This window comes from Pseudoalteromonas sp. T1lg21 (assembly GCF_002964625.1).
Taxonomy (GTDB): domain Bacteria; phylum Pseudomonadota; class Gammaproteobacteria; order Enterobacterales; family Alteromonadaceae; genus Pseudoalteromonas; species Pseudoalteromonas gelatinilytica.
Window position 1 is genome coordinate 288,356 of the sequence record NZ_PQBX01000061.1, and the last position, 57,671, is coordinate 346,026.

The window sequence follows — 57,671 nt, forward strand, 5'->3', positions numbered from 1 at the left end:
GGTTGGCCATCCAACATTCCAATTCATCCCTAAATTTAAAAAACCATTGCTCCAACTTAAGCCAAACGACCAACCGGTCCAGTTGTTATAGCCAATATTAAAACCCCACGTTGGTGGGCGAGGGTAGTAGTAGCCACCGCCCCAGTATGGCGGGTAATACCAACCCGTTCCATACACTGGCACGCCATAATAAGGGTATGACCACATGTAACCTGGGTAATAACCAACATACACAACCTCAGGAGTTGACTCGTATATCTCGACGTAAGTGACGTTGTAAACGGGAGAACTTGGAGGAATTTTTGCGATGTCATCTTTTGGAATGCTATCAGCAACAAGCCAAGGCCCTTGCGCGGAATCTGCCTTAAACCACACCGCATTATCGACTGCATAATATTTGCCTTTAATTTGCAGCACTTGTGCATCCGTATTAATGGCATAAGAAACTTGCGTGCCTGGGATACGTTCAAACTTAGGTTTGCCATCATAGTACACAGTTAAACTCGTATCTTTACGGCTGATAGCCGCTGTTTGCGGCACTTTTGCATCTAATACTGCTTCGTCAGCTTCTTCAGTACCAGCAACTGAAACTCTGAGACCACCTAAATCTGATTCAGGTGGAATATTGGCAAAGCTTTCTGGTAGTTCGTCGCCACGTACAAATGTCCAAGGGCCTGTTTGTTGTTTTGCGCGATACCAGCGCCCAGATAATAAGACATACATGTTATTCGTTTGCATTTCACGTAGCCACGGGGTTTCAGTGTTAAACACATACATGAGCTCGCCACCGGTTAGGCTTTTCCATTTAGCTGCGCCATCAGTTGCAATAAGCTCTGTGGGTTTAGTGGCTACAACAATGGCTGGTGGTGCACTTAGATCTGAGCTTTCGGTATCTTTAGGGAGCATTTTTACAAGTTCAGCAGGTGGCGACTGAGTATAGTCATAAGGCCCTTTGGCTTGTTTTGCCTGATACCAAAATTGCCCATCGGTGAGATAACAAAGTTTACTTTTGCTATCTTTAATCACTGTCATGGCGGTGTTTAAAGCACGCTCATATTGGCTGTTTTCAATCTGACTAAACTTAGGTTCACCATCAAAACTCAGTAATACCGACAGTTGCTCTTTGAAAATAATCGTTGGAGGGTCGGTTTTTAATTGCGTTAAACTTTGTTCTGCTGCTTCTGCACTCTCAAGGCTGGCGGTAAGTTGCGAAAGCGAGGTTTCGAATTGACTGGCTTTTATTGCTTCATTAACGACAGCAGTAAATTTTTGTTCTCCTGCATCTTTTGATTCAGGCCAGCGTACATCGGTGACAATCATATTGCGAACAGTGACGGTATCGTTTTCGCGATCAGTATCTAGTTTAGCGGTAAACCAAAATACGCCAAACACAGCGTCATTGCCTGAAAATGAAAATGACATTGCTGCACGGGCTGTTAAAGTATTACCGTTGAGTTTCTCTGGTTGGGGTTGATAAACAATGAGTGTGCCTTGTGATGTTTGCACTTGTTGAGGCCACTCAATAGCTTGGCTAAAAAATGAAAATAAACATAGAAAAGAGAGTATTAAAACCCTGAAGGCAGTAATAAAAGTTAAGGGGAGTTTCATGGTCAATCCTTGGCTAACGTAACTCTTTAAAGTATAGCCAATGACCTCGAAAACGCTTGAAGATTGTTCCTGTTTTTTAATGCGTTAGCTTAGGCAACTTGAGTTAAAAAATGTGTACCCGCATTTAAGCCCATTTCATAGCCCGCACTGAGTTTTTCAAATGATTTCGTTGTTCGACCAACTGCAAAGTTGGGGGGCGGTGCAATAATATTAATTTTACAATCGCTTGGCGGGTTGGTAATAAAATCAATGCTTTGATTGTAATTTTCTGCACGCCTTAAGGTGGCTTCAGCTAATGCCGGGGTCTTCTTATAAAGACGTTTAACAAACCAAGGCGCTTTAGAAGGCTTTTTCTTATAGCCAAGAGGCTGAGATAAAATAACGGTGATTTCTTTATTACCCATCTCGTATGCTTTACGAATAGGAATAGAATCTGCCACGCCACCATCAGTAAGCTGTAAATTGTCGATAACGGGAAATTCTCGATATGCAATAGGCAACGCGCATGAGGCTTTTAATTGCTGTTCAAGATGAGTGGCACTTGCTTTTAAGTACTCTGCCTGCCCAGTTTGTATATTGGTTGTGACAATATAAAACTCACTGGCTTGTTTTTCGAAGGTGTCGAGATCTAGGCGAATATCACGGATGGTTTCTTGCCAGAGCCAGTCTAAATCAAACAGGTGGCCACCTTTAATAAAACGAACAAAATCAATAAATTCAGGTCGGCAAGAGTAATCAGTAATCACTGCATGGTTACGTTTGTATTGGGCGCACAGATAAGCGGCAATGTTAGTAGCTCCGGCAGAAACACCATAGCATTGATTAAAAGGTTGGTAATTAGCTTGAATAAAAGCATCCAGGACGCCAGTGGCAAAAATACCACGCATTGCGCCACCTTCTACAACGAGTGCCTTGTTATTGTTCATTTTCGCAACCTTGCTTGTAACCGTGAGTGCCTCTAACCATAGCAAACACGGTTACAAAACTAAATAGAGTTTTGACTCTAAGTGAGGTTTGACTCAAGCTGAGTTATACCGCCTCTACCCAAAGTATACCAACTTGTTTGTCGGTCACTTTTACTGTGCTACCCGCAGCAATGGGAGAATGACTTTTTAACTGCCATGTAATACCCGAATACTGATGTGTGGTTAACCCTTTATCATCAACATCTGCGTTAACGACAAAGGTAAGCTCAGCAAAGTCACTGTGTATCGGCTTAGTATCGGTTTTATCTTGCATGCGTTTGAGTGGTTGCCAAAGTACCACTGCAAAGCCAAGAGTAAACACTATATTGCTCCAAAGCGCGGTGGTGTAGCTCGAGTCTAAAAGGCCTGTATTCATTAGTAAGCCGCTGGCAAATAAAGATAAGCCTAAAAACAATAATACGTAGGTACTCATACCCAGTACCGCTACTTCAACAATTAGTGCGATAACACCTAAAATCATTAAGGCTTCGGCTAAATGCGTATCTAAAAATGCCATCAGTTCACCTAACTTTGTTGCTTTTTATTCAAAGAGTTAATAATAGACATACCTTGAGCAACCAGTGAGCTTGCATCGGTACCGCTCTCAGGAAGTAATACCACAGATGATTCACGAGCAATCGCTTCTTTAGCGGCAATGGCTTTAGTGGCTAGGTCTAGTTGAATTGCTTTTTGGCCTTGCTCTGTATCGGCGGCTTCACCTACTTTACGAAGTGCATCTGCCTGCGCTTCAGCAACGGCGATAATCGCTTTAGCTTCACCTTCAGCGCGTAAGATTTGCTCTGCTTTTTCAGCTTCTGCTGCAAGAACTTGCGCTTGCTTCTTACCTTCTGCCACGTTGATAGCAGACTGACGATCACCTTCAGACTCTAAAATTTGTGCACGTTTCACACGCTCAGCTTTCATTTGTGCTTCCATTGCTTCCATTACAGAGTTTGGTGGTACAATATCTTTTATCTCGTAACGTAAAACCTGAATACCCCAAGGCTCAGAAGCTTGGTTAATCGCCGTAACTATGTTGGTGTTTAACATGTCACGTTCTTCAAAGGTTTTATCTAGCTCCATTTTACCAAGCTCAGAACGCATCGTTGTTTGTGATAGCTGAGTAACCGCAAACACATAGTCATCAACACCATAAGTAGCTTTATACGGGTCAAGCACGCGGAAATACAGCACACCATCGACGATAAGCGAGATATTATCTTTTGTGATAGCTGACTGCGAAGGCACATCTTGCGCTTGTTCTTTTAAACTGCGATCAGCGGCAATTCGGTCGATAAATGGCACAATAAAGTTTAAGCCCGCTTCTTTGGTTGAATGGTACTTACCAAAACGCTCGATTAACCAAGCACGGTTTTGCGGCACAAATTTAACGCTGCTTTTTAGTAGCACTAAAATAAAAATTAGAATAAAGACTTCTACATTTAACAAGAGGTCTAAAATACTTGAAATGGGATCCATGTACTTTCCTTAATACAATTACTATTATTTTTCACTGCTCAGATTACCACCACAAAGCAAAGCACGCTAATGATTTGTAATTGCAACCAGCTTAAGAGTCGTCTAATTATTTAGGATTTGTATTAATACTTAAGTGCATGTTTTATCAAATACATATGTTGGTCAGCTTGTGCAACGATTTCATCGGCTGTTTTTTGCGTGCCTAAAAACATGGTGACGCCAACACTGGCTGAGCCCTTATAGCTGATATCTTGAAGAATAAATTTAACCTCGATAGCCGTTTGTAATTTATCGGCAACACGATGAGCGTTGTGTTTAGCTGTTTGCTCATCACGACCAAGCCCTTCAAGTAATACAACAAACTCATCGCCACCAATGCGGGCTAAACAGTCTTTTTCGCGCACAACCGTTTTCATTCGATTAGCAATTTCAACAAGATAAGCATCGCCTGTGTTGTGGCCATATTGGTCGTTTAACTTTTTAAACTTATTCAGGTCGATAAATATCACCGCGCCGTAGTTTTGGTCGCGCTTGCTCATTTGTAACGCAAGCGATAAACGAATATAAAAATAGCGGCGGTTTAAAAGTTCAGTTAACGGGTCGGTAGAGGCAGCATAAAGGAGTTGTTCTTCAAGGTGTTTTCGTTCGGTAATGTCTGTAGCAATACCTAAAATGCCGATGACTTTGTTCGGCTCTGTGTCACAAATAATAGGGGTTTTCACTTCCCAGAAAATATATTGATGTCCGTCAGGAAAGGTTAGCTTAACTTCTTCACGAGTCCGTTCACCGCTAAGCACTCGTTTGTCTATTTTCGCTAGTTTTTTTACGTCAGAAATTGGGAAGAAGTCAACATCACTCTTATGTTGTAATTCCTGCTCAGAGCAGGCAAATAAACCCAAGGTAAGCTTATTAGCATAAACGTAATGCCCGAGTTCATTTTTTATATAAACGTATGCGGGTACGTTATCAAGTGCAAACTTTAATTCAGCAATATGGACGGGCAGTTTAGAGTTTTTAAGTTCGGCCACAATATGTCCCTATATAACAAGCCATAAATTGATAGTGAACGAAAATATCTTAATAAACAAGACTGACCACAAGGCTAAATTTATAACTAATAATTTAGGTATAGTTTTGAAAAATAAATAAAAAATTAATAGTGAGGATGGGTGATGAACTTTGTTATTAGGTTTGTTTTAGCTCGTTTGGTTATCTTAATTTTTAACTGTTTTTTATTACTTTGTGATTTCTGAATGATTAAAAACCTCCTTGTTTTTAGTCATCACTCTTGGCTTTTATGCCTTGTTGAGAATGGCAAGGTGTTTTGTCTGATGCGCGCTAAATAAACGACAAAAAATATAACCCGTCACAAACATTGATAAGCTATAAGTTGCACCAGGAATTGCCATAGCGGCATTATTGATTAAGGTACTCGCAATTAAAATGGCAAGAGTGCCATTTTGTAGCCCAACTTCAACCGCAATGCTCATTTGTTGCTTGTGATCTAAGCCCGATATTTTTGCAAAAAACAACCCTAGTAACAGCGTGCTGAGGTTTAATGTCAGCGTTGCAATGCCGCTAGTCGCAAAAAAGCTCAGCATTTGGTCGGCATTTTTATGAATAATGCTAAGCACTATCACAATTAAGAATACGCTCGAAAAACGACGGATAAAGGGTTCTATTTTCAAGCTGAAATGGGCTTTAAAATGATTAAAGACCATCCCTAAACAAACAGGAAGCACCGTTATCATCAGCATTTGCACTATGGTTTTAATCACTGGCAAAGCGAATTCGTGGCCCGGCACACTCAACGTTTGCATGGCAAAATGCATAATTAGTGGCAAGGTAAACGGTGAGATAAATGTGGCTAGCGTTGTAAGACTTATTGACAACGCAACATCCCCTTTGAATAAATAGGTATAGAGGTTTGAAGTCACACCGCCAGGGCAGCAAGCCACTAAAATCAGACCTATAGCGAGCTCTGGGGTTAGGGTAAAACTCATTGCTAATAAAAACGCAACGCTTGGCAATAACAGTAGTTGGCAGCTTAAGCCTATTGAAAGTGCTTTGGGGCTAATAAATAATGCCCCAAAGTCTTGCTTTTTAAGCCCTAACCCCATGCCAAACATGATGATAAATAGTGCTAAAGGCAGCACTATTTTAGTCATGATATCAATTTGCATGGTATATCCTTATTGATCGTAACCCGGACTTTTATTGTCGAGTAAGCGCAGTAAGGCAGGCCAAGCAATTGCGCCACCCAGTCCCTTAGTAGCAACTTCAGTTTGCCCTTTGATACCCTCAATAATCGCGCTAGGTACTTGTACGAGTTGCTCGGTATTTTGTGAAGTACGAGTTTGTACAGCGCATGCAGCTTCAAAAACATACATAAACAAAAATGCATCAGCGACCGTTTTACCTACTTTAATAGGCCATGATTACGTAGCATTAGAAAGTTATTAGAACCTAGGTCATTCACTAAACGGTCTTGCTCTGCAGGGTTAAGGGCTATGCCTTCGTAGTCGTGATAACCCAAACCTGAGTGCACAACAACAGCTTGCTGAGAGATAGGCAATAAGCCGTCTTTGTTTGCAGACACCGCCGTGCCATTGAGTGAGTGGGTGTGAATAACGCAATGGGCATCATCTCGCGCCATATGAATACAGCTATGGATATTAAACCCCGCAGGATTAACTGGGTATTCACTGTCATGCAGCTTATTACATTGTTGATCTACTTTGATTAGACTTGATGCCGTAATTTCGTGAAACATCATGCCATAGGGGTTAATCAAAAACTCGTTGTCTGTGCCGGGAACGCGCATTGAAATATGGGTAAAAATTAAATCATCCCAGCCATATAAAGCAACTAAGCGATACGCGGCAGCAAGCTCAACACGGGCTTGCCATTCTTGTTCTGATACTGTGTGTTTTATGGTCATGGCTTTTCCTAAAATGGTACTTTGCGAACAATAATGTCTTTAAACATGACCCAATCACCGATAAAGCTATAAAAAGGGTGTGTAAAAGTAGCGGGACGATTTTTCTCAAAAAAGAAATGACCAACCCAAGCAAAGCCATAGCCCACTAGAGGGCATAAAATTAGCCAGCTATATTGCTGCTGATAAATAGCGGCAAACAAAATAGCCAAAACAATCCAGCTGCCAATGAAATGTAAGCGTCGACAGACTTTATTTTTGTGTTCTTGTAGGTAATAGGGGTAAAACTCTTTAAAGCTCGCGAACTCGCGTTTACTTGCTACAGTGCCCATATTGTTGTCTCCGTTGTTAATTACAGGTAAACAATAGGCTTTTATTCTTTTATTTACTTGATAATATAGGTCATTAAATTGTTTATTTAGGACGCTCATGAGAACCTTATCAAGCTGGTGGCTACGTGCTATGGCTGAGTCGTTTAAATGGCAGGGCTTACCAATTAATGAGTTGTTTGCAGCGGCAAATATTCCTGTAGCAGAATTAAGTAGCCAAACAGCCCGATACCCACAAGCCAGTGTCAGTATGCTTTGGAAGCAAGCGCAAGCCATGTTACCAAACACCCATTTAGGTCTTTATGTTGGCAGTAACATGAATGTACGGGCTATTCCGGTGGTAGGCATGGCGATTATTCAGTCAACTCAGTTATTGAGTGCTTTTCGGCTGATATTGCGTTATCAAAAATTGATGGGGGATACCCATAATGTGTCTTTGATAGATCATGGTAGTGAGTATGAACTTCGCTTTAACTTTAGTGATGGTGAGCGCGATATGTCATTGCTAAGCTACGAAGCGCCCATGGCGTTTTGTGTAAAAATAGCGCGCACTGTAAAGGGAAAAGATTGGCACCCAACGCGAATTTGCTTGCAGCGTAAAGAGCCACACAGTGAGATTAATGCGCACTTTAATTGCAACATTGAATACGGCGCAACGACCCATAGCCTTTTTTTTAGCGAAAATACCGATAGTGAACCTGTGTTATCAAGCCAGATGAAACTGGTGACGCAAACGAATGTGACGCAGGTGCTGAGAATTTTACTTGAAGAGCATTTAATTCAAGGCCAAACGACCAGTAAAGCAATGGCAAAAGCACTTAATATGAGTGAAAAAACACTGCAGCGCCGTCTTGCAAAAGAGGGCACAAATTTTAGTAACGAATTAGCAAGTTTAAGACAGCAAAAAAGTGTGTCATTGTTAATCGAAACAGATCTCTCAATCACTGAAATAGCCTTTTTATGTGGCTACTCTGAAATTAGTGCATTTCATCATGCATTTCATCGCTGGTATGGCATGTCGCCAAAATCCTATAAGCAAAAAATGGCAATAATAGCAGGGTCGTAATAAGCACGATTTTATTCAGTAAGCTGTTTGTAGCTGTTATTTTAACTAATAAAAGGTACAAGCTGGCGTTTGTTCCTATTCTGTTTGAGTTTGATAATTATTCATACAAAAACAATAGTAAAAGCTTAAATAGCAATTGCTTAACACAGACTTGTTACCTAAAATTATAGGTAAGACGCAAGGATGATCTAAAACCAAAACTCCACCATTAAGTATGAGGCTTGCTGAATGCGAAACTTATCGCTGCGCACTATTTTTATTAGTTTTGTGTTAATTGCATTGTTTGTTGTCACTGTGGTTAGCGCCTTAATCAATACCAGCCAATTTTCTCGGCTTTATTACCAACAAACAGAAAAGCAATTATTGCCTGACGCTGTGGGTAAAGTGGCTGCCGAAATAGATGCTCAAATGCGTTACCCCATCTCTGTGTCACAGTCGTTAGCTGAAAACCAAATTCTGCATACGTGGATGAGCGAAGGTGAGAAAAGCTCGCCAATTCATCAACGTGTTATGGCGTACTTTGCTGACTTACAAAGAAAAAGCGGCGCGTCATCGGTGTTTTGGGTAAGCAAAAACTCAATGAGTTATTACACGCAAGACGGCCTTTTCAAATCAATCTCACAAAGTGAGCCAAGAGACAGTTGGTTTTTTGATTTCATCCGTTCAGATAAACGCCAAGCGCTCGCCTTAGATGTGAGTGAGCAGGGCGGACACCTCACTTTATACGTTAACACGCTAGTTGAAATAGCTGGGCAACGACTCGGTGTTGCGGGGCTTGGTTATGATATTTCAGATATTTCTAGCATTGTCACGTCGCGTAAAATTGGCGAGCAAGGGTATTTATTCTTAATTGATGACAGCAAGCGAATTATTGCACACGCAAATGATGCTTATATCGGTAAACAAGTCACAAGCGTGGCGTCATTAAGCGCATTACAAGGCTTTTTGAGTAGTAAACACACAGGCTTTACACTATCGCAAGTCGAGCTCGCTGATGAAGATGTTTACGCTGGGGTTATGCCAATTGAAGGCACTGGCCTTACTCTTGTAGCGGTTCAGCCTAAGCAAGAGATATCAAGCGCGATTAATGCAGTCGTTTGGATGTCGATTATTGTGAGTGTTGTGCTTGCGGGTATCTTCTTAGTGCTGACGCTTTATTTTGCGAATTGGCTCAGTAAGAAAATACGCCGTGTTGGTGACGAGCTGCTCGGTATGGCAGGCCAAGGCGGTGACTTAACAAAACGTTTAGATGACAGTGTTGATAATGAATTGGGGCATCTTGCAAAGGGCTTTAATGCCATTATAGGTAAAGTGGCCGAGTTGGTAGATGAAATAAGTGTTACCGAGCAAGCGATGCGAGAGGGGATTGATGACCTTGCGAGCTTTGCCAATAAAACCTTTGTTGCTACCGAAGATCAGCGCGCGCAAACCGATCAAGTTGCCACAGCTATTACAGAAATGGGGCAAACTATTAACGAGGTGTCTGATATTGCTCATCGCACAGCAAGCGACACGGAAGAAGCGGTACGAGAAACCGTGCAAACCAATCAAAGTATGGCTGCCACAGCGCAAACCATGAATGAACTGAATGACATTTTGATCACGGTTGATAAAAGTATCGGTGAGTTTGCAAATCAAGCCGCTGAGATCAACTCGGTTGTTGAAGTAATTAATGCAATTTCAGAACAAACTAATTTATTGGCACTGAATGCGGCAATTGAAGCGGCAAGAGCGGGTGAGCAAGGCCGTGGCTTTGCTGTAGTCGCTGATGAAGTGCGTTCACTTGCACAGCGTACGCAAACATCAACGTCTGAAATTAGAGAACAGATTTCGCGCTTACAAAGCTCATCGTTGCAATCTCAAGAAGCGATTGCTGAAGGTACGCAAAGTAGTCAAAAAGTGACTGAGCTTACGCATATTGCAGTGTCTGCACTTCAGTCTATTCAGCAGAAGTTTGAGATTATCAGCCAAGGCAATCATCAAGTTGCAGCAGCCACAGAAGAGCAGGGCACGGTGGTTGAGCATATCAATCAGTCGGCTCATGATATTTCAGACAGTGCAATGCAAATACATGATAACGCTGAGCAACAACAGCGTGGTACGCAAAGCTTATTATCGCGTGCTCAGCACCTTAAAGATTTAGTCAGTCAGTTTAAAGTTTAATAGCCTGCTTTTTAAATCTGCTTCGAGTAAAAGGCGTTAACAACACGTGTTGTTAACGCCTTAATATTTTTTAGCTTATACCAATCCGCAATAATACATAATCATTTTGAGGGATTAAACCTGTCGCTAACTGCGTTAAAAATTTCTGATTTAGAACAACTAAATAACGAAATTTTTGCCTTGTTATCAACGAGGTTTTCTTGCCTCAAAATAGATCACTTAATTAAGCGAATTGGTATTACAAGTGAGTGATTCAGTTTACTTATTTGCTGCTAATTCCTTTCTCATTTCTAACACATCACGCAAAAAACTTTCAAAAAGGGACAAATAACCAAGTTTTTAGTGCGTTTGCGCTCGCCACGTATTACAATTGAGACTTTATATCATTACCACTTTCCAGCGAATAGGTATTTCACTTCTTCATGACAGATATTACAACACACCAAGCATCTAGACGCCGCTTGTTGATTGCCTTAGCCATAACATGTTCGTTTATGGTGATACAGGTTATTGGCGCCTATTTTTCAAATTCGCTTGCTGTTCTTGCTGATGCTGGGCATTTGTTTGTTCATAACAGTTCTTTATTCATTGCACTTATTGCCTCAAGCATGGCGATATATTTCGCGAAAAACTTTAATGATGGCTATCAGCGCGCAGAGCTTACGGGTGGTTTGATCAATGGTATTTTATATCTGAGCATTAGCTTAGTTATTTTGTATGAAGGAGGTGAGCGTTACCTTCATCATAGCGATGGTCATGATTTACAAATTAACAGCTATTTGATGTCAGTGATTTCGGCTATAGGCTTTTTATTTCATGGCGCAGCAGCTTGGGTTTTATACAAAGGGCGTAAAGCAAGCATCAACGTGTATGCTGTGTTTTTACACTCATTTTTTGATTTAATTTCAACGGTTTCAACTTTCTTTGCAGGTATTCTAATTCACCTAACTGGTTGGGCAGAAATCGATATTATTTCGAGTATGTTGATTGCCACCTTTGTTTTGTTTACTGGGGTTAAAGTGATCATTCGTTGCGTGAAAGGGTTACTCGAAAATAGCAGTAAATTACCGGATGTAGCTGATATTGAACAAAGTATCGCTTCGGTTGAGCACGTACAAAATGTACATAACGTGACTGTGATGCGCCAAGATAAAGACATTATTGTTGGTGCGCACGTTGTGTTGAAGCAGCATTGCACCGTTGAAAAACATGATGAGGCGTGTCGATTAAAGGTCGAAAAACTACTGCTCTCGCACTTTAATATTAAAAAAAGTGTGCTGCAAATTGAGAGTCATGAATGTCACCATGTTAATTAAAGTGGCAAATTGTTTAATTTTCTTTTAATTTAAAGGTATCACTATGAAGTTAGGATACCTTTTTTGCTTCAAAATAAGCCTTCATATTTCAACTTTTTAGCCGCGATACTGCTCGGTTGTATCGCGGGAGTTGTTAATCTGCTCCCTATTTGGTTTTTAGATAGCTCAGAATTTCTGCTTGGTCAGTTTTTTGTGATCCTAAGCTTGCTGCTACTTGGTTGGCGCTATGCAATTATCACTTTTATTATAAGTACGGGGTTTATTTTTTACCGCTGGGGGCATGCGTGGCCTTCCATTGTGTTTGCCTTAGAATTGATCTGCTTGCAGGTATTCTGCTTGTCAAAAGCGCGGCCAGTCTTTTTACGAGGCATGCTGTTTTGGTTTGTAATTGGTTTACCCTTATTGTGGAGTTTTGGCCATTTCTTTTTAGGTCTTCCAATCTTAACGATTGCCATTGCACTTGCTAAATACTGCTTAAATGCGGCAATTTACTTATCGGTTATTGATTTACTTAGTTTCTTTTTTAGTCGTTATTCGTGGCATAAACACTATTCGTCTTTATATAAAATTCTTAACTATGTAGTGACCTTACTGGTTGTGCTGGTGGTGATCTTAACCTCAATAGTGTTAACCAATAATCACTATGCGCGTATTGAGTATGAAATAAATGCACAGTTAAAAGAGAAAGCAAAAGAAATCGCTCGCACAATTGATAGCCACCTCGACCACCATAAAAAAGGGGTGGTACTCACGGCCAGAAGTATTGCCAATGGTGTTCCGCATCAAATTGCCCTTGAGAATATGGCAAAGTTGTATCCAGATTTTAGAACGCAAATCATTGTTGATGCCCTTGCCGATGTCACTCACTTTTATCCGCAATCGTTAGCGATTAGTTTGCAGCAATCAAAAATCCGCGCCAATGTGGCAGACCGTGACTACTTTATAAATGCGCCAAATAATGAGCTTGGTTATATTTCAACAATCTTTAAAGGAAGGGGTTTTGGCTCTTTACCCATCGTTGCGGTATCAGCACCGATTTATATTGAAGATACCTTTACTGGGGTTGTCGAAGGCTCACTGATGTTCGATTACTTTGCAGGGCTCAGACCAAGCCTTTTCAGTCATCAAGGTGAGTTATTGATTTTAGATGCGACCAATAAAGTGGTATTTAGCACGCTTGATGATTTTAAAGAGTTACAGCAATTAACAGATGAAGAAATTAACTCGTTTGCAGAGGAAGCTCGTTTTAAGATGTTTGACGCTGAGGATGAGCAGCAGTTTTATGCCAGAGAAGCCCGCTCAACCGAGCATAACTGGATAGTGATGACCATGCTTAACCGTAAACATGCTAACAATGTTGCGGTAAGTGCATGGGGTCAGTCTTTGGTGATGATATTATTCATTATTTTGTTAACCAGTGTGTTTATCACGCAGCTGAGCCGCTGGTTAATAGCCCCCATTGAAAAGTTAGCTGAACAAATTGATAAATTTGAACCTGAGCGGGCAATCACAGAGACCGACTTACCACAAACTTGGCTTGAAGTGAGCCGTTTGCAGTCGCAGTTTTCGAGCTTAGCAAATAAGCTGGCGCTTAATTTTAATCGCTTGCATCAAGTGAATCACGAAAACGAAGTGTTGAATAACAAACTGACCGATTTTAATGCCCAGCTTGAGCAGCAAGTTAATGATAAAACCAATGAGTTAGTCGAAGCTGTGCGATTAGCGAATCAAGCGAACCGTACTAAATCACAATTTTTAGCGAATATGAGCCATGAAATCCGCACCCCGCTCAATGGTATTTTAGGTATGACTCAACTGCTATTAGACAACCCTAAACTACCCGAAACTGAGCGTGATGAGCTGGCGATGATCCATCAAAGTGCCAATAATTTGCTATTGATCTTAAATGATATTTTAGATTTTTCTAAAATTGAAGCAGGGGCGCTTAAATTAGAAAATCGCGCCGTTGATATTAAGGCCTTACTGCAACAATTAGCAAAAGTATTTAGCAATACCAGTGTGAAAACAGGTGTCGAATTTAACTTAAGCATAGCAAACGATATACCTGAGTATATCCGTTTAGATCCGCTAAGATTTAGCCAGGTAATCAATAACATTTTGAGCAATGCGGGTAAATTTACTGAGTCAGGTGAGATAAACATGCATTGCCAAATGGTTGATGGCGCACTTGAAATATCAATTCGTGATACAGGCATCGGTATTTCAGCCAATCAACAGGCCAAACTGTTTACAGAGTTTACTCAAGCCGATATATCGACCACCCGAAAATATGGCGGTACTGGGCTAGGATTGACCATTAGTAAGCGCATTATAGAGCTGATGGATGGGCAGCTTTCATTGGTGAGTCAAGAAGGTAAGGGGAGCGAGTTTACTGTTGCCATACCTGTCACTGTGAGCGACGCAGAAGCAAGCGCCGAGCAAAGTACAGACAAACCAACACTTCATGGCATTAGTGTATTGATTGTTGAAGATAACCCTGTCAATCAAATCGTGTTGCAAAAAATGATGCAAGACACCCAGTGTACGATTAAAAAGGCAAACGATGGCTTACAGGCACTTGAGCAGCTTAAAAGCTATGCGGCAGATATTATATTGATGGACTGCCAAATGCCTCACATGGACGGCTATCAGTGTACACAAGCAATTAAACAGAACCCTGCGCTGTATGGCGAAGCTGTCATTATTGCTATCACGGCGAACGCGTTTGAAGAAGATCAACAGCGCTGCCTTGTCGCGGGTATGGATGACTTTATCTCAAAACCGATTAATAAAGATGAGCTATATCGTTGCTTAAATAAATGGTTTAAAGCGCGTTTAGACGATCGATAATTGCTTGAATCGTGCTCTCTGCAATCAGATCATCAGCCAACATGGGTTTTGCGAAGTAGTAACCTTGTAAGTCTTCGCAGCCCATCTCTGTTAAGAAGCTAATTTGCTCGTTGGTCTCAACCCCTTCAGCAATACAATATAAACCTAAGTTTGATGACAGCGCATGGATGGTTTTGATAATTGATTCATTACTTTTATCTTGGCCGATATTACGCACGAAGCTTTGGTCTATTTTGATCACATCAATCGGGAATTGGCTAAGGTAAGTCAGCGACGAATAACCCGTACCGAAGTCATCAAGTAATAGTTTGAAGCCGGCATTTTTAAGCTTTTGCAGCTGCTTAGAAGCTTTCTCTTTATCTTCTAATAGTGTGTTTTCTGTAATCTCAAGGCGTAGCTGAACAGGCTTTACCATGTGATTATTCAAAATAAGTAGTAAGCGCTCAGTTAAGTTCGATTTTAAAATATGCGTTGGCGACAGGTTTAATGATAAATAAAACTGTGGGTTAGCACGAAGCATTGGCAATAACTCAGTTAATGCTCTATCAAGGGCTTGCTCAGTCAATGCATCGATTAAACCAATTTCTTCGGCAATAGGAATAAACTCAGCCGGTGATACAAAACCTTGCTCGTTTTTCCAGCGCATTAAGAGCTCAACACCATTTATTTTTTTTGTTTTGGCATTAACAATCGGCTGATAGTTATTAAATAACTCATCATCTTTAAAGGCGTCTTTCAGGGCATTTTCAAGCAACAGCTTTTTGGTTAGCTGGTTGTTCATTTGCTCGGTGAAATATTTGAAATTATTACGGCCAGATTGCTTAGCATGCATCATGGCAATATCTGAATTTTTAATTAAATCGTCTGCTGTTTTAGCATCAAAAGGGTAAAGAGCGACACCAACACTCGCAGAAATATTGATTGAAAAGTCGTCAATTATAACTTTGCTTGCCAGTTCTTCTGTGAGCTTTTTAACGAGCTCACTGAGTGTTTGCGGGGAGTGTAAATCTTTAACAAGTACCAAAAACTCATCGCCACTTTGACGGCCTATTACGGCGTTATCAGGTAACATTAGGCTTACTCTTTGCGTGATATCGCAAAGTAATTGGTCGCCGACAGCATGACCGAATGAATCATTTACAGGCTTAAATTTATCTAAATCAATAAACAATAATGCAGCTAGTTTATTGTATTTTTTTGCGTTATTTATACAGTTACTAATTTTTGTATGCATTAGGGAGCGGTTAGGCAAGCCCGTTAACGGGTCATAATTTGCTAAATAGCGCAAATCGTCTTCAGCGCGTTTTTGCTCTGTTAAGTCTGAAATTACAATTACATAATGACTAATTGATTGGTTTTCCTTGGCTACAGCCGTGACACTAATATGAACCGGGTGTGCAGGGCTTTTTAGTGTGCGAATAACAGCCTCTGTTTTCCAGTTTTGTTTTGGTTTAAGTGTTTTAAGTACGTCGATATACTCAAGGAATTTGGCACGACCAATGGCACTTATAAAGTCGTATGTTGTGAGTTCAGCAATATTACTTGGTGTGGCGAATGCTTCACCAAAGCTGGCATTAGCTGAAAACGGTTTGAGTTGATTGTCTAAAATTAACAACCAGTCGTTAATTTGTCCAAATGCTTCACCGAGCACACTGGCTTGCTGAGCATTAGCGCGCTGCTCGGTAATATTGGTGTAAATACCCGTAACTCTTAATGGTCGATTTTTATCATCGTGTGCAACGCTGCGGCCAACATCTTCATACCAAAGCCACTCACCACTTTTATGTTTTAACCTATAAGTTATGTTCCACTGTTCGTTATTGGTTTGCTTGCAGAATAATTGCCACTGATTCGTTACATTATTGCGGTCGTGTGGGTGAACTAAGCTAACAAACTCTTTTAAGGTAATACCATCTTTGTACTCGGTATAACCAAGTTCAGCTGAAAACCGGGTGGTTCTTAAAAATTGTTCTGCGAGGTTAATCTCCCAAACACCACTTTTATTGGTGCTTAAAGCAAGCTCAGTTTGTTGTTGAGATTGGACAACCTCTTCATGGGCACGGCGTATCACTTGTTGACGTGCACGATATTGCCAAAATATAAAAAACAAAATAGCTAATATAATAATGGCGTAGCTTGTTTTTGCAGCAGGGGATGACCAAGGTGCGTGGGCAACATTAAATCTCAACTGCCTCGTGGCAGAAACGGCATCACTTATCTCGGACGATGATGAAACCGATAACACATAATCGCCAGGTGGTAATTTAGTGAAAAAGACCTCATTGGTTGTTAGCTTGTCGTATTGCAGTGAAGTCGGCCCATCAAGGGTTACTCGATACGATGTTTTATCTTTATTAATGGTATCAAAATTCGAAAAGGTGACTGCTAAGCCCATATCTTCAGAAGTGATCTGTAGCGGAGTATTTACATACTTGTATGGGTGGTAGTTAAGCTCACGAGAAAGCAAAGATACATTGGTGATCTCGGTGTTTATGTTTCCCACTTCGACAGGCGACGATAAAAAATCTTCAGGTGAGAGCAAAAGTACGCCGCGGGTAGTACCAAACGCAAGTTGTCCGTTATGTAGGGTTGTGTCTGCATCAATATTAAATTCATTAACGGCTAGACCATCGCGAATGAAATAACTGTCGAGCTCTAAAGAACTTAAATCTACACGGTATAGGCCATTTTGAGTGCCTAACCATAAAAAACCAAAACGGTCTATTTGCAATGCAAATACAGATTTGGCTTTTAAGCCCGATTGTATATTAATGCGGTGTTTAACTTCATAGGTTTTAGCATCAATGCCAATGAGGCCTTCGTCAGCTGAACCAAGCCACAGGGTGTTGTTATAATCCATCACCCAGTCATCAATGGTAGTGAACGCTAATGGGTTATAGTTTTCTGTTTGGTATATCAGTGTTAACTTTTGAGTTTGCTCATTGTAGCGGAACAACTGGCCAGACATACTCAGAACATATTCATCGGGGTAGTTAGGCAGTGGCTCTAAAAAAGCATGGGCATTAACAAGGTCTACTTGCTCTTTTAGTCCTTTAATTGTTGAAAGTTCACCGGTTTTGCCATTGTATTTATAAAAATTATTGTCATCTAAAAAGGCAAATTGATCATTGCCAATTGCTCTAAAGCCCCAGTTTGGGCCGTAACTTAAAAGGTGAATGGTTTCTGCATTGCCTTTTAAAGGCACTAGTTTGCCAGTTTGTTTATCAAAGAGGGCAAGGCCAATGTATTTCATCAACCATAAATAACGATCGCTATTATCTAGGTTGGCTTCGGTAATACCATAAATACCGTGCTGACCATGAAACGCTTTTTCGTCGTCACTCACTAAGTAGGGGGTGACTTCTTTAGTGAGTTGATTGTATTTCATCAAGCCATTATCAGTACCTATCCAAACCGTGTTGTTTTGATCTTGTAATACAGTCCAAACATTATTATTAAAGTGAGCTTGGTTGTTTTTTAATTCAATATGCTTAAAACGTCTTGCGAGAGTTGACCAGGTGAATACACCTTGTGAGCGGGATGCCAGCCAAAGCAGCCCTGTTTTATCAATCATTACATCTTGGATTGAATTGTCAGTCATCAAAAACTTACTTTGTTCAAAGTTTAAGATGAACTCAACCGACATGGTTTGACGATTAAACTCATATAAGCCTTTTTCTGTGACAATATATTCACCGAATGAGCTAACAGAGTAATCCCAAATATTTAAGTTAGGGATTAATAGCCTTACCTTATCAAATGCCAGTAAACGGTTAGCGTTAAAAGGGATATCAAACATACCTTCTACGGTGCCGACAAATAAGCCAAGCTGCGCATCAATCCTTAAAAATTTAACGTTTTTATTATCTTCGGTGATCTGGGCTTTATCCGTTAGCGGAATATGCGAGATATGATCATCAGCCAGATTTTTCGAAAAAAGCCCATTCGATGTACCTATATATAAAAAGTTGTCGTGCAAGGTCAGCGCTCGCACAATATGCTCTTCTTTATTAATAGAAAACTCATGCAAAAACTTTTTAGATTGTTTGTTGTATGAATAAACGTGTTGAGCAATAGCAAAGTAAAAAAAGTGGTCGTCTTCAGTGATTGCTAGAATAGGCGAGAAGAAAACATCTTCAGGGTCGAGTTTGCCCGAATAGATTTTTTCAACTTTGAGGGTTTTAGGATCAATAAAAAAAGCACCTGAGTATTCAGTGCTAACGAAAATGTTGCCATTTTCTGTTTTATGCAGCGCGGTAATTTGTCGCTGATCAAGTATGTACTCACCAGCAAAAGGTGCAACTTGATATCCATCGTATCGATTTAGGCCTTGATAGGTACCAATCCAAATAAAGCCTAAATCATCTTGCACGATTTTAGTTACACTGCCTTGCGTAAGTCCTTCATCGGTCGAAATACGCTGCATTTGCAAAGCATAGTTTTGTGCAAACGCAGAGGAAGTGAGCGTGAAAAAAAGCAAACTGAAAATCAAAAGAAAAAGTTTAGGCACTGACTGATTAACCCTAAATTATTATTTGCGCATAATTTTTAACAAAATATAGCACAATTATGACCGTAATTAATGGTTCTGAAAAGAAAAAATAGTAATAAGGTCTACTTGTTGCTGAAACTGAAACCTATGCTATAACTAGTTCAATTATCAGCAGTTTGAGAACGTGATGCGCCATTCATTTATAAGCCAAAAAAGTAATGCATTGTTATTGATTATTGACCTTCAGGCAGGGCTTGAACCGGTAATTAACGACTTTGGCTTAGCTGTTAATCAGACCGAAAAGTTAATAAAAGCAGCTAAAGCTTTAGATATTCCCTATTTATTTACCGAACAAAACCCAACCAAGTTAGGTAAAAGTAGTGAACAACTTTTACCCTTTATAAATAGCAATAACTGTTATCACAAAATGCATTTTAGCGCGTGCCAAGAGGCGCAATTTGACCGTCAATTGGCTGACTTTAACCGTCAGCAAATAGTAGTGACTGGTACAGAATCGCATGTGTGTGTTCTGCAAACCTGCTTAGACTTAATTGCCAATGGCTATCAGGTGTTTGTGGTTGAAGATGCCATTGCATCTCGTAACGAAAAACATAAAGAATTGGCTGTTAAGCAGCTATCGGCAGCAGGTGCTATTATTACTTGTACAGAAAGCGTGATATTTCAATGGCTGGAAAAAGCAGGGACAGAACAATTTAGAGCATTATTGCAGTTAATAAAGTGAACCATGATACGTATCAAACCGTATTGGCGCGATTAATTGTATTTTTGTAAATTATTTAATGATTAAGGCTTTATCTATGACGAGTGTACGCCGCCTTTTTACTTATTTGTTCCTTTTATTGTTTGTTGAGTCTTTGGTTTTAGGCTTTATCTATTCGACCTTAATAACGGGGGTAATAACCGGTTTATTACTGCTGTCTTTACCGCTTTGGATGCTCAATCAATACCCAACGAGCAAATTAACCGCTCATGTTGTTGCTGCCGGTTGCATGATGTTTTCGTTTTTACACATCCAACAAAGCTACGGGCTTATTGAAGTTCATTTTGAAATATTTATTTTAATGGCCGTATTGATCATGTTTGTTGAATGGCGCGTGTTTATTACTGCACTTGCTTTTGTGGCCGTACACCATTTGAGTTTTTACTTTTTACAGATAAACGAAGTAGGCTTATATGTTTTTGACCCAGACCGATTGTATTTTAGCACCGTACTTATTCATGCTGTGTACGCCATTGTTGAAGCAATTGTAGCGGGTTACATTGCTAAAACCCTTCATCGTGAACGTAGTTCTGGCTTATCGTTAAGCACAACGACAGAGCAAATAATGGCCGACGAAAACAGCATTAACATAAGTTTAAGAGCGGATGACAGAAACAGTGAAGCCGTAGCGGGTTTTAACCGCTTACTAGGTTTTGTATCGAGCGTGATTGGTGATGTTCAAAGCCAAAGTAGTGTTTTAAAAAATCAGTCTAAACAATTACTTGAAGTACACGACGAATTGCATGAGCAAGCACTTCATCGTGAGCAGTTATCTGCAGATATCGCGCAGTCAGGTGAACGAGTCGCCGAAGGCTTCGCTCATGTGGAACAAGAGAGTAATGAACTGCAAACACAATTTGAGCAGCTCCATTTAAGTGCCACAGAGGCATTAAATGAGGTGGCGAATACAGACAGCAAAACAGCTGAGCTTGCGAATAATCTTCAAGAGGCTGACCAAAATATTAGCCAACTTGTAAGTGCATGTTCGCATATCTCAGAATTACTCAATGAAATTTCGTCAATTGCTGAGCAAACGAATTTACTAGCGTTAAACGCTGCAATTGAAGCTGCGCGTGCTGGTGAACAAGGTCGCGGTTTTGCGGTGGTGGCTGATGAAGTGAGAAACTTAGCAACGCGCAGTAAACACACGACAGATAAAATAACCAATACGCTTGAAAGCTTGATGCAAAACAGCGCCTCATCAACCAAGTCGATGCAAGGCAGTGTTGCGCTTATAGAGCAGTTGTCGGCGATTAGTTCGCAGATGAAGCTGCAAATTACCGAGATGACAGAGCAGGTGAATGTTGCCGCAAGCAGTTCACAATCGGTTGCACATGTAGTGCAAAATCAAGCGGGCAATACACGTGCTATTGCCGAGAATTCACAAGCCTTAATTGCTAATCAAGCCAACGACAACCTGATGATTGAAAAACTCACCGATCGCGTGCAGTTAATTGATGTAAGTATCGATGTGCTGGAGCAAGGTATTGCTAAATTCAAATAGCAAATGGGTGATAGTAGCAACTCTGGTTTGGGTTGCCTCTGTAGTATTGGCCTTGGTGTTTGCTTATTCTCAACAAGCAAGCACCTTTGATCCAGATAAAAAGTTAGGCGCAGCTAATTGGCTGCGTACTTTTCAACAAAGTATGGAGCTTGGCATCAACAATGTCGATACCCTGTACATTATTGATGAAAACACCTGTGTATGCTCAGCACGCTCACAACCGCACATATCAAGCCTTAGCAGCTATGCTGCAGAACAAGGTGTTGAAGTGATAAAACTTAAACCAACATCTGCGGTTGCTGCAATATTACCCGCTCAACCTGCCGCAGTACTTGTTTCAGAAAATCAACAGCTTGTGTATGCAGGGCCATTATCAAAAGGACTCGCATGTTCAAGTCAGAATGGCTTTGTTGAGTTAGTAATTGCAAACTTACGTGCGGGTTTTAATAGCCAGTTTATTAACTCAGATGCTGAGGGATGTTATTGTGAGATTAATTGAACTAGGAAGGTAACGAAAAGAGGCCAAAAATATTGGCCTCTGACTTTATAAAATTATTGAATTTGGCCTCGTATCTCACCGCTTGGGTTTGCAGGCGTATGAATGTTTACATAATGACCGCCTGAAGCTAAAACTGAAAAGATATCGGCGTCTATCATTAATCCTGTGCTGCTCATCCAGCGATTCATATCATCACTGTCTTGTACAAGAGGAGCTAACACAGGGCCATTTTCACCGGCTACACCGGTATGAATGTGTGCAGCACTTGCATCGCTTACACCCGATGTTAATACTTGCAGCTCAACACTGTAATCATTGGTATTCACTAGCGCATAACCATCACCAGATGCATCCGTTGTAACTGCGGGCACTTCTTGTTCACCAGAAAGCGGGAAGGTGACAAACACATAGTTATCGGTAAGGATTTGACCGCGTAGTTCACCACTTGGGTTAGCTGGAGTATGCACATTAACGTAGTGACCACCTGATGCGAGTACTGCAAAAATATCTGCATTGATCATGGTGTTTTCAGGTGTTTGCCATAGGTTCATGTTATCGCTTGATTGCTCTAACGCAGCAAGTACGTCGCCATTGGTGCCTATACGACCTGTATGAATGTGAGCTGCAGTGGCGTCACTCACACCTTCGGTTAACGCTCTTAATTCTAGATGGTAATTATCCATGTTAACTAATGCATAACCACTACCTGATGCCATCGTATCAACAGCTGGCACTTCTTGCATACCACTAAGCGGGAAAGTAACGAGCTGATAGTTGTCAGTTAGGATCTGACCTCTAATTTCGCCACCCGTGTTAGCAGGCGTATGTACGTTAACGTAATGACCTCCTGATGCAAGTACCTCAAATATCTCTGCGTTGATCATGGTATTTGCTGGTGTCATCCACATGCCTGCGTCAGTTGTTGACTGCTCAAGTGCAACGAGTACGTCGCCATTCGTGCCAACTCGGCCAGTGTGAATGTGTGCACCTGTTGCATCATCAACACCCATTGTGTTTACTAATAGCTCTAAAGCATAGTTATCCATGTTGATTAATGCATAGCCTTCACCGCTTGCATCAGTTTCGAGTGCAGGAACTTCTTGCTCACCGCTTAGTTTAAAACTCGTAAAACCATAGTTACTGGTTAGGATTTGCCCACGAAGCTCGCCGCCAGCATTAGCAGGTGTATGAACATTGACATAGTGACCGCCAGAAGCCAGCACTGCAAAAATATCTGCATTGATTTGCGTGTTGCTTGGTGTCATCCAGACGTTACTGTCGTCCATTGATTGTTCAAGAGCTACTAATACATCGCCATTAGTACCGATACGACCTGTATGAATATGCGCAGCACTTGCATCGTCTAAGCCTGACGTGACAACAGTAAGCTCTACACTGTAGTCTGTTGTATCAACAAGAGCATAACCATCACCATCAGCCATGGTGCTGACCATAGGCACTTCTTGATCACCACTCAAGTCAAAGGTCGCAACTGCATAGTTGTCTGTTAAGATTTGGCCGCGAATTTCGCCACCGGCAAATTCAGGTGTGTGAACATTAACATAGTGACCGCCGTCTAAAAGTACTGCCAAAGTGTCGCTGTCGATCATGGTATCTTCTGGGACTACCCAGTCAGTCATGACTTCATCGTCTTGTTCTAAAGTCACGAATACATCACCATTTGAACCTAATTTTCCTGTATGGATGTGAGCTGCTGTTGCGTCATCAACACCCATAGTCACCGCACGAAGTCGTAATTCTGTCGTGGCGCTATCATAAGATGCATAGCCATAACCCATTGCGTCACTGTCGTTCATAGGCACTTGCTGATCGCCATTTAAAACAAACGTGATGATGCTGGTTGTATCAGGCACAATTTGCGCACGAAGTTCGCCGTTTGCATATTGTTCGGTATGAAGATTAATGTACCAATCGCCATCCATTAGATCAGCAATTAGGCTTTCATCAAGGTCGGTAATTGCGACTTCATACATACCATCGGAAGTGGCCTCAAATGCAAAAGCAACATCACCATTAGCGCCTAAATCGCCGTCGTGTATGTGTGCTGCGCTAAAACCTTCGACTGAGCTTGCATCAAGTGTTGCACGAAATTGCATTAAACTTTCGTCAAGCTCTACCGTTGCAGTCGCTGTTTGCATTGAGTCATTCATTGGCACTTCTTGTTTGCCACTTAAAGTTACAGAATAGGTTTTACTTGGAGTGAATTCTTGAACTGGGGGAGGGGTAACTACTTCGTTGTCGTCATCATCATCGCTACACGCGGTGAGAAAAAGTAAGCTGCTAGCCAGGAGTATGTATTTCATCGTTCTTCCTTATATCTTTGTATGTTCGGACGTTACGACGTGTCCATTTCAATAAGGCTTACGGCTGGTGTTTAAAAAGCGATCACAAAAGGTTATTCAAAAGTTAAAAACTGATTCTTTAGTATTGGTTTGTTGAAAGAGGGGATTAATAGTTAAAGTTTAATATCGCTAACTTTAAAGGAACATACATGCTTAGCAACATAAAAAGTTTTGGGTAGTAAATGGGTACGGATTGTGCATCTATTTTGTTTTCAAAAGGTTTATAGCTAAACGTCAAAAAATTAACGATAGGAAAACTATGCAGCTAACTTCGTACACATCCTCATTCCTAAAAGAGCCATTATTAGATCAGCAAAATAAAAATGAGCTAAACCCAGAAAGTGAAAAAGCAACAAACCTTCAAGGCTCTAAACAACAAGAAGCGGGCGTTGATTCTGATCCACAAGCAGAAGCTCAATCAAAGACATCACAAACACAGCAAGAGCTAGTAGTGAAAATAAAGGAGTTACAAAATAAGATTAATAGTTTAAAAAGCAACAAAGACCTAGCTCCAGAACAACGAGAAAGTGAGTTGCTAGAGCTTAATGAACAACTTGATGAAGAAATAAATGCAGTCCAGCTTGCCGTAAAAAGTAATGTTTCTACGATGATAAACTCATTGTTTGCTCCTACTTCTAGTAATCACTCTGGTATGCTGTTTAACAATAAAGCGTAAGTTTAAGGCAAAGCGCTTGTTCGCAGTTACTTTGCCAATTGCATATTTATAAGTCCGCTAAATTACATACTTTATAAGTGAGTAGATGAGAGTACATATAAAGGTAAATAGGAAGAACCATTTTATGTGAACTGTTATTGGTGACCCGCGTTTGGCTGTTCTGATCATAGTGACTGGGTAATTATACTCAACAAGTGTCTTGAAAAGCTCAGGATGTTCTAAGCTCCAGTCATTTAAAGGAATTGAATCACCATAGCGAGTTTTAAAAATAACAGAAAATAGATAGGCACGCCTAGGTTGTGGATCGTTAATATCGTAGCCGCTTTTGGTGCGTGTAAAATTCCATACGGCCTCAACATTAAGTAAATCTTCTCTTTTAAGTGTTCGTGCTTTTCTGTCATCGAATAAAAGTGCAGGCAGGTAAACCTCTTCTTTGTTTATTTTAATTTCGCACAAGGGAGATTCATGGATGAAATAACGCTTATTGGCAATAAACATCTGAATTAAAAAGTAACTGAGATATGTAATAATCACAGCGGCAATTGCACCTGCACCGGATTGTGTTTTCCAAACAAGGTGACATGCAATAATGAAAATAACGGCAGTAATTAATTTTGCCTTGAATTTCTGTGCTTTCGGTAAAGGCACTGCACATCTTATGATAGGTATTTCAGGTTGCACTTTCGTTTTTATGAAAGTCTGAAAAAAGATTGAGTTAAAGTTATCACGGGTTAACTCAAAAGTAGGCGCTTCCATGTGTCCTCGGTTACAGATTTAGTATTAGACGTAAAATAGCAAACGCAGTGCTTTACTATCAACTAAAAACACCAGATTGTGTTTAAGTTTGGTTGGAGCACAACTTGCTTTTTATTGGTATAGTAAGTTACTGATAAATATGTAAATGTGAACTGGTGAAATGATAGATTATTTTCTTATTATTTTGATGTTACTTTCGGCTGTTTTATTTTTGTTTGTAATGGTTTTGTTTATCTTAGCTCCAAAATACGCAAAAAAAGAGCTTTTCATAAACTACTACGGCGGAACAGGTGCAATTTATCATGGTTTTAAGCTGTTCAAAGTTGAATCCTATCGGGAAGACAAAGTGTGGGCTTGTAAAGCCATTAAATACTCATCTATAGCAATTGTAGTAATGTTTTTCATTATGGTTTTTTTAATAAAAATGAATGGAATTCAACAGAGCTAGGAGTCGGTTCTTGTTTCTCTTTCGTGGATTATGGTTAAGCACTATGCCAAACAACGTAACAGCTTTTTTCTGAGCTAATCGTAGAGACTCAAGTTAAATGGTGGAGATAATATGAGGTATTTAATTTTTATCCTTTTATTCCAAAGCGGCATTTGCATGGCGTTGCAGCCTATATCTGAATATTGTGAAGGCTCTTATCTGTTAGGCCGAATCGGAGGTGATATTTTTGCAGCAAACAAATGCCTAGTATATGGTTACACTGCTGAGGATATGACTTTCTTTAAGAATAGAAACACAAGTATTGAATTCGATGATATTAAACCTTCAATAGAAAAGTTTATCAATATTGTCAATTCTGAAGTAGATTCATTTTTAGATAAACAAAAAGCTTTTGATGAATACACTGGAGTGATAGATAGTTTCTCAGTGCCTCTATTTGGGAGCTATGATGAATTCGAAGATGCTAAAGCTTCATTAGTATTTTCGATTAACTATACAACTAGTTGTAACATATCAGTGTTAGATTACAGTGGAGGTGATAAATTTTTGGTTGGATATAAACTAAATCGCATGACTGATGAAGGTAAATATAACTATGATTATTTGCTTATAGTGCTCCCTAAAGAAGCAAAAATAAATAAAGCGGATAGTGATGGTTTAATAGATGCTTTTTGTCATAATGATTTAAGCTTTAAAAATAAAGAATAATGGTAAGTAGCTTTTATCTATCCAAAGAGGTCGAGCTACATTTTTCCTTCTAAATTATAATACCCACTTCAGTTCAGTCTTTAGTTGAGGTAAAAAAGAAAGACCTGAACCCATTTTGTGTTCGTTCGATATTGGCTCGGGGAAAAGAAACTAGCATGGTTCATACGGCAACTTCGGCCCATAGATTAGCCATAGGAGATCTAGTTAATGTATGAACTTTATTTTCAGTCTGATTTTTCAGGCACCAGGCTTGGGTTTTATTTTTCACTTATTTGTTCTGTTCTACTAATATTGTGCTGCCCGAAAATAAAATACTGGTACGAAAATAAACTAAAGTTTGAAAAGAAAGTTAACTTCTGGTTTGGCTTCTTATTTGTATTTGGCTTTTCTGTAATGCAGTCACTGTCATTTTATTGCCTAGTATTAAAATCAAATGACATAGATTCTGGAAATTATTCTACAGTTGAAGGAGCTATTGAAGATATTCAAATTGTTGAAAGAAATAGTAGAGAAGAGGCTTTTACTGTTGATGGAGTACGCTTTAAGTACAATGATTACGGAACAGAAAACTCCTTTTTTGCGAATAGAAAGCATGATTCAGATACAATCCAAGAGGGGCGAGTTGTTAAAATTGCTTACCTTAGAGAAGGAAATGAAAACCTGATTTTTGAGTTGAGCGTAAGAAAGTAAATGTTAGCAAGGATGTGCTCTTTTTAACTCAAGCAAACAACTGCTGGAGGCGTTCTATCAGATCTCCAAGGGGAGCAAATTTGAACATAGTTTTATCACTGCTGCTATTAGAAAGGTGTTGGGAAAATTCAAACCAATGCAACGTATGGGCGTGTAATAATCCAAGCAATTGCTGGGGGACTGTGGATGTGACCACAACAAACCAAGCTCAATATAGTGAAGATTTGTATTAGTATGAGTTTTTTTAAAGATGGAACCTTAATCAACGATAATTTAATTGATTATTCTACTGAAATTAACTACGAGTCACAAACAGTGATTGGTAGCAAGTCTCACTTTCGGGTATTGGGTGGTTTTGGGAATAAAGGGGTCATATGCGAAGTATAATTTTTTTGGTATCGATAATCCTAAATTTTGTATTAATTTATATAGCTTATGGTTATAACCATGATAAGAATGGGGTTTTTATTCTAGCTAATCCTTATGAAAGAAAGTGTCTAATGGACTGGAAATCTAAAGACCCAAACGTTTCTTATATCAAAGAACATAAAGTGAGCGGTCCTGAGCCTTTTAAGGAAAGTGTCATATTGGAGTTTGGAGGCTACCCTTCAAATGTATCTTTCGAATATGAGTTTTCCTCTTGTTTTAGTGATAGTTTTACTTGGGTAAAATCACTAGAAGAGTTAGATGTTACGGTGGAAATCTTCAAGTCTCAGTCAAAAAGTGTTGGATTCTATAAACCTATGGATTCAGATAGAATACTTGTTTATGGAGATCATGATCACTAAGGGGCCTCAATAGACTTTTAATCTAGAAAAATAGTTGCAATGGGTTAATTTAGCACTTTCTGATTTTGTGTAACTTCCTTTGGTGAAATGAACAGTCTAAACAAATTTGAAGGTTATTTTAAAACCAATAGGGTCAGGTCTTTCTTTTTGCCTTTTAGCTAGTCCAATGTTGTTTATAAGCAATGGTTTAATAGAAGTTATCAACGTGTTGAAAAGAGTTGGGTGATTATCTTAAGCTTCATTACTCCTACTCAAGCGCGAGTCGGTTAGTGGCAAAAGAAAGACCTGACCCCTATGGTTCAAGCTCGGGGGATACTAGGAGTTTGGGGTGCTACCTTAACTGCAGATCAGTACTATTATAAATCAAACTCTTTCATTAAAACTATTAATGAAATTGAAATGTCATGTATAAGAGATATAGCTCAAAAATGAGGGGAAATTATGTGATGTTGGTGAGGTTTTTTTTATTTTTGATAATAGCTTTCCCTGCTTTTTCGTGTGAAAAGTCACTGGAAGCTGTAAGGCTTATTGATATTAATTATGTAACAGATATTGAAGGTATATTTAAAAAATATAAAGTTGAGGTTGAGAAGAAGGTTATTTTTGGACAAGAAATATTAACTGCAAAATCTGATTTTATAAGTAGAGGTTTTTTGGATGTTGAAGTTTATAAATTCGAGATTATAAAATTTAAAGGTGAGCGTTTTATAATTGAATTTTCAATAAACAATGGGCATTCATTTAAACACGATATGATTGATTTTGATGATTTGATTAATAAAATTAAAAATATTGAAAAATCCACTACATGCAGTGATGAAATTTCTGAAGCTTGGATGGATCTGGCTGTGCTATTAGAAATCACAGCTAAGCCAAGAAAGCGTAATCTTTATGTAGATGAACAAAATAGACAAGTGATTATCTTTGATGGTGATAACTGGAACAGTTTTTATCCATCTAAGGATGGTAAAAGTATCATAGTTGCAAGTGCCTACATTGATAACTGATTTCATAGTTTTTTCGTTCTTAACAAAGTTTATAAAAGAGATTAGAGATATCTATTAGTAAAACAAACAGGCTCAGGTCTTTCTTTTTGCCTTTTAACTAGTCCAATGTTGTATATAAGCAATGGTTTAATAGAAGTTCTCAACGTGTAGGGCATTTTACGATGGGCAAGCACAAACTCCAGAATGGATTTAAATCGGCAAAGTGTTACTTCAATTTGGCAAATCTAAAGCAACATCAAGGCGTAAGTTTGCGGTATTTGTTGAGCAAAGAAAAGAATTGGATGATTATTTTAGCCGCACAATTCAAGCATGAAGTATGATAGTGGCAAAAGAAAGACCAGACACATGGATTCTACATTCATGGATAGAAGCAATGTGTATGTATTTGATGCTCGTCAAAGTTCAAGTAATACATGAGAATAACAAGATGAGAAAATTTATATTTTTATTATTAACACTAAGCTCTGCCATTCAAGTATCTGCTAGGGATGATGGTTATAAGCAAATAACTTGGAGTAATTTATTTGAAAGTCATAAAAAATTAGTAGGTGAAAAAGTAACTTTAACAGCTTTTTATAACTTCGCAGGTTTTTATAAAGATCTAGAGAGTGCAGATAGTTTTTCAATGGAGTATTTGGTATTCCCATTTTATGGTGATGTTACAAAAGATTTTGTTAAGCATTGCAATGAGAGATTGCTTATAGTGGAGGGGGTTATTTCTAGTCATGAAAAGAGTAGAGCCCCACGAATTAAGAAAGTAACTAGGTTAAGTCCAGTATCAAACCCTGAATATAACTGCTTGGATCAAATATCAGGTTTTGTGAATTAAAAACCAATAGGAACATTATTAACCAGCCTTTGAAAAGTTCACGAGTGGATTTCTTCCGAATATTTTTAGTAAAAATAAACAGGGATAGGTCTTTCTTTTTTACTTTTGCTAATCAAATGGTGAGTTTATGTAATGGCCTAATAAGAATCATTAAAATGTTGGGCATTTTACGATGGGCAAGCACAAGCTCCAGAATGGATTGAAATCGAGAAAGTGTTACTTCAATTTGACAAATCTAAAGTGATAGCAAGGCTAAAGTGCGCGCTATTTGTTGAGTAAAGAAAAGAGTTGGGTGATTATTTTCAATTACACTATTCGCGTGAAAGTAAGATAGTGGCAAAAGGAAAGACCTGACCCCGAGGTTCTTTAGTAGGAAGATCTTTAAGCAGTTTAACTGCCGAAGAAGCTAAACTATTGCTATCCAATAATCCATTGAATCAAGGAAAGATAAAGCTTGATGGTGGACATGTTAACTTTTCATGTGACAGCGAAGGTAGTAGTGTTTTCACCAGAGTTGCCAATACAACACCGGGGATGAACTCAATGGCTGTGTTTCATGATGTATGGATGGCTAAATGGAACGTAACTAATGCTGTTGTTTTAGGCGTAACAATTGTTCCTGCTGCTTACATGAGCTACGAAACATTAGGTTTTAGTTACTACAAGTATTTGAGTGGTGAACTTGATGGTTAAGAAGATATTAACATTCTCTGTTGTGCTTATTGGATTAGTTGGCTGTACAACTAGTCAACATGTAAATATTGTTAATACATATTCATTGTCGCCTATTTCTTACCAAAAGGTAGGCTATAAAGACGAATGGAAAGACCTTTGGCCAATAGTTGACTTTCAAGATGGAGTGTTGGTTAAGATACACCCAGATTCATGGGAATCATTAACTTTTGGAACAAAACACTGCTCAACGAATCAGAGTAAGTTTTTCATCCAGTTCTGGTCCAATACAGATACTCTAATTGACTTTGAAAAATCATATTTCGTTACTGAGAAAGAAGATAAAGTTGCTATAAAGTCTGTCTTTTCATTAGATCAAAAAGAGACTTATTTCAGTAGTAATAACCACTCGCTTTTGACCAAATTAAGAAGAACAGAATTAGCTAAAAATGAAATTTTGGCTTTGTGGGAGAGCAACAATTATCAAGAATTAAAGAAAAACTCAGGGGCTTTAAGTTTAGCTTTAGAAACAGAGCGGTTTGTTGGTTGCCCTAGAGATAAATTTAAATTATTTATTAGCTTTAAGCATGAAGGTTCAGATGCTCAGCATGGTTACTGGCTCTATTTTGCTCCAATAGAGTTTAAAGCTTTTAGTAGATAAGTAATCTGCCGCTTCAGTGGTTTGGGAATAACCTAAACCGTGCAGAAGAAAGCCAGCGTGAGCTGGTTTTCTTTTATCTGGCGTTTAGCGCTTCGTGCTTCGCTTCCTTTGGGTTGGTGCCAAGGGAGGCGAAGATTTTAAATCGCTTAATATCCGCTTGGTGTCAAAGCGAGCAGATTTAATTCTATCTATTCAGAGTCAAATTGCTTAAAAAATGTCATGCAATCAAAGTAAATAAACAGGGGCAGGTATTTCTTTTTAGCTAGTCCAATGTCATATATAAGCAATGTTTAATAGAAATTCTTAACGTGTTGGGCATTTTACGATGGGCAAGCACAAGCTCCAGAATGGCTTTAAATCGACAAAATGTTCGTTCAATTTGGAAAATCTAAAGCAACATCAAGCCGAAAGTTTGCATACTTTGTTGAGCAAAGAAAATAATCGGGTGATTATTTTCAATTACACTATTCGCGTGTTAGTAAGATTGTTGCAAAAGGCAAGACCTGACCCATGTGTGGAAACATTATATCTCAAAGGGCTATATGAGCGTTTAACATTGCCTTCAGGAAATGTTGAACACAAATACTATGTTGGGAATACTGTAGTAATTGACAGTACTGATGCTAAGCAAAGTAAAACTTTATAAACGCATAAGGACCATCTAGGCTCTACCGTGACGGTAACAGACGCGAATGGCAGCGTTGTTCAGCACATAAACTATGATGCGTGGGGGAAACAAAATCGGTTCTATACTAGTAGCTCATTAGTTTCTTTGTTGAATCAACAAAGCCCCGTGGAAAGTAAAGGTTATAAAGGTCATAAAGAAATATCGGATTTAGGTATTATCCATATGAACGGTTGGATCTACGATCCAACCTTGGGTCGGTTTTTGCAGGCTGATCCGTTTATTCAAGCTCCGGGCAATTCGCAATCATATAACAGATACAGTTATGTGCTGAATAACCCGCTGAGTTATACAGATCCATCTGGATATTTTTTCAAGGCCATTTTCAAAGCTATAGGCAAGAATAAATGGCTTTCATCGTTTATCAGTATTGCACTTAATTTCATACCCGGATGCCAAGTATGGTGTAGTGCAGCATTTAATGCTGCCGTGACTTATGCTGTGACGGGGAGCTTGAAAGCCGCTGCTATCGGATTTGTTGCTTCTGCAATTAGTCCGGGAGGAATGAACCCCGCAGCCTTTATTGCGAGGGGAATTATAGGAGGGCTAACAAATAAAGTATTAGGTGGTAATTTTGGGTATGGTTTCATTGCGGCGGGGGCTGGAGGTGCAGCAGGTGGAATAGGTAATGTACCGTTAAGAATACTCGCTTCGGCAGTAATAGGAGGAACTGTTTCAAAAATAACGGGTGGAAAATTTGCTAATGGTGCTACTAGTGCGGCATTTGCAACTGCTGTTGAAGCGGGCTTCAAAGGAGAGTTTTCATCTGGTAAAAAGTTTGATTCTAACTCAGTAGAAGATGTTGATGAATTTATTAAAAACACAAAGTTAGCTTCAAAAATAACGAAAAGTGAAGATGGCACTTCAATGAGTATTGTTGCAACAATTAGCGGTAGTGCTGAAATTAGCGCTGCAGATCTTGATTCTTATGTGTCTGCCATAGAATCACAATGGACCGGGACATATTCAGATGATAATGGTAAACAGCTGTCATTAACTGTCGATCTACAAATAGTAGAGTCAGGTGGCGACTTTTCAGTTTTAGCGTGTGCAAAGTGTGGCTATAGTTTAAACGAAAATAGACAACTTCGTCTTATACGTGGAATAGCGTTACAAGGAGGAAATAAAATGTGGTATAGCAAACAATACGGTGGGAAATATACAGCTGGTCACGAATTTGGCCACGTCCTTGGGTTCGACCATATTGGCACTAACCAACTAATGTCCTCAGGAGGCGGTGGTGGTTTAATTAGAAACCCTAGCTACTCGACTATAAAAACCTTGTTCGAGAATTACTAATGAAGCTAATAAATTTAATAAGTTATGTTGTTACTGTTAATTTACTTCTTGCATCACCTATTACAAAAAGTAGTGAAAAAGAAGTTTTTGTAAAAAATATTGCACCATCACTGACAACTGACGGATGGTGCAAAGGGTATGAAATTTTTTCGTTCGAAAATAAAACTACGTTAGAAAAGAAAATTTATTCAGAATCATATTGTCGTAATAGCGAAGATAGTCAAGCAAAGGTTATTACGTTAGGACCTAGCATATCGGATGAGCAAGTAAATTATGCAATGAGCTTACTGATGGCATTAGGGGTAATAGAAGGTGGATTTAATCGCTCCAGCAATAAGATTGAATTTGATTTGTCTACCCTAGAAAGCAAGGAACCACTACAGTCTATGCATGAATTAAAACACATCCATGTTGAATTAAATCAACAATGTTTACTAAATAGACATTTTAATGTTTTCGCTAAGTTAGGAAACAAAACTCACCTAGTCGAAGTTATTACAAGTGGAAAAACAGTTAAGACTATTAAAACTGAAAGAGTTGCGATTGATTGACACGTGGTTAATTTCGAATTGAAATAGTTGGAACAAATTTTAGTTATAAGGACAAGGAGGATAAACGTTGGAGAAAAGGACTAGATATGCAAGTTCACTGGATGACCTGCTGCTAGGAGCTGTAACTGAGGTCTAAACTTCTGGGGTCAGTAGAACCAATGGGGTCAGTAGTGTTGTTTACAAAATTATCGTCATAGTTTTTACCAAATTATTTATCTGAGTTATGACGGGGATAAGAAAGCCTGCGGGAGCTGGTTTTCTTTTATCTGGCATTTAATTTGCGAGTTTGGATCTTCGCTTCCTTTGGGTTGGTGCCAAAGCAGACAGACGCTGCTATATCTATTCAGAGTCCAATTGATTAAAAAATGTTTCGCCATCAACAAGGTCATTTTCGTCTAGATCTTGATAACGCTTTTTGACAAGCGCAAGCTTCTCAACCTCATCGACATTGCAATCGAGGTGATCTTCGCATCGAAAGATAATTTTCTTGCGAATAGCGTTAGGTCTATCTGGTGATGGTACAATTATCTCAGTTCTAATATCGACATGCTTTTTACAGCAGGCCGAGCATTCAGCATTGTGAAAGTCAATTTTGTTTGTCAGTATTATTAGCTCCAACATTGTAGTAGGTTAATTAAAATCCGCTTGGTGCCAAAGCTAATGGGCTAAAAGAAGCGATGAGCTTTTTAACCCCCTAATTTACTCTGGCGAAAATCCGTGGCGAAGCATTTCGAAATCGTCTAAATCGATAACAGCTCGTTTTCCGCGTCCCTTGAGAGCGTAGCAAGAGTTGCTTGCTGTTAATATCTGCAGAGCCTTAACATCCATAACTGTAACAATATACCAATCTTTTACTGTGGTGTTCATAAGCTGAGCCTCACATTACTCGATAGCCTATGATTGATCTTTTCATTCAACTGCAACACTAACCACCCCTCAAAAAAGTTAAAACTTTTTTCTTTGCTCGCTTTTAACTAACTGCCCAAATCATAAGGGAAAATTTTTAGCTGTGCGCCATTTAGGAAATTTTGGTATAAAAGTTATGCAAATATTGCCTATAACACTATTGCGAACTATTACCGTTTAGATTAATATGCTGACCATCAAGAGAAATGAGAGTGGTTTGCATTCATGTATATCTGTTTATGTCATGGTGTGACTGATAAAAAAATCGAACAAACAATTGATGATGGCGCTATGACGATGCGTGAGTTATCAAAAGAGTTGCAAGTGGGTAGCCAGTGCGGCAAGTGTTGTGGTTGTTGTAAAAAAATTCTTAATCGCAAACTGATCGAAATTGCAGATATCACTGAGCAAGTAGCGTAATTACTTGCTCTTAAGCATGTTTGCTTAACTATTTTTCCTTTGTTTAATTCTTCTAATTTATCCCCATACTTACGAGTTTTTATTTGCTTTTAACCCCTTCATTTATTAGGGTTATAACAAAGCAGATACGTGTATCACACGGTCATTGGTAGGAAGCCATGATAATAGACTCTTCAAAATCACTTTTTTGTGCAGTACTCATTTTAATCACCGCGGGCTGTGCGCAGTTACCTTCACGAGAGTCCATTCAACCAAGCTATGCCATTGCAGCGGATACACCCAGTACCATAGGAGATGCAGTGGGTAATAATCATCCTGGGTTATCAGGGTTTTATCCTTTAGCAGATGGGGTCGATGCCTTTGTAGCTAGGTTGGCACTCATTGATTCTGCAGAGCACACCATTGATGTGCAGTACTATTTATACCACAGGCAGCAAACCACCATTTTATTTACGGCCTTTTTATTAAAAGCCGCAGATAGAGGGGTAAGAATTCGCTTGTTGCTTGATGACTTATCGCAAGCTGACAGTGAGCTTGATTTAGCTGCACTGGCTGTTCACCCTAATATTGAAGTTCGATTATTTAATCCATTTCCTAACCGTCGTTTTAGAGCGCTCGGTTTTGTTACCAACTTTAGCCAGCTTTCAAGACGTATGCATAACAAGAGCTTTATTGTTGATAATCGGATTTTTATCACCGGTGGGCGCAACATAGGCAATGCGTATTTTTCGGCTGAAGATCATTCTGAATTTATTGATTTAGATGTGATGAGTGTTGGCGAGATTGTGCCAGAGGCATCAAAAGCATTTGATTTATATTGGAATCATCAGCTGTCTTACCCTGTTGAAGATTTACACGGTGAGCGTGATGAGCAATCACTTATTGATATCACTAACACCTTATCGACCTATGTTGAGCAAAATCAGCAGAGTAATTACGTTGAGCAGTTACGCGAAAGCGCCTTTGTAAAACGCTTATTGCACGATGAAATAGAATTCGATTGGCAAAAGTCTGTGTTGTTTTATGATCACCCCGATAAGGTGATGAACGACGTCAGTGAAAAATCGGCCAATATGTCGCCAATGTTGTTTAAAGAAATGGGCGAGCCGAAACAAAAAGCAATTATTGTGTCGCCGTATTTTATTCCTCGTGAGCAGGGCGTTAAATTACTAACCAATTGGGCAAAGCAGGGCGTTGATGTCACTGTGCTGACTAACTCTTTGGCTGCTACCGATGTATCTGCGGTGCATGCTGGTTATAAAAAGTATCGAGAAGATCTCGTAAAAGGCGGGGTTAAGCTGTGGGAGTTAAAACCCAGTGACTTAATGGCCATTAAACGCAAAGCGGGGCGTAAAGTAACTGGGTCATCACAAGCAAGTTTGCACGCAAAAACCATGACCTTTGATGATGAAAAGATTTTTGTGGGCACCATGAACCTCGACCCTCGCTCGCTTGATTTAAATACCGAGATGGGCGTTTTAATCGAAAGCGAAAAGCTTAGCCGCTTTTTGGCCCATTGGGTTGATACGCAAATGCCTGAATATGCCTGGAAAGTCGAGCTTAAAGATAATGACTTAGTTTGGCTCGACACTGTGAGTAATGAGCAGTTTGATGAAGAGCCACAAACGTCTTCGTGGCGACGTTTTCAAGTGTGGTTTATTTCGTTATTCCCTATCGAAGATGAGCTCTAAGCCATTCCTTCAGTATTTATACCTAAGCCCAACTTTTTAGTTGGGCTTTTTGTTTTCAGCCTTTAGTTGTTAACCATTTCGGGATAAAAAAAGGCGTTTGAGCGTACACGTGTAAACCCATTGTATTCAAGTGCTTAGCGTGCAAAGAAAAAATAAATATAAAAAAATGTTAAAAAAACTGGTTGGACCAATTGATCTATTGCTCGTTTTATGACGTAATGTAGGTATTACTATCTGGTCGGATGAGTTTATTATGAGCTTACGTACAAAATTAAAAAAAGTATTACCTAGTATTTCAATTACAGAACAAGAAGCGTTAGATGCGGGTGATGTTTGGTTAGAAGGTTCAATCTACCAAGGTAAACCTGATTTCGATGCACTTCGTGACGTGCCAGCAGCTAAGCTGAGCGCTGAAGAGCAAGCATTCTTAGATGGCCCAGTAAAAGAATTATTATCTATGATTGATGATTCTGAAATTCAAAACGGTGTTCATCTTCCTGACTACATTCTTGATTTCTTGAAAAAAGAGCGTTTTTTCTCGCTTATCATTCCTAAATCATTCGGCGGTTTAGAATTCAGCCCTTATGCAAACTCAACAATTGTTGCGACTATCGCGACTAAGAGTTCTGCGGTTGCGGTAACCGTGATGGTTCCTAACTCATTAGGTCCAGGTGAGCTATTACTTCACTTTGGTACTAAAGAGCAACAAGATCACTACTTACCACGTCTTGCAAATGGTCGTGATATTCCATGTTTCGCGCTTACTAGCCCAGAAGCGGGTTCAGATGCGGGTGGTATTCCAGATATCGGTGTTGTTAAACGTGGTCAGTTCAATGGCGAAGAAGTATTAGGTTTAGAAATTACCTGGGACAAACGCTACATCACACTTGCGCCAATTGCGACAGTATTAGGTTTAGCATTTAAAGTAGTTGACCCTGACGGTTTACTCGGTGGCAAAGAAAACCTAGGTATTACCTGTGCGCTTATTCCTAAAGATCACCCAGGTGTTGAACTTGGTAATCGTCATGATCCTATGGGCATCCGTTTTTACAACGGTACGACTCGCGGCGAAAAAGTATTTGTACCAATGGACTTCATCATTGGTGGTCAAAAGAACATCGGTCGTGGCTGGCAAATGCTAGTTAGCTGTTTAGGTGCAGGCCGTGGTATCTCGTTACCAGCACTAGGTGTTAGCTCATCACAAGTAGCATTTAAAGGTGCTTCAGAGTACGCAGCAGTACGTGAGCAGTTTGGTCTGGCGATTGGTCAATTCGAAGGTATCCAAGAGAAGCTTGCTGATATCGCAGGTAAAACTTACCTTCAAGAAGCAATGCGTGTATTAACAACAGAAGGTTTAGGCATGGGCTTAAAACCTTCTGTAGTCACTGCGATTGCTAAATACCACATGACAGAAATCGGTCGTAACGTGCTTGATTCAGCAATGGATATTCAAGCAGGTAAAGCAATTCAAAATGGTCCGCAAAATACATTAGCAAGTGGTTATGTTGCACAACCAATCGCAATCACGGTTGAAGGTGCAAACATTCTTACTCGTAACCTTATGATTTTTGGTCAAGGTGTAATGCGTTGTCACCCTTACCTGCAATCTATGGTTGAGTCTATCCATAGCGAAGATAAAAATGCAGATAAAGAATTCAACAGCATTTTACGTAAAACAGTGGGTTACAGTGTAGCTAACAGCTTACGAGCTTTCCGTTTAGGTGTATTACCGTTTACTGCGGGTGCTAAATCGTCACTACCAGAAGTACGTGCTTACGAAAAAGCAGCGCACAAACTATCTGCAAAACTTGCAGTTTACGCTGACTTCTCGTTATTGGTACTGGGCGGTAAACTTAAGCAAGCAGAAATGTTATCTGCACGTTTAGGCGACGTAATGAGCTTCTTGTATGCGGCGATGGCATCAATTAAATATTACGAGCAAAAAGTAGCAAGCAGTGAACGTGAGCAAGCTGCGCCTTACTTCCACTATGCGACTCGCTTTGCACTACAAAGCGCTGAAGAAGCATTGCATAAGTTCTTAGATAACTTCCCTGCAAGTGGTACTCGTAAGTTTATGCGTTTCATTACGATGAACACTCAATGAAAATGCCTAAGATCAGTGATGATTTAATCCGTGAACTTGCGACTCAAGCGCAAATGGATACGGCATTTAAAGCGCAAATCACTCACTTGGTTAAACCAATTGAAGGTGATGGTCATCACATCAATGAGCAAGCGTACAAAGCGAAAATGGCATGCCTTGATTTACTTGCAAAAGTTAAAAAAGCACTGCGTGCTAAGACTATCAAGCCGGGCGTTCGTTTTGCAGAAACACTTGATAATGCACTTGTTGCAAGTGTTATCAACGAAGAAGAGTATGCAAAACTGATTGATTACAACAAGAAACGTGAAAAAGCGATTCGTGTTGATGAGTTCGATTTTGATATGAACTTACTGGATGACAACGCAAAGCCAGTTAACCCACTTAAAAGTGTGGTAAACGAGTAATTCAACAATGCAAGTCCTTAGCAGTATTAGGACTTTATCTTCGAAAACCCGTGTTTAGCACGGGTTTTTTATTGCCTATAGGCCGTTGTGCCAATAGCCAATATCACCTACCATTGCCATCGGTTTATATAAAGTACAGAGCATTATGGATCTTAGGCAATTTGTTACTTCTCACTTTTCAAACATTACAGAGCTACAGCAAGCGGCATCAGTGTGGAGCGGATGCGGTGAGATTATTCGTTGCCAAATGAATGGTGCTGCTACGGTAATTAAAGCGATTGAAGTGCCTAGCCAGATTAATCATAGTCGTATAAAACAAAGTGATTTTGCACTTGCCAGAAAGCGCCAATCTTACTTAGTCGAATTTAATTGGTATCGGCATTACGCTAAGCAATTACCCCATGAAGCTGCGGCTATCCACTGTATTGAGGCAATACAAGAGGGCAGTAAACAAGCGTTGGTATTTAGTGATTTCAGTGCGCTTGGCTACCAGCCTGCAAGTGCTACACACAGTGACATTCAAGCAATTATAAACTGGCTTGCACACTTTCATGCTTTTCATTTAGCAAGCTCTGTCGATGGCCTTTGGCCGCGTGGTAGTTACTGGCATTTAGCAACGCGGCCCGATGAGCTACAGCGTATGAGCGATTTAAGCTTAAAAGCGCAGGCACACGCTATTGATACTGCGTTGAGTGAGTCACCTTATCAAACGTTAATTCATGGTGATGCTAAGCTTGCCAATTTTGCGATTGCACCACACAACCAACATGTTATTGGCTATGATTTTCAATATGTTGGCAAGGGTGTTGGGGTGATTGATGTCATGTATTTTTTAGGCAGTTGCTTAGATGATACGGCATTAAAATCAGTCGCAGATGACTATTTAAATCGCTATTTTGACACCCTCACACAGGCACTAAAATGTTATCAGCCGAATGTAAACCCGGCGCATGTTGTTAGCAGTTGGCGAGCGCTTTGGTGTTACGCATGGAGCGATTTTTATCGTTTTTTAGCAGGTTGGAGCCCAGAACATGCAAAAATAAACGGCTACATGCAGCAGCAATTTGTAACGTACTTAAAAATAAAGGATTGGCAATGAATAAGCCAATGCGATTTGCCATTATCGGCTGTGGTGCTGTAACCGAAGTGAAAAGCGGCCCTGCTTATCAACAAGCAGAAGGTATTGCGCTTATTGGGGTGACACGCCGCGACCTAGAAAAAGCCCATGATTATGCTAATCGCCATAATATTGCAAAGGTGTTCGCATCGCCAAGCGAGCTCATTAACGATAACAGTGTTGATGCAGTGTATATTGCTACGCCGCCAGATAGCCATAAAGCGTATGCTCTTGAGGTTGCTGCGGCAGGTAAACCGTGTTGTATTGAAAAGCCACTGGCGCCAAGTTATCAAGATAGCCTTGATATTGTCGCAGCGTTTAAAGAGGCTAAACAGCCGCTATTTGTGGCTTATTATCGCCGTTCATTACCACGCTTTAATCACGTTAAACAATTACTTGAGCAAGGTGCCATTGGTAAGCCTCGTCATGTAAGTTGGCATTTAAGTAAAGCACCTAACGCCCTAGATTTATCGGGTGAATACAACTGGCGCACAGATCAAAACGTGGCTCGAGGAGGGTACTTTGACGATTTAGCCAGCCATGGTCTTGATTTACTTGCTTACCTTTTAGGTGATTTTAATAAGGTGCATGGTTTATGCGCTAATCAACAAGACTTATATTCAGCATTCGATGCTATTACCGCTCACTGGCAGCATCAATCGGGTGTTACAGGCACCGGGAGCTGGAACTTTGCTTCAGCAAATCGTTTTGATGATGTGATTATTTATGGCAGTGAAGGCGAGCTTAGCTTTAGTGTTTTTGACGAAAAGCCGATTGTGCTTAACAATGCACAGGGCGCACAACAGCTCGTAATTGATAACCCTGCACATATTCAACAATATCATGTTGAAAACATGGCGAACTATTTTCATGCTCAGCAACCCCACCCATCAACTGGTGAAACTGCATTACACACAAGTTGGGTTATGGAGCAGATTTTATCGGCTTAGTGCTCAAACGCTGCATTGAAGGCATTTACAATTTGTGTGTTTTCACCTTCATGAAATAGCGCCATTAAACGCTCACTAATTAAAGTGCGTACTTTTTCTGTTTTAAGCGCTTTGTCGAACAGCGCGATTGCTTGTTTGCCGACCTCTGTTGGTGAGCAAGCAATATAACCAAACACCGCGGCTTTTTCTGGTTTAAGGCTGAGGTAACGAATACTACTCATTCCCGGAGCTCGTTTATAACGGTTGCTAAATACAGTTTGGTATTCTAAAACGGCATCAATTTTATTTTGAAATAACATTTGCCCAAGCCTTGGTGCATTTGTTGCCCCATCGAGTATGAAAAAGTGCTCATCATTTAAACGGACAAACTTATCAATCTCTTCTGAGTAAGAACGGCCTTTGGTGACCCCTATTGTTAAGTCGTAGTAATAGATAGCTTGTAGTAGGGTAATGGCGTCTGGAATAGTGGGCTTATTAAATACCACCAGTTTATTTGAAGGAAATGCCATCAGAGGGTACTGACTAAACACAGCATGAACCTCACGCTCTGGGGTTTTTAATTTATTGTACAAGCAAACATTGTTCATTTTTCTTAATTGCTGCCACTCTCTTAAGCGGCTTGAAGGTACAAAATGTAGGCTGATTTCATCGCCTAATTCAGCTGCGGCAGCCAGCAAAAACGTGGTGGCCTCATTTTCAGGGTTACCGCCATCTTGCGGAACAAAGTCAGCCATAACTTGAATATCGAGTGTTTCACTGTGGGCAGGTATGCAAATACACAGAAGGAGTATCGAAGTGAAGATAAGCGTTTTCATTACTGCAGGCCCAAAAATAAATAAATTGTTAAACAATGCCAGTGCGTGTTGTTGCAAAAAAATTAATATTTGCAAGGTGCTGTATAATATTAGACCAATTCAAAGAATTAATGCGGTGAACATGCATTTTTTGCAGTCGAGAAGACTATTTTGCGCTAAAATAGGCGTAATTTATTTCATTTAGGTTCTACTTATGTCTATCCATGTAATTACTCATCCGTTAGTTCAACACAAACTTGGCCTTATGCGCGCGCAAGGTATTAGCACAAAAAGTTTCCGTGAGCTGGCGTCTGAAGTAGGTACCTTGCTTACTTACGAAGCAACAAAAAACCTACCATTAGAAAGCGTACAAATCACTGGATGGGATGGTTCAACATTAGATGTAGAGCATATCAAAGGTAAAAAAATTACAGTTGTGCCTATTCTTCGTGCCGGCCTTGGTATGATGGATGGTGTAATGCAGTTATTACCTGCAGCAAAAGTAAGTGTTGTTGGTCTTCAGCGTAACGAAGAAACATTAGAGCCAGTACCTTACTTTGAAAAGCTGGTTGGTAAAATTGATGAGCGTTTAAGCCTTGTTATTGATCCAATGCTGGCAACCGGTGGTTCAATGATCGCAACTATCGATATGCTGAAAAAAGCAGGCTGTAAAGATATTAAAGTGATTGTATTAGTGGCAGCACCAGAAGGCGTAGAAAAAACCCTTGCAGCGCACCCAGATGTTGAAATTTTCACAGCATCTCTAGACAGTCACTTAAACGAAAAAGGATATATCATTCCAGGCTTAGGAGATGCCGGTGACAAGATTTTTGGCACAGTGTAAGGCGCTCACGTGGAAAATCATCAAACATTTTCGTTAAAAACCATTCTAACTGGCGCGCAAATGCTGTTTGTCGCATTTGGCGCCCTGGTACTTGTGCCGTTACTAACAGGCCTTGATCCCAATGTGGCTTTATTTACCGCAGGTTTAGGAACTTTACTGTTTCATGTGGTTACCAAAGGCCAAGTTCCCATCTTTTTAGCATCGTCTTTTGCTTTCATCGCACCTATTATCGCCTCGGTGCAAATGTGGGGCATTCCCGCAACTATGGGCGGTTTGATGGTGGCAGGCTTTTGCTATTTTGCGCTTAGCTTGATAGTAAAATTTAAAGGCGTGAATGCGCTGCACAAGGTGTTACCGCCTGTGGTTGTTGGCCCTGTGATTATGGTGATTGGTTTAGCCTTAGCCCCCGTCGCTGTGAATATGGCAATGGGTAAAGCAGGGGATGGCAGTGCACAATTAGTTCCTTATGAGCAAGCAATTTGGGTATCTGGTTTATCATTACTGGTTACGCTGATTTTTGCGGTATGGGGCAAAGGTGTATTTAAACTTATTCCTATTCTTGCAGGTGTGGTTGCAGGTTACCTAGCTTCGCTCTTTTTAGGAATGGTTGAATTTAATGCGGTTACTGAAGCAAACTGGTTTGCTGTGCCGGCATTTACTTACCCTGAGTTTAAGTGGCAAGCTATTTTGTTTATGGTGCCGGTGGCCATTGCGCCCGCTATTGAACATATTGGCGATATGATGGCTATTAGCCAAGTCACGGGTAAAGACTATTTAAAGAAACCAGGTTTACACCGCACTTTATTTGGTGATGGCTTAGCAACCTCTGCGGCATCAGTCTTTGGTGGTCCACCTAATACAACGTACTCTGAAGTAACGGGTGCGGTAATGCTTACGCGTAACTTCAACCCTCGCGTGATGCTTTGGACGGCAATTATCGCAATTGTGCTCGCTTTTGTGGCAAAAATGGGCGCGGGTTTACAAACTATTCCGGTTCCTGTGATGGGCGGCATCATGATTTTGCTGTTTGGTTCTATCGCCGTTGTAGGTTTAAATACCTTAGTAAAATCAGGTGAAGACCTTACCGAGCCTCGTAATCTGACTATCGTCGCACTGATTTTAGTGTTTGGTATTGGTGGCATGCATATCGGTGGTGATGAGTTTAGTTTACAAGGTGTGAGCTTATGCGCAATTTTGGGGATTATCTTAAATGCTGTTCTCCCCAAAGCAGTGCAACAAGCTGATTAGAACTTAAATACTGCTTGAATATTGCACCAAAAAAGCGCATTAAATATGCGCTTTTTTTGTAACCATTTAAAAAATAAGGAATTATAAAACTGGTCTACTAACTGCATTTATCTCTATGTCATACTGGTAGGAGCGATTATGCAAGAGGCAAATGTTGTGGATATTACCCCGTTTTTAGCAAAGCATCAGTTACCACTCAAGTATCAATACTTAAGTGAGCAGTTTTTTATACCCCTCGCGCACGATATCTTGAGTGCAAAAATGACCGGCCAAACAATGCTGGTGGCTATTAACGGCTGCCAAGGCTCAGGCAAAACAACCCTCGCTGATTTCTTAGTGACTTGGGTAAATAGCAATACCGAATTTAATAGCGTGTCATTATCAATCGATGACTTTTATTTAAGTCGTGATGCGCGCAATGAGCTTGCTAAAGATGTTCATCCTTTGTTTGCGAGTCGTGGTGTACCAGGCACACATGATACGCAACTAATGGAACAAACCTTATCGGCTTTGTTGGCTGGTAAAGTGGGCGTGCCATTACCTCAATTTGATAAGCTAACGGATGATCCAGTGCCAAAAGACCAGTGGCCGAGCAACCAAAAGCCGATTGATATCGTGTTTTTTGAAGGCTGGTGTGTAGCCAGTACGCCCCAGCAGCCTTATCAACTACAAACCCCGGTAAATGAATTAGAACAACTAGAAGATGCCGACGGCATTTGGCGCCGCTGCGTAAATAGCTGCCTAGCAAATGAATATCAACATGTATTCGCAATGGCTGATTACACCATTATGTTAAAAGCGCCTTCATTCGAAGATGTGTATGCGTGGCGCTTAGAGCAAGAGCACAAGTTAATTGCCAAAAAAGGCCAAGGGCAGGGCACATTTGACGAAGTGAGCTTAAAACGTTTTATCTCTCATTTTGAACGTATTACGCGGGAAAACTTAGCCACGCTTGCGCACAGCGTGGATGCGTTACTATTGCTTGATACCGAGCGTGATATCACCAAGATGGAACTGCTCGCCGACAAAATTGCTCAACCACTTATTTTTACTGACTTAGATGGGACATTGCTCGATCACGACAGTTACGAATGTGAGGTGATCAAACCATTTTTGGCAAAGTTGAATGATACCGGTGTCAATGTGATTTTTAATACCAGCAAAACCTTTGCTGAAGTCACTGATATTCAAAAAGGTTTGGATCATCACCAACCTTTTATTGTGGAAAATGGTGCGGCTGTTTATATCCCGAAAGACTATTTTAAAGTAAAGCCGATTGGCTGTGATGAATATAAAGGTTATTGGCGCTTTGCCATGACGCAAAGTACCGATAAATTGCATGACGATCTTAAACAATATGCCAGTCAATTTAGCCATTGTGTACGCTTATTTAGTCAATTTAGTGCACAAGAAATAGCCGAGTTAACAGGACTCCCCGTCGATAAAAGTGAATTGGCTCTACAAAGACAGTACTCAGATCCGGTTTGTTTTTCGGGCAGTGATGAAGAAAAGCAGGGCTTGATAGATGCAATGAGCCAAGCAGGCTACGAAGTGCTTGTTGGCGGGCGTTTTATCCATTTAACCAAAGGTAACAATAAAGGACTTGCACAAAAGTGGCTGTTAAATCAGTTCAAAAAAGCCTATCGCAATCCATTTACTGTGATTGCCCTTGGCGACAGTCAAAACGATGTAGCCATGCTAAAAGCGGCTGACACCGCTATTTTAATCAATAATCCTGGCAGCCAAGTGCAATCACAAATATTACAAAAAGCATGGCAGCTCAGCGAAAAACCAGCCCCAGCAGGTTGGGTTCAAGAAGTTTCTGCGTTAACTATCATCAAAGCGCGTTTTGCAGCAAAACAGGAGCAATCTCATGGCTGATTTTTATCAAAATGGCATTATCACGACCTTACACAATATTGCTGACCGCCCAGTAGAAGAACTAGAAAAAGAGTTGTTGGGCTTTTCAAAACAACGCCCAATGGGCCTAATTTTACCTTCGCTTTACAGTGAACTAGAAGGACCCGCATTGCAAAATATAATTGCAGAACTGAAACATGTACCTTATTTATCGCAAATTACCATTGGTTTAGATCGCGCTGATGAAAGCCAATATCGTCATGCCCTGCAGTTTTTTGCGGAGCTTGATCAGCCTCATAAAGTACTTTGGAATGATGGTCCGCGTTTACAGGCTCTTGATAAAGAACTACAAAAATTGGGCGTTGCCCCACGAGAGCTAGGTAAAGGTCGCAATGTTTGGTATTGCATGGGCTATAAGTTGGCAACCTCAAAAGTTGAGTCAATTGCGCTGCATGACTGCGATATTTTGACTTACGACAGAGCGCTTTTAGCACGCTTAATTTACCCCGTTGCTCACCCTCGTTTTAACTATGAATTTTGTAAAGGGTTTTACCCGCGCACCGCTGAGGGCAAAATTAATGGTCGCGTGTCACGTTTGCTGGTAACCCCATTATTGCGTTCATTTAAAACAATTTTAGGCAGCAACGATTATTTAGAATACATGGATTCGTTTCGCTACCCATTAGCGGGTGAGTTTTCATTCCGCCGTGATGTACTCAACGATATTCGTATTCCAAGTGACTGGGGTCTCGAAATTGGCGTGTTATCAGAGATGTATCGTAACTACTCGCATAACCGTTTGTGTCAGGTCGATATTGCTGATAACTATGATCATAAACACCAAGACCTATCGCTAGAAAACCAAGCGGCAGGCTTGTCAAAAATGTCGATTGATATTACCAAAGCTTTATTCAGGAAGCTGGCTACGCAGGGGGTTACCTTTACCAGTGAAACAATTCGGTCGTTAAAAGCAACCTATTACCGTATCGCACTCGATTTTATTGAAACCTATCACAACGATGCGCTGATGAATGGCTTAACACTTGATATTCACCATGAAGAAAAAGCGGTCGAAATGTTTGCACAGAATATCATGAATGCGGGTCAGCACTTTTTAGAAAACCCAATGGAAGCACCGTTTGTGCCGAGTTGGAACCGAGTTGCTTCGGCAATGCCAGATGTATTTGCTCGCTTAGAAGAAGCCGTAGAGCTTGATAACAAAGATTATATTTAACGGGGAAGGCACGTGACTTTAGAGCTTTTGCAACAACGGGTTATACAGCATTTAACGTGTATTTATGCTGAGGTTGAACTACCAACAACCCTTGAACAACTTGCCGACAGGCTGATCAATACGATGCAAGGTGATGATCCTGTTCGCGACCCGACGCCGCATAAAAACCGTTGGGATGAGCAAGATATGATTTTAATCGCTTATGGTGATTCTATCATTCGTCATGCTAATACGGATGACGCGGTTGCTAAGCCTGAAGAGCCGCCTTTGCATACCTTGCATCGCTTTGTTAAAAACCAGTGTTTGCCTGAACTCAATGCCCTGCATATTTTGCCGTTTTACCCATATAGCTCCGACGAAGGTTTTGCGGTGATGAACTATGTGCAAGTGAATGAAGCACTTGGCAATTGGCAGCATATTCGCGATATTTCAGCCGATGTCAGGTTGATGGCCGATTTAGTGATTAACCATTGTTCAAGCCGAAGCGTCTGGTTCGAAAACTTTATCCAAGGTAAAGAGCCGGGGAAAGGGTACTTTAAAACCGCGAGCCCAAGTGACGACCTTGTGCAAGTTGTTCGCCCGCGTACATCACCGCTTTTACAAGCGGTTGAAACAAAAGATGGTTTGCAACATGTATGGTGTACGTTTAGTCATGACCAAGTCGATTTTGATTTTGCCAACCCAGATGTGCTTAATGAATTTGTGGGGATAATTCGCCATTACTTAGATAATGGTGTACGTATTTTTCGTCTTGATGCAGTGGCATTTTTATGGAAAAAGCTTAATACCCGCTGCATTAACTTACCTGAAACTCACGAGGTGATCAGGTTACTGCGTACCCTTATTGAGCATGTTGAACCTAATGTGATTATTATCACTGAAACTAACATTCCTAACCGCGAAAACCTGTCGTACTTTGGTAATGCCAACGAAGCGCACTGTATTTACAATTTCTCACTGCCACCGCTGTTATTGCACACTTTGCTCAGTGGTGACAGCACCGCATTAAAACATTGGATGATGAGTATGCCGCCAGCCCAACAAGGTACGGCTTACTTTAACTTTATCGCATCTCATGATGGCATTGGTTTACGCCCCGTTGAAGGCCTGCTCGATCAAGCGCAAATAGCGGAAATGGTAAGTACAACTGCAAAATATGGCGGTAAAGTCTCATTACGTACCGCACCAGATGGTACCAACACCCCTTATGAGTTAAACATTGCCTTATTTGATGCACTGCAAGGAACGCATCAAGGCCCTGATAAGTGGGGTGTTGCTCGCTTTTTATGTGCGCATGCCATTATGTTTGCGCTTGAAGGTATTCCTGGTTTGTATATTCATAGTCTACTTGGTACTACCAACGATTATGATCGCTTTGAAAATAGCCAGCATAACCGAGCGATTAACCGTCACCGTTGGCAGGAATCTGATTTATTGGCAAAGCTGAGTAACGAAAATGCTCATCATCGTACTGTGTTTAAAGCGATGAAAAACCTAATGGCTATTCGTAAGGCACAAAGTGCATTTCACCCTAATGCAACCCAATATACGTTGCATTTAAGCGAGGGGTTATTTGGTTTTTGGCGACAAAGTATTAACCGTTCACAGAGCATGTTTTGTGTTTATAACATTAGTGATGAGGTACAAACACTCACCCTTGCTGATTTGAATTTAATAGAAACAGAGCAGTGGAAAGATCTGATCACCGCAGAAGTGATTGCAGAACATACTCAAACCTTGTCTTTGGCTCCTTACCAAGCGGTTTGGCTCAGTAATAAATAAACTTTTCATGCAAATCCGTTCGTTAACAAGCAAGCCCACCGTAGGGTTTGCTTGTTAACAAATAATTCAAAATTATCGTACAATACTACCTTATTACACACCAAATTATCACTCTGCCCTAATTTATAGTGAAATCGTCTTAGTAAATAAAGCTTGTTTAATCTAAATTACCTTTTTTCTCAAAAAATATGGTTAACAATATTTACAATGTAAAAAGCAACTATTATCATTCTGCTTTTATTTTTAGGTGCGTTTTACAATGAAGAAAGCAGTACTCTCTCTCGCTGTGTCATTGGCTTTGACTCCACTGTACAGTGTTGCAAATGATGACATGCAAGCTCAACTCGAAAAACTTCAACAACAACTCCTTGAACAACAAAAAGCGATTGATTACTTAAAAAGTCAATTAGAAGCAAAAAACACCCAGCAAGTTGCAGTGCAACAAAAAGCCCCAGTTGTTACTGAGCAGGCAGCACCCGTTGCTACAGTCGCAAGCAAAAAAGAATCAAAACTTACTTTTAAAAGCTACGGTACTTTGCTTTATAAAAATGACGAAGTATTTGCCAACGTTCAAGATACTTCTCCAGAGCGCCGCGCCACAACAGATTTAGAGCGTGTTGTTACTGAGTTCGAATATGAAATTGATGATAAATGGAAAGTCGAATTTGAACTTGAGTATGAACACGGCGGTACAGGTACCACGCTTGAATACGACGGCTTTGAAGAATTTGGCGAATTTGAATCAGAAGTTGAAGCGGGTGGTGAAGTTATTGTCGAAAAGCTACAGCTAGAATATGAATATAACCCTAACTTTACAGTCAAGTTTGGTCATATATATGTTCCGGTAGGCTTAGGCACAGACTTAAATAAGCCAGATCAATACTTTACCACGACTCGCCATTGGGGTGAGGCAACTATGATCCCGCAAGTTTGGCATGAAACTGGGGTTAACTTAATTTCTCGTTGGTCTGACTTTACACTGCAAACATTGGTGACGACGGGTCTTAACTCTGAATACTTCCGTTCGACTAATTGGGTCGCGGGTGGTGCACAGCAACGCTTTGAAGAAAATACTGCAGATGATTTAGCGCTCACATTACGCCTTGATTATGGCAATGTTAAAGCCGGTAAAGGGTTTGGTGTTAGTTACTATACGGCAAATACATCTGATAACCGTCGCAATCAGGGCAAACTTGATGTGGATGGAAACGTGTCTATTCTCGGGTTACATGGTGCATGGACGTTAGATGATCTTGTGTTCCGTGGTCAGTACTTATATGGCGAGTTAGAAGACTCAGTTGCTATCACTGCTGCTAATAAAACTACGCCGGGTCTTCGTCCGGGAAGCTTTGCACAGCTTGGTAGCAAAGCTGAATCTGCATTTGTAGAAGCCGCTTATAATATGCAGGGGCTGTTTGATTTATCTTCGCCGCTGTATGTATTTACCTCGTTTGATTATGCCAATCCAATGCTTGAAGTGGCCAGTGGTGCGGCTATCCATCGTTACGACATTCGTGAGCTTAACTTTGGTTTAAATTACCTTCCAAACAAAAACTTAATTCTAAAACTTCAGGGCGGTCAACGTTATTACGCACAAGACGATATCGATGACACGACTCACTTTAGCGCCTCTCTTGGCTATAAATTTTCAACAGAACTATAAAGGAACCTTGGGATGAAAACTGTATTAAACAGCATCACAGCTGTCATTTTAGCGTCAACACTTGTTGCATGTGGTTCGTCTTCTTCGGATGATTCTTCAGATACAAGCACACCCGTTACTGAAGTAACAGGCTTTAGCTATGATGCAACTGACTTAATTGAAAACGTAACTGAGCAAGTAATTGTTGATGGTTACGAAATGCTAAACAGCAAGGCAACGGTTCTACATAACGCGACACTCACATTATTAGAAAACAAAAACGAAGCTGCGCTGGCTGCTGCTCAACAAGCTTGGAAAGATGCACGTGTATTCTGGGAGCAAGGAGAGTCACATATCTTTGGTCCTGTTGATAGTTTATCAATTGATCCACATCTTGATACTTGGCCACTGAATACCGCTGATTTAGAAGCACTACTTGCAAGTAACACAACGTTCTCTGCTGATAATGTGAAGAACTTTGACGATGGTGTACAAGGTTTCCACACCATGGAGTTCTTATTATTCGGTAATGGCGTTGAAGATAACGATAAGTCAATTGACGAAATGACTGTGCGTGAAATGGAATACTTAATTGCATGTGCTGAAGTATTTAATATTCATACACAAAGCCTTGTTGATGCATGGGTTATCTCTGCAAATGCGGATGATGAACCTGCTTATAAAGATTATTTATTAACACCGGGCAATGATAAATACTCATCTGAGTTAGGTGTTATCGAAGAGTTAGTCAATGGGGTTATTGGTATTGTTGATGAGGTAGGTAACGGTAAAATTGCAGAACCATTTGGTACTAGCAAAGACACAGCTGACACATCATTGGTTGAATCACAATATAGCTGGAACTCATTAACTGACTTTAGCAACAACATTGTTGGTGTACAAAATGTGTTTTTAGGCACATTCAGCGATGAAAACGACAGCCCAGGTCTTAAAGCATTTATCAATGCCGGTGACGCTGAACTAGCAGCGAAAGTTGAAACTCAAATTTCAGCAGCGATTTCAGCGATTGATGCCATTGCAGGCGCAGATGATATGCCATTTAGACAAGCGATTAAGGATGATGCTGGTCGCGTTCGAATTCAAACAGCGATTGATGCGCTAGGTGAATTACAAGCGACCCTTGAAGAAGAAGTTGTGCCACTTATCAAAGAGTGGAATTTATAATCGCTGGGGAAGCATCTGCTTCCCCTCTTTACAAGATACCGTCATGAATGTAAAAGCAATTAAACCAATTCTATTTGCTTTCACAGCCATATCTTTAGTGGCATGTGGAAGTAAAACCAGCGATAAAAGCGCGAACGAAACGACAACACCACCACCGACAAGCAGCGAAACTGATCCAAATTATATTGATGTCGTTGCCTTGGCAGGTGATGCGACAGCCCTCGATACCAATAATTCAGGCCATGGTTTCTCTACACCTATGCCTAATTTAAGTGATTCAGAACTCGATATTCACTTAACTGGCGATGCTAATTTTGAAACATCCTTTACGACAGCCCCGAATGATGCACACCCGGAACTCGATGGTTTAGGGCCTGTTTTTAATAACAATAACTGTAATGCTTGTCACCAACGAGATGGTCGCCCAAGTACCATTGTTCCAACCGCTGAACAGCAAACTGTGAAGTTAGCGAATGATGCAGGGATCTTTTTACGCGTTAGCTTAGCTGATGGCGTGTGTGAAATGCCAAGTAGTGTCAATGATTTTTGTCAGGCTACAGGCGTTGAAGGGTTTGGGGATCAACTCTTTCATCGGGGGATTTTACAAGCCCGTGAAGACTGGCAAACGCATAATTTTGGTGGCCAAGCTGATGTATATCTAAGCTATGATTACACGGAGTTTAGCTACCCGGATGGTAGTACTGTCACGTTGAAAAAGCCGGTATTTACTATCGACAATGCATGGGACTCACCTGAAAACTTCAGTTTAAGTGCCCTTGCCAATGAAGATGTACGTTTTAGTGCCCGTAATGGCATGCCTGTCTTTGGTCTTGGATTGCTTGAAGCGATTGAAGAGCAAGATATTTTAGCCCTTGAAGATGTTGATGATGCCGACAACGATGGAATTTCTGGTAAAGCAAACTGGGTATTTGATGCTGTTAAGGCTCAAGCGGGTGATGAAAACCCTGTGTCACTTGGACGATTTGGTTGGAAAGCCAGTACACCATCAGTCAGACAGCAATCACTAGGTGCACTGCGTGGTGACATGGGGGTAACCAACTCATTGTTCCCTGAAGAAAGCATTGCTAATACATTAATGCACGAAAGTTATTTATCTCGTACTAACTATCAAGATACCGGTTCTGATGAGCAAGGATTGCCAGAAGCGAGTGATGAGTTTTCTGATACGGTCGTGTTTTACGCAGAAACGCTTGCTGTGCCAGCTCGTCGTAATGTTGCCGACGAAGATGTTAAAGCCGGTGCACGTTTATTCAACGAATTAAACTGTACTGGTTGTCATACGCCTCGTTTTGTAACCGCAAATGGTGCCGCTTTATTGTTGGGCGGTATTGCAGCGCCTGCGGCTGTAAAAGGGCAAGAAATTTGGCCATTTACCGACATGTTGTTACATGACATGGGTGAAGAGCTTGCTGATAACCGTCGTGATTTTATGGCAACAGGCCGTGAGTGGAAAACGCGTCCGCTTTGGGGGATTGGTTTAACGAAAACAGTTAACCCTGCCGCAGGTTTCTTACATGATGGGCGCGCAGCCACACTTGAAGAAGCGATTTTATGGCATGGTGGTGAAGCTGAAAAAAGTAAGCGTGAATTTACAGAGCTTAACAGTGAAAAAAGAGCTCAGTTAATTAGCTTTTTACAATCACTATAGCTTTAAACCCTTTAAAAGCGCACTGTCAACGCCCTTTACAGTGCGCTTTTTGTTGCCTCTAAGAGAAGTGATTCAACACAAAAGGGAAGGGGATTTTTATTCGCTTTACTGAAAACGCGAAAGTTAATTGCTAAGTTATCACTGTGAATTTGTTCAACTAGCTTGAGCGTTTGTTCGTTATGTTGGCTGAAAATGGCCACTTCATGATGCATAGGTCCGGTTGCGTGCTTATTCAGTAAATCATAAATATTTACCAATGCAAACGCCCCCAACGTAACATGACCGCCGATAGTGACGTCTATTTTTTCTGCTACAACGCTGAGTGGCCAATTTATTGCACCAACCCTTACATCTTTGCGTTTGTTTAACTCATCAAGCGCTGCAATCGCCCCTATTGCCATGGCATCGTTGGCAGCCCAAACAATATTAATACTTGGTTGATGGCTAAAATAGCCGAGGCTCTGGCGATACGCTTGTGTTGCTGACCAGTTGGCAACTGTTTTCGCGGTGATAGTCGCATTATCATGTGTTTGAACACTTTGCTCTAAACCATGCTCTCTATCAAGTGCTGCATGGGTCGTGTAATCACCATTTATCGCGAAAATATTAGCCGTGTGCTGCGTTTGTTCTATTAGCTTATCGGCTAATAGTTGCCCCGCTTGTTTATTATCGGGCACCACGCTACCTGCGATATTAATACCCTGATCAATCAAACGGTTTAGTTCTTGTTCTGATGGGCGGTTAAGTAAAAAATAGATGGGCGTAGAGATGTGCTTTAAGCTCAAAAGTTGTTGGGTAAGCACACTTTTCTCATCAACTAAAATCAACATATCTGGCTTAGCTTTAAGCGCCTTAGCCACTAATGACTTCATTTCAATATGATTCCGGTTGGCATAATGAATCGTTAAATCGAGATCAAAGTCTTTGGCAGCGTCACGCATCAACTGCGACACTTCAAACCAAAACGGGCCCGTGACATTGGTATCGGCATGACCGGGGTTTATAAAAATAATACTTTGCTTGGCAAAAACACTCGGTAAGCAAAATAGGCAGATAGTGAAAAATACCGTTTTAAGCATAGTTTTATTAGGTTAAAAGACCGATAGGGAAGAGTATAGCTTGAATCGTTAAGTTTGATATTAGGCTTACGTAGCGTTTCGCTTTATAATGGGCGCATAATTTATATTTGGTTGAGGGTGTATGAGAGCCATTTTTATTAGTTTTTTAATTGTTTTTTCCAGTCTGAGCGCGGCCAACAATATTGATCTTGAGGCCAATATGAAAAACATGGGGCTTGCTTATAAAAACTCAGTGCGAGCAACTGATTTAGCTACCTTTAATACCGCTATTGATGAATTTATTGAGTTGTTAGAGACAGCCAAAACAGCTGATTTTAAACAGCATAAAACGGCGTCTTTAGAAGGGCTTGATAAAGTCATAAATCAAGCAAAGCAAGCTAAGCAACTTGCAACGACTCGTGGCCTTGAAGCAGCAAAAGCGCCGCTTAAATCTATTGATGAGCTACGTAAAAAATACCATGAGCTCCATGAGCCGCCAGGTTTTTGGGAATTGCTATTTGGTAAGTAAGTTATTGAGTTAAAATTACTTTAATTTAAAAAAGGTGCCTAGGCACCTTTTTTAACGCTTTTTCTTTTTACCTTGAACGGCTTTAAAGCGCGGATTGTCTTTATTAATAACATAGACACGACCTTTACGCTTTACGATTTGGCAGCCCGGGCGGTTCTTCGCGCTTTTTAATGAACTTAATACTTTCATGTTCTTTCCTTATAGCAACTATTTGCTCGCTAAGCTTTTAAAACGACGATTAAACGCAGCAACACGGCCATCGCTTGCAACGGCTTTTTGCTTACCGGTATAAAACGGGTGTGAATCGCTTGATACGTCAATTGGCACATAAGGGTAGGTTTTGCCCTCAAGTTCAATCGTGCGCGAAGTTTTGATTGTCGAACCAATAATAAAATAGCTGTCTGCCGCTGTATCATGAAACGCGACTTGCTGGTAATCAGGGTGGATATTTGGCTTCATAATGCACCTATTTGTTATGTGATAATGTAGCGATTGTAGAGTGGTCGACTATTTGGGTCAAGATAAAAATGATTCTTATTTATATTTTCTTGTCTTAAATTTGTACAAGCTGAACAATCAATAAGCAGTTAGATTTAAAAAGCTGGATATTGTCGATAAGGCTGTTATAACTAGGTATGCGTGCTTATTTTAAAGAGGGATATGGAAGTGAATGATAAAACTAGCCGTGAAGAACTAGATCAAAATGTAATGAACACGCTTCGCGATAAAGACCATTCTGTTTTAGCTAATCATGTAGACACCTTGTCGTGTACTCACAACGATATTATTGAGTTGTTGGCACAGTATTTAGCACTGAGTGAACAAGATGATGATGAGCGTTTCGATACCTGGTTTGATAATCTAAGTAAAGAGCAACACACTGTCGTAAAAACGTTTGAAGTGTATCGTGGTCAGTACGAGCATTTAGATTCTTAATACTTGACCATGTTGTTTTTAGATTAAAAAAGCCACCCGAAGGCGGCTTTGTTGATTAGCGCTAACTAATTAATCTAACATGTAAGCTCGCATGGTAATTTGCTCAGCTTGGCTTGAACCATAATCAGAAACAATCGTACGAATATGGACAAAGTCACCGACGTTGCCAGTATTAGGGATAGTTGCCACCCATTTACCGTCAATGTGTTCAACCTGTGCATCTAACCAGTTTTCGCTTGAGAACTTGGTTGATACAGGGCAATAGATATAAGCAGGCACGTTAGCAATCGTACATTCTTGGCCGTACGCATATTGGAATTGTACATCTGCCAGCGCCACTTCACCTACACCATCCAATAAACCCGTTAACTTAACGTGAGCCGCTTCACCTGCTTTCATGCTGTTATTAATATCAACAGGTAAATCAATCATAGGCACTAAAATTGGCTGAACACCTTGTTGTTGCTCGTCAGCCGTAAATGTATAGAAGCCTTGGTAAAGAGAACCAAGTTTATCATTGACCGGAGAGCGCTCACCGACACCGCGGGCATAAGATCGCATTTCTAAGGTAATTTGATGAGAGCCCGGTTCAAGCGTTAACGTGCCTTGATACGGAGAGGTTGGCTCACCATTTACTTTTAAACCAAAGGCTGAGCTACCCATATAACCAAAAATACCATCATGGTTTTCAGCATCGCCAAACGAAGCAAGATTAAAGTAAAGGACATTGGTATCGCGGCTAATAATCGCTGAGCCACTGCTGCCTAAGCTGCCAGCACGAGGACCTTTAAACCAAGTGGTGCTTTGCTCAGCACCTTCAGTCATTGCGCGTGGGCCATCAAAGTAAGCGCCTGCACTTTGAATTTGATAGTTTGGCCTAACGACATTCGTCCACGCATTTTTTGCACTTGCTGTGTAATATTCATCACGTTGATGAGGCAACATAATTAACTGCGAGCTACCTGTCGAGTAGAACTCACCCGTACTGTTGGTCATTGCCATAACATCAGTCCATGCCGGGCGCTCATCATTTTGCGAATGATAAGACGCACTCATTTTATGCATTTTATGCTCAGCAACATTGATTTGCCCAGATTGAATTCGGCCATCAGTAATGTGGTTGATTGAATAGGCATAAGGTGAGCGTTCAGCCGCAATACCAGACCAGCTAACGA

General features: G+C 40.4%; 50 protein-coding genes and 2 pseudogenes (2 of these 52 running past the window's edge). 35 read left to right on the forward strand and 17 right to left on the reverse strand.

The genetic code is table 11. The features are described from left to right. The 8 genes and pseudogenes from C2M25_RS17995 to C2M25_RS18030 all read right to left on the reverse strand — a co-directional run. A protein-coding gene (locus C2M25_RS17995; protein WP_234003608.1) for a carbohydrate-binding family V/XII crosses the window boundary here: on the reverse strand, positions 1-1,506 show its 5' portion. The gene continues 591 nt to the left of window position 1, outside the view; 1,506 of the gene's 2,097 nt are visible here — the first part of the coding sequence; it begins with the start codon at positions 1,504-1,506; its stop codon lies off the left edge, out of view. Positions 1,507-1,697: 191 nt separating this feature from the next. After that, positions 1,698-2,534, reverse strand: coding sequence for a patatin-like phospholipase family protein (locus tag C2M25_RS18000; protein ID WP_063701171.1), 837 nt, complete (start codon positions 2,532-2,534; stop codon positions 1,698-1,700). A gap of 103 nt (positions 2,535-2,637) precedes the next feature. Further along, the gene (locus tag C2M25_RS18005; RefSeq protein WP_105173599.1) at positions 2,638-3,090 is read right to left on the reverse strand and encodes an NfeD family protein; all 453 of its coding nucleotides are present in this window, start codon (positions 3,088-3,090) and stop codon (positions 2,638-2,640) included. Positions 3,091-3,098: 8 nt separating this feature from the next. Next, a complete protein-coding gene (locus C2M25_RS18010; RefSeq protein WP_063701167.1) occupies positions 3,099-4,052 on the reverse strand; it encodes an SPFH domain-containing protein in 954 nt (317 codons plus the stop codon). 122 nt (positions 4,053-4,174) lie between these two features. Beyond that, positions 4,175-5,080 (reverse strand): sensor domain-containing diguanylate cyclase, encoded by a 906-nt coding sequence (locus tag C2M25_RS18015; protein ID WP_063701165.1) that lies wholly within the window; start codon positions 5,078-5,080, stop codon positions 4,175-4,177. Positions 5,081-5,347: 267 nt separating this feature from the next. Then, entirely contained in the window at positions 5,348-6,235 is an 888-nt protein-coding gene (locus C2M25_RS18020) for a bile acid:sodium symporter family protein (protein ID WP_063701163.1), read from the reverse strand. Positions 6,236-6,244: 9 nt separating this feature from the next. Continuing rightward, positions 6,245-6,993: pseudogene (locus C2M25_RS18025) on the reverse strand (class II aldolase/adducin family protein). Between the two features lie 8 nt (positions 6,994-7,001). Continuing rightward, positions 7,002-7,322 carry a DUF962 domain-containing protein gene (locus C2M25_RS18030; RefSeq protein ID WP_063701346.1) on the reverse strand — a complete coding sequence of 107 codons (321 nt, stop codon included), beginning with the start codon at positions 7,320-7,322 and terminating at the stop codon, positions 7,002-7,004. A gap of 97 nt (positions 7,323-7,419) precedes the next feature. Between C2M25_RS18030 and C2M25_RS18035 the strand changes: the two genes are divergently transcribed. The 4 genes from C2M25_RS18035 to C2M25_RS18050 all read left to right on the forward strand — a co-directional run bounded on the left by C2M25_RS18035 (position 7,420) and on the right by C2M25_RS18050 (position 14,714). Continuing rightward, a complete protein-coding gene (locus C2M25_RS18035) occupies positions 7,420-8,385 on the forward strand; it encodes an AraC family transcriptional regulator (protein WP_105181776.1) in 966 nt (321 codons plus the stop codon). Between the two features lie 228 nt (positions 8,386-8,613). Continuing rightward, positions 8,614-10,548, forward strand: coding sequence for a methyl-accepting chemotaxis protein (locus tag C2M25_RS18040; RefSeq protein ID WP_105181777.1), 1,935 nt, complete (start codon positions 8,614-8,616; stop codon positions 10,546-10,548). 422 nt (positions 10,549-10,970) lie between these two features. Then, complete coding sequence (locus C2M25_RS18045; protein ID WP_105181778.1) at positions 10,971-11,864, forward strand: cation diffusion facilitator family transporter; 894 nt, start codon at positions 10,971-10,973, stop codon at positions 11,862-11,864. A 336-nt stretch (positions 11,865-12,200) separates the two neighbouring features. Next, positions 12,201-14,714 (forward strand): response regulator, encoded by a 2,514-nt coding sequence (locus C2M25_RS18050; protein WP_234003609.1) that lies wholly within the window; start codon positions 12,201-12,203, stop codon positions 14,712-14,714. On the opposite strand, the gene C2M25_RS18055 is transcribed toward C2M25_RS18050, so the two are convergent. Beyond that, on the reverse strand, positions 14,689-19,140 hold the full coding sequence (locus C2M25_RS18055) for an EAL domain-containing protein (protein ID WP_105181925.1): 4,452 nt from the start codon (positions 19,138-19,140) through the stop codon (positions 14,689-14,691). The genes C2M25_RS18050 and C2M25_RS18055 overlap by 26 nt on opposite strands. 253 nt (positions 19,141-19,393) lie before the next feature. Here C2M25_RS18055 and C2M25_RS18060 point away from each other — a divergent pair, with 253 nt between their 5' ends. The 3 genes from C2M25_RS18060 to C2M25_RS18070 all read left to right on the forward strand — a co-directional run bounded on the left by C2M25_RS18060 (position 19,394) and on the right by C2M25_RS18070 (position 21,990). Continuing rightward, positions 19,394-19,948 (forward strand): isochorismatase family protein, encoded by a 555-nt coding sequence (locus C2M25_RS18060; protein WP_105181780.1) that lies wholly within the window; start codon positions 19,394-19,396, stop codon positions 19,946-19,948. Positions 19,949-20,024: 76 nt separating this feature from the next. Further along, positions 20,025-21,491 carry a methyl-accepting chemotaxis protein gene (locus tag C2M25_RS18065; RefSeq protein WP_105181781.1) on the forward strand — a complete coding sequence of 489 codons (1,467 nt, stop codon included), beginning with the start codon at positions 20,025-20,027 and terminating at the stop codon, positions 21,489-21,491. Then, positions 21,475-21,990 (forward strand): DUF6436 domain-containing protein, encoded by a 516-nt coding sequence (locus C2M25_RS18070; RefSeq protein WP_105181782.1) that lies wholly within the window; start codon positions 21,475-21,477, stop codon positions 21,988-21,990. Before C2M25_RS18065 ends, C2M25_RS18070 begins: the two co-directional genes overlap by 17 nt. Before the next feature lie 53 nt (positions 21,991-22,043). Here the strand turns inward: C2M25_RS18070 and C2M25_RS18075 are convergent, their stop codons facing one another. Beyond that, entirely contained in the window at positions 22,044-24,314 is a 2,271-nt protein-coding gene (locus C2M25_RS18075; protein ID WP_105181783.1) for a CHRD domain-containing protein, read from the reverse strand. A 298-nt stretch (positions 24,315-24,612) separates the two neighbouring features. Between C2M25_RS18075 and C2M25_RS18080 the strand changes: the two genes are divergently transcribed. Beyond that, positions 24,613-25,029, forward strand: coding sequence for a hypothetical protein (locus C2M25_RS18080; protein ID WP_063701142.1), 417 nt, complete (start codon positions 24,613-24,615; stop codon positions 25,027-25,029). A 57-nt stretch (positions 25,030-25,086) separates the two neighbouring features. Here the strand turns inward: C2M25_RS18080 and C2M25_RS18085 are convergent, their stop codons facing one another. Beyond that, positions 25,087-25,785 carry a hypothetical protein gene (locus tag C2M25_RS18085; protein ID WP_105181784.1) on the reverse strand — a complete coding sequence of 233 codons (699 nt, stop codon included), beginning with the start codon at positions 25,783-25,785 and terminating at the stop codon, positions 25,087-25,089. A 160-nt stretch (positions 25,786-25,945) separates the two neighbouring features. Here C2M25_RS18085 and C2M25_RS18090 point away from each other — a divergent pair, with 160 nt between their 5' ends. The 12 genes from C2M25_RS18090 to C2M25_RS18135 all read left to right on the forward strand — a co-directional run bounded on the left by C2M25_RS18090 (position 25,946) and on the right by C2M25_RS18135 (position 34,123). Then, positions 25,946-26,233 (forward strand): hypothetical protein, encoded by a 288-nt coding sequence (locus tag C2M25_RS18090; protein WP_105181785.1) that lies wholly within the window; start codon positions 25,946-25,948, stop codon positions 26,231-26,233. Between the two features lie 111 nt (positions 26,234-26,344). Next, positions 26,345-26,941, forward strand: coding sequence for a hypothetical protein (locus C2M25_RS18095; protein WP_158679745.1), 597 nt, complete (start codon positions 26,345-26,347; stop codon positions 26,939-26,941). Between the two features lie 207 nt (positions 26,942-27,148). Next, positions 27,149-27,631 carry a hypothetical protein gene (locus C2M25_RS18100; protein ID WP_105181787.1) on the forward strand — a complete coding sequence of 161 codons (483 nt, stop codon included), beginning with the start codon at positions 27,149-27,151 and terminating at the stop codon, positions 27,629-27,631. A gap of 234 nt (positions 27,632-27,865) precedes the next feature. Beyond that, positions 27,866-28,018 carry a hypothetical protein gene (locus C2M25_RS21760; protein ID WP_158679746.1) on the forward strand — a complete coding sequence of 51 codons (153 nt, stop codon included), beginning with the start codon at positions 27,866-27,868 and terminating at the stop codon, positions 28,016-28,018. A 113-nt stretch (positions 28,019-28,131) separates the two neighbouring features. Continuing rightward, a complete protein-coding gene (locus C2M25_RS18105; protein ID WP_150114719.1) occupies positions 28,132-28,419 on the forward strand; it encodes a hypothetical protein in 288 nt (95 codons plus the stop codon). 404 nt (positions 28,420-28,823) lie between these two features. Next, complete coding sequence (locus C2M25_RS18110; protein WP_138625720.1) at positions 28,824-29,426, forward strand: hypothetical protein; 603 nt, start codon at positions 28,824-28,826, stop codon at positions 29,424-29,426. 322 nt (positions 29,427-29,748) lie between these two features. Next, positions 29,749-30,255 carry a hypothetical protein gene (locus C2M25_RS18115; protein WP_138624921.1) on the forward strand — a complete coding sequence of 169 codons (507 nt, stop codon included), beginning with the start codon at positions 29,749-29,751 and terminating at the stop codon, positions 30,253-30,255. A 414-nt stretch (positions 30,256-30,669) separates the two neighbouring features. Beyond that, positions 30,670-30,948, forward strand: a complete 279-nt coding sequence (locus tag C2M25_RS21765) for a hypothetical protein (RefSeq protein ID WP_138624920.1) — start codon at positions 30,670-30,672, stop codon at positions 30,946-30,948. Beyond that, complete coding sequence (locus C2M25_RS18120; protein ID WP_063707735.1) at positions 30,941-31,588, forward strand: hypothetical protein; 648 nt, start codon at positions 30,941-30,943, stop codon at positions 31,586-31,588. Before C2M25_RS21765 ends, C2M25_RS18120 begins: the two co-directional genes overlap by 8 nt. 325 nt (positions 31,589-31,913) lie before the next feature. Further along, entirely contained in the window at positions 31,914-32,234 is a 321-nt protein-coding gene (locus C2M25_RS18125; protein ID WP_105181789.1) for a hypothetical protein, read from the forward strand. A gap of 27 nt (positions 32,235-32,261) precedes the next feature. Then, on the forward strand, positions 32,262-33,572 hold the full coding sequence (locus C2M25_RS18130) for an RHS repeat domain-containing protein (RefSeq protein WP_105181790.1): 1,311 nt from the start codon (positions 32,262-32,264) through the stop codon (positions 33,570-33,572). Next, positions 33,572-34,123 carry a hypothetical protein gene (locus C2M25_RS18135; protein WP_058584092.1) on the forward strand — a complete coding sequence of 184 codons (552 nt, stop codon included), beginning with the start codon at positions 33,572-33,574 and terminating at the stop codon, positions 34,121-34,123. The genes C2M25_RS18130 and C2M25_RS18135 overlap by 1 nt, the downstream gene beginning before the upstream one ends. A gap of 699 nt (positions 34,124-34,822) precedes the next feature. Here C2M25_RS18135 and C2M25_RS21870 read toward each other — a convergent pair. Next, complete coding sequence (locus C2M25_RS21870) at positions 34,823-34,990, reverse strand: hypothetical protein (RefSeq protein ID WP_199775192.1); 168 nt, start codon at positions 34,988-34,990, stop codon at positions 34,823-34,825. 264 nt (positions 34,991-35,254) lie between these two features. Between C2M25_RS21870 and C2M25_RS18145 the strand changes: the two genes are divergently transcribed. The 5 genes and pseudogenes from C2M25_RS18145 to C2M25_RS18165 all read left to right on the forward strand — a co-directional run bounded on the left by C2M25_RS18145 (position 35,255) and on the right by C2M25_RS18165 (position 41,715). Beyond that, the gene (locus C2M25_RS18145; protein ID WP_105181791.1) at positions 35,255-35,449 is read left to right on the forward strand and encodes a (2Fe-2S)-binding protein; all 195 of its coding nucleotides are present in this window, start codon (positions 35,255-35,257) and stop codon (positions 35,447-35,449) included. 158 nt (positions 35,450-35,607) lie between these two features. Continuing rightward, entirely contained in the window at positions 35,608-37,140 is a 1,533-nt protein-coding gene (locus C2M25_RS18150) for a phospholipase D family protein (protein WP_058584094.1), read from the forward strand. 253 nt (positions 37,141-37,393) lie between these two features. Next, positions 37,394-39,648: pseudogene (locus C2M25_RS18155) on the forward strand (acyl-CoA dehydrogenase). A gap of 145 nt (positions 39,649-39,793) precedes the next feature. Beyond that, a complete protein-coding gene (locus C2M25_RS18160; RefSeq protein WP_105181792.1) occupies positions 39,794-40,747 on the forward strand; it encodes a phosphotransferase in 954 nt (317 codons plus the stop codon). Then, positions 40,744-41,715 carry a Gfo/Idh/MocA family protein gene (locus C2M25_RS18165; protein WP_105181793.1) on the forward strand — a complete coding sequence of 324 codons (972 nt, stop codon included), beginning with the start codon at positions 40,744-40,746 and terminating at the stop codon, positions 41,713-41,715. Before C2M25_RS18160 ends, C2M25_RS18165 begins: the two co-directional genes overlap by 4 nt. Here the strand turns inward: C2M25_RS18165 and C2M25_RS18170 are convergent. Continuing rightward, positions 41,712-42,530: a hypothetical protein gene (locus C2M25_RS18170; protein WP_158679747.1), complete on the reverse strand. Its 819-nt coding sequence runs from the start codon at positions 42,528-42,530 to the stop codon at positions 41,712-41,714. The genes C2M25_RS18165 and C2M25_RS18170 overlap by 4 nt on opposite strands. 193 nt (positions 42,531-42,723) lie before the next feature. Between C2M25_RS18170 and upp the strand changes: the two genes are divergently transcribed. From upp to C2M25_RS18210, 8 genes are all read left to right on the forward strand, one after another. Beyond that, positions 42,724-43,353: a uracil phosphoribosyltransferase gene (gene upp / locus C2M25_RS18175; protein ID WP_063707721.1), complete on the forward strand. Its 630-nt coding sequence runs from the start codon at positions 42,724-42,726 to the stop codon at positions 43,351-43,353. A gap of 9 nt (positions 43,354-43,362) precedes the next feature. Continuing rightward, positions 43,363-44,601: a uracil-xanthine permease family protein gene (locus tag C2M25_RS18180; protein WP_105181795.1), complete on the forward strand. Its 1,239-nt coding sequence runs from the start codon at positions 43,363-43,365 to the stop codon at positions 44,599-44,601. A 138-nt stretch (positions 44,602-44,739) separates the two neighbouring features. After that, positions 44,740-46,482 carry an HAD-IIB family hydrolase gene (locus C2M25_RS18185; RefSeq protein WP_105181796.1) on the forward strand — a complete coding sequence of 581 codons (1,743 nt, stop codon included), beginning with the start codon at positions 44,740-44,742 and terminating at the stop codon, positions 46,480-46,482. Next, positions 46,475-47,695, forward strand: coding sequence for a hypothetical protein (locus C2M25_RS18190; protein WP_063707715.1), 1,221 nt, complete (start codon positions 46,475-46,477; stop codon positions 47,693-47,695). Before C2M25_RS18185 ends, C2M25_RS18190 begins: the two co-directional genes overlap by 8 nt. 12 nt (positions 47,696-47,707) lie before the next feature. Then, on the forward strand, positions 47,708-49,477 hold the full coding sequence (locus tag C2M25_RS18195; RefSeq protein WP_105173561.1) for an alpha-amylase family glycosyl hydrolase: 1,770 nt from the start codon (positions 47,708-47,710) through the stop codon (positions 49,475-49,477). A gap of 259 nt (positions 49,478-49,736) precedes the next feature. Beyond that, positions 49,737-51,140 carry a hypothetical protein gene (locus C2M25_RS18200; protein ID WP_063707711.1) on the forward strand — a complete coding sequence of 468 codons (1,404 nt, stop codon included), beginning with the start codon at positions 49,737-49,739 and terminating at the stop codon, positions 51,138-51,140. Between the two features lie 12 nt (positions 51,141-51,152). Beyond that, the gene (locus C2M25_RS18205; protein ID WP_063707708.1) at positions 51,153-52,304 is read left to right on the forward strand and encodes an imelysin family protein; all 1,152 of its coding nucleotides are present in this window, start codon (positions 51,153-51,155) and stop codon (positions 52,302-52,304) included. 43 nt (positions 52,305-52,347) lie between these two features. Beyond that, positions 52,348-53,973 (forward strand): di-heme oxidoredictase family protein, encoded by a 1,626-nt coding sequence (locus tag C2M25_RS18210; RefSeq protein ID WP_063707706.1) that lies wholly within the window; start codon positions 52,348-52,350, stop codon positions 53,971-53,973. Positions 53,974-54,008: 35 nt separating this feature from the next. Here the strand turns inward: C2M25_RS18210 and C2M25_RS18215 are convergent, their stop codons facing one another. After that, complete coding sequence (locus C2M25_RS18215) at positions 54,009-55,052, reverse strand: ABC transporter substrate-binding protein (protein ID WP_105181797.1); 1,044 nt, start codon at positions 55,050-55,052, stop codon at positions 54,009-54,011. Positions 55,053-55,173: 121 nt separating this feature from the next. Between C2M25_RS18215 and C2M25_RS18220 the strand changes: the two genes are divergently transcribed. Beyond that, a complete protein-coding gene (locus tag C2M25_RS18220; RefSeq protein ID WP_105181798.1) occupies positions 55,174-55,560 on the forward strand; it encodes a cytochrome b562 in 387 nt (128 codons plus the stop codon). 51 nt (positions 55,561-55,611) lie between these two features. Here C2M25_RS18220 and ykgO read toward each other — a convergent pair whose 3' ends face one another. Further along, complete coding sequence (gene ykgO / locus C2M25_RS18225; protein ID WP_054554561.1) at positions 55,612-55,749, reverse strand: type B 50S ribosomal protein L36; 138 nt, start codon at positions 55,747-55,749, stop codon at positions 55,612-55,614. 18 nt (positions 55,750-55,767) lie between these two features. Continuing rightward, positions 55,768-56,019: a type B 50S ribosomal protein L31 gene (locus C2M25_RS18230; RefSeq protein WP_063707699.1), complete on the reverse strand. Its 252-nt coding sequence runs from the start codon at positions 56,017-56,019 to the stop codon at positions 55,768-55,770. Between the two features lie 249 nt (positions 56,020-56,268). Here C2M25_RS18230 and C2M25_RS18235 point away from each other — a divergent pair, with 249 nt between their 5' ends. Beyond that, positions 56,269-56,496 carry a hypothetical protein gene (locus C2M25_RS18235; protein ID WP_220095044.1) on the forward strand — a complete coding sequence of 76 codons (228 nt, stop codon included), beginning with the start codon at positions 56,269-56,271 and terminating at the stop codon, positions 56,494-56,496. Positions 56,497-56,565: 69 nt separating this feature from the next. Here the strand turns inward: C2M25_RS18235 and C2M25_RS18240 are convergent, their stop codons facing one another. Then, a protein-coding gene (locus C2M25_RS18240) for a S8 family serine peptidase (RefSeq protein WP_105181799.1) crosses the window boundary here: on the reverse strand, positions 56,566-57,671 show its 3' portion. It continues 2,671 nt past the right edge of the window; the window shows 1,106 of its 3,777 coding nt (coding positions 2,672-3,777); its start codon lies off the right edge, out of view; the stop codon is at positions 56,566-56,568.

Excerpts from the sequence above, each read along its gene's own strand:
- C2M25_RS18150 (WP_058584094.1), top strand. The coding sequence starts at position 35,608 with ATGATAATAGACTCTTCAAAATCACTTTTTTGTGCAGTACTCATTTTA.
- C2M25_RS18125 (WP_105181789.1), top strand. The coding sequence starts at position 31,914 with ATGGGCAAGCACAAGCTCCAGAATGGCTTTAAATCGACAAAATGTTCG.
- C2M25_RS18000 (WP_063701171.1), bottom strand. The coding sequence starts at position 2,534 with ATGAACAATAACAAGGCACTCGTTGTAGAAGGTGGCGCAATGCGTGGT.
- C2M25_RS18165 (WP_105181793.1), top strand. The coding sequence starts at position 40,744 with ATGAATAAGCCAATGCGATTTGCCATTATCGGCTGTGGTGCTGTAACC.
- C2M25_RS18095 (WP_158679745.1), top strand. The coding sequence starts at position 26,345 with ATGAGGTATTTAATTTTTATCCTTTTATTCCAAAGCGGCATTTGCATG.
- C2M25_RS18135 (WP_058584092.1), top strand. The coding sequence starts at position 33,572 with ATGAAGCTAATAAATTTAATAAGTTATGTTGTTACTGTTAATTTACTT.
- C2M25_RS18215 (WP_105181797.1), bottom strand. The coding sequence starts at position 55,052 with ATGCTTAAAACGGTATTTTTCACTATCTGCCTATTTTGCTTACCGAGT.
- C2M25_RS18145 (WP_105181791.1), top strand. The coding sequence starts at position 35,255 with ATGTATATCTGTTTATGTCATGGTGTGACTGATAAAAAAATCGAACAA.
- C2M25_RS18200 (WP_063707711.1), top strand. The coding sequence starts at position 49,737 with ATGAAGAAAGCAGTACTCTCTCTCGCTGTGTCATTGGCTTTGACTCCA.
- C2M25_RS18035 (WP_105181776.1), top strand. The coding sequence starts at position 7,420 with ATGAGAACCTTATCAAGCTGGTGGCTACGTGCTATGGCTGAGTCGTTT.
- C2M25_RS18110 (WP_138625720.1), top strand. The coding sequence starts at position 28,824 with ATGTATAAGAGATATAGCTCAAAAATGAGGGGAAATTATGTGATGTTG.
- C2M25_RS18220 (WP_105181798.1), top strand. The coding sequence starts at position 55,174 with ATGAGAGCCATTTTTATTAGTTTTTTAATTGTTTTTTCCAGTCTGAGC.
- C2M25_RS18105 (WP_150114719.1), top strand. The coding sequence starts at position 28,132 with ATGGACTGGAAATCTAAAGACCCAAACGTTTCTTATATCAAAGAACAT.
- ykgO (WP_054554561.1), bottom strand. The coding sequence starts at position 55,749 with ATGAAAGTATTAAGTTCATTAAAAAGCGCGAAGAACCGCCCGGGCTGC.
- C2M25_RS18205 (WP_063707708.1), top strand. The coding sequence starts at position 51,153 with ATGAAAACTGTATTAAACAGCATCACAGCTGTCATTTTAGCGTCAACA.
- C2M25_RS18120 (WP_063707735.1), top strand. The coding sequence starts at position 30,941 with ATGGTTAAGAAGATATTAACATTCTCTGTTGTGCTTATTGGATTAGTT.
- C2M25_RS18085 (WP_105181784.1), bottom strand. The coding sequence starts at position 25,785 with ATGGAAGCGCCTACTTTTGAGTTAACCCGTGATAACTTTAACTCAATC.
- C2M25_RS21760 (WP_158679746.1), top strand. The coding sequence starts at position 27,866 with ATGAGTTTTTTTAAAGATGGAACCTTAATCAACGATAATTTAATTGAT.
- C2M25_RS18010 (WP_063701167.1), bottom strand. The coding sequence starts at position 4,052 with ATGGATCCCATTTCAAGTATTTTAGACCTCTTGTTAAATGTAGAAGTC.
- C2M25_RS18160 (WP_105181792.1), top strand. The coding sequence starts at position 39,794 with ATGGATCTTAGGCAATTTGTTACTTCTCACTTTTCAAACATTACAGAG.
- C2M25_RS18185 (WP_105181796.1), top strand. The coding sequence starts at position 44,740 with ATGCAAGAGGCAAATGTTGTGGATATTACCCCGTTTTTAGCAAAGCAT.
- C2M25_RS18190 (WP_063707715.1), top strand. The coding sequence starts at position 46,475 with ATGGCTGATTTTTATCAAAATGGCATTATCACGACCTTACACAATATT.
- C2M25_RS18005 (WP_105173599.1), bottom strand. The coding sequence starts at position 3,090 with ATGGCATTTTTAGATACGCATTTAGCCGAAGCCTTAATGATTTTAGGT.
- C2M25_RS18230 (WP_063707699.1), bottom strand. The coding sequence starts at position 56,019 with ATGAAGCCAAATATCCACCCTGATTACCAGCAAGTCGCGTTTCATGAT.
- C2M25_RS18210 (WP_063707706.1), top strand. The coding sequence starts at position 52,348 with ATGAATGTAAAAGCAATTAAACCAATTCTATTTGCTTTCACAGCCATA.
- C2M25_RS18100 (WP_105181787.1), top strand. The coding sequence starts at position 27,149 with ATGTATGAACTTTATTTTCAGTCTGATTTTTCAGGCACCAGGCTTGGG.
- C2M25_RS18075 (WP_105181783.1), bottom strand. The coding sequence starts at position 24,314 with ATGAAATACATACTCCTGGCTAGCAGCTTACTTTTTCTCACCGCGTGT.
- C2M25_RS18235 (WP_220095044.1), top strand. The coding sequence starts at position 56,269 with ATGAACACGCTTCGCGATAAAGACCATTCTGTTTTAGCTAATCATGTA.
- C2M25_RS18090 (WP_105181785.1), top strand. The coding sequence starts at position 25,946 with ATGATAGATTATTTTCTTATTATTTTGATGTTACTTTCGGCTGTTTTA.
- C2M25_RS18170 (WP_158679747.1), bottom strand. The coding sequence starts at position 42,530 with ATGAAAACGCTTATCTTCACTTCGATACTCCTTCTGTGTATTTGCATA.
- C2M25_RS18080 (WP_063701142.1), top strand. The coding sequence starts at position 24,613 with ATGCAGCTAACTTCGTACACATCCTCATTCCTAAAAGAGCCATTATTA.
- C2M25_RS21870 (WP_199775192.1), bottom strand. The coding sequence starts at position 34,990 with ATGAACACCACAGTAAAAGATTGGTATATTGTTACAGTTATGGATGTT.
- C2M25_RS18065 (WP_105181781.1), top strand. The coding sequence starts at position 20,025 with ATGACGAGTGTACGCCGCCTTTTTACTTATTTGTTCCTTTTATTGTTT.
- C2M25_RS18055 (WP_105181925.1), bottom strand. The coding sequence starts at position 19,140 with ATGCAGCGTATTTCGACCGATGAAGGACTTACGCAAGGCAGTGTAACT.
- C2M25_RS18020 (WP_063701163.1), bottom strand. The coding sequence starts at position 6,235 with ATGCAAATTGATATCATGACTAAAATAGTGCTGCCTTTAGCACTATTT.
- C2M25_RS18030 (WP_063701346.1), bottom strand. The coding sequence starts at position 7,322 with ATGGGCACTGTAGCAAGTAAACGCGAGTTCGCGAGCTTTAAAGAGTTT.
- C2M25_RS18060 (WP_105181780.1), top strand. The coding sequence starts at position 19,394 with ATGCGCCATTCATTTATAAGCCAAAAAAGTAATGCATTGTTATTGATT.
- C2M25_RS18045 (WP_105181778.1), top strand. The coding sequence starts at position 10,971 with ATGACAGATATTACAACACACCAAGCATCTAGACGCCGCTTGTTGATT.
- C2M25_RS18040 (WP_105181777.1), top strand. The coding sequence starts at position 8,614 with ATGCGAAACTTATCGCTGCGCACTATTTTTATTAGTTTTGTGTTAATT.
- upp (WP_063707721.1), top strand. The coding sequence starts at position 42,724 with ATGTCTATCCATGTAATTACTCATCCGTTAGTTCAACACAAACTTGGC.